Here is a 56,030-nt window from a genome sequence, read left to right on the forward strand (position 1 = left end):
AGAACCGCTTGCCATCCACCAGCCATGTCAGCTTGCCGGACTTGGCCGCCGGCAGGTTCGACCGGTCGAGAAGCCTTTCAAAAGCCATGGTCCCCGGCTGTTCCTCCGGCGGTGGCGTGAGCGCCAGCTTCAGCGGCACGTTCACATTCGCGGAGACGATCTCACGCGGACGGTGCCAGAGAACCGACACGCCGAGGGTGGCGGTGGTCACCGGCTGGCGGATGGCGCTGACCGCGGTCCCCCGGAAGAGTCCCATGCCCAGATTCCCCGCTCCGGTAAGGAGGTCGGTGGCCTGCGGGCGTTGTTCCGTGGAGTTGCGGGCGTTCCGTGAGAGGTGGGAGCAGGAGCCGACCAACAGGCAGCAGGTGGCGGGAAGGAGGATGCGGGCGAAGGACATGCAGGGTGATGCGGAGAATGGAGGGTCTGCCGGATTGCGTCAAATCACGCGGCGGAGGGAGATTGGAACAGGACGGTGTTTTCCCGGATCTCCTTCATTTGCTCCTGGATGTGCGAGGTGATGAAACGCCCGGTATCAAAGTGCGGGTGGATGGCCTCCGCGCTGATGTGGAGATTCCCGAACAAGTCCGCGATGCGGCAGATGTCCATGGGGAGCGGCCTGCCAGCGGTGGCGGCCACCCTCGCCACGGCGCGGAGGCGTTCTTTGATCCCGTCTTGTTCGAGGGCTTCCCTGATGCCGGCGGAGAATGCGGCATTGTCCGGTGTCGCGTCGCTGGACCGGGGGCGTCCCAGCCGGAGGACTGCCTCTCGGGCGGCCTTCGGATCCTTCGCGCAGAGCGCATGGAGCAGGAAGCAGAAGATGGAGCGTGCGGCAGCCCCGAGCTTGAGGGCTCCGGCCGCCTCTGTGATGACCAGCTCGCCCTCCCCGGTGAGCAGCAGGTTTTCCAGGTCCGGCTGGGGGTGGACCAACCCATGCAGGAGGATCTGGTCCAGATAGGCGCCGAGGAACTGCTCCGCCAGATCCTTTGATCCACTCGTGGAGCGCGGCGGTGCGCCCCAGATTTCCGTCCCGTCGATGAATTCGGTGGTGAGCACCCGGCCGGAGCAGAATTCCGCGACGGGAACGGGTACGCGGAGGCGGGAGTAGCCGCTGAGTTTCTCACGGAGGTCGCGGAGAACCGCTTCCTCATGCCGGTAGTCCAGTTCCCGGAGGGTGGTGATGCGGAGGCGGTCCATGAAGCGTGAGAACCGGTGGTGCGCGCCGCGGCCCGAGGGATCGTCGAGGAATGCGGCGATTTCCGCGAGGGTGTCGAGATCCCGGACGGTGCGCTGCCGGGCCTTGGGACGCTGGACCCTCACGGAAACCTGGCGTCCGTCGTGCAGCGTCGCCAGGTGGACCTGGCCCGCGCCGGAGAAGCGGTCCGGCAGGGGATGGAATGAAGCGAACGCCCGCAGCGCCTTTTTCCCGATCTCATCCTCCAGCACCTGGTCGATGGTTTCCATGGATTCCACTTCCTGGTCGTCATCCCGGCAGCGGCTCTCGTCCAGTTTGGAAAAGGCGGCGAGAACCGCTTCCGGCAGGAGGTCTCCGCGGACGGCCAGCAGGCGTCCCGCCCGGACGAAAGGAGCGCCCAATGTTTCCAGATCCTCCGCGAGGAGGCGCGCGGCCTTTTCATCCGGCGGAGAACTCCGGAGAGAGGCATGTTTCAGGAAAAGAAGGGTGATGCGCTTGTGGCGGTCAATGGGAGTGGTGGTCGGGTTCACGGCTGGCTGGCTGTTTGGACCTGGAGCGGGACATGGGACGGAAATTCCATCTTCGCTCGCAGCGTGCCATCGGTGGGGATTTTGGATGCCCTTGCCGGAGAATGGATTGACGGGGGCAACGATGTTCCGGCAGTTGGCAAAACGCACTCCCCGGATGAGGAAGCGCGTCTTTTGCATCCCTCCCTCCCTCCGGATGCCGTTGAAATCGTATGGTATGCCGAATGCGGGGATGGATTCCGGCGGTTTCAACCCACCGCCGTCAAATCCATGAAAACGACGACCTCACCCACCCGGAGATCCCGGGTATGGAAAACGGAATCCGGCAAGATCGGATGGATCCTCCTGTGGCTCATCGGCGTGCCGATCCCGGTGCTGCTGGTGTTTTTCCTGCTCCGTGGCTGCACGTGACCGGCCGGGCTACGGGACGTCGTCGGCGACGAGATTGACCCGTAGCTCGAACAGATCCCGGCGGCGATCCATCAAGGGCGTGACCGATCCGGCCTCGCGGCTGCGGTAAAGGTCGGTGATGTCCAGATCCGTGACCAGCATGGTCTCCACGTTCGGATCCGCCTCCGCCTGGATGCCGTCGCGTGCGAACTCGAAATCCGAGGGCGTGAACACGGCGGCGCGTCCGTAGTGGATGTCCATCGCCGGGACGTCCGGGAGGTTCCCCACCACACCGGTGGTCACCACGTAGATCTGGTTCTCGATCGCACGCGCGGCGGCGCATTTCGTGACCCGGAGGTAGCCCTGGCGGTTGTCCGTGCAGTAGGGGACGAAGAGGATCTCGACGCCTTGCTCCGCGAGGTAGCGGGCGGCTTCGGGGAATTCCACATCGTAGCAGATGAGGATGCCGATCTTCGCCTTCGGAGTCTGGATGACGAGGAGGGACCGCCCGCCGTTGATGCCCCACCATGTCCGTTCCGACGGGGTGATGTGGAGTTTCGGCTGGGAGACGAAGGTGCCGTCCGGCCGGAACAGCATCGCTTCGTTTTGCAAGGATCCATCCGGCTGCAACACGGGATGTGACCCGGCGATGAGGTGCAGTCCCTGCTGCCGGGCGAGCGTGGACATCAACTCACGGAACTGCGGCGTCAGATCAGCCAGGCGGCGGATCCCTTCCCGGGAGCCGGTGGGGTCCATGGCGGAGAGGAGCTGCACGGAGAAAAACTCCGGGAACAGGACGTAGTCCGCGCCGTAGTCCTCGCCCGCGGTCTCCACGAAGTAGCGCACCTGCTCGGCGAATTCCTCGAAGCTGTTGATCTTCCGCATGGCATACTGGACGCAGGCGACGCGCACCTTCCGGTCCTCCGCTTCCGGCGGCTGGCGGTAGTGCGGGTTCAGCCACTCGATGAGCGTCGCGTAGTTCCTGCTCCGCGGATCGCGGATGTAGTTGGCCATCACATCCCGCACGACGAAGCCCTCGCTGAGCTGGAAGCCCATCACCGGATCCCGGACGATGCCGTCCTGCACCGCGTGGACGTATTCCTCCGGAGTGTATTTCGAGGCATACTGCTCATAGGCCCAGAGGCGGCCACCGGCGAGGATGCGCCGCAGGTTCAGCCGCTTGCAGAGATCCCGGCGGAGGCCGTAGAGGATGGCGCCGATCCCTTGGCGGCGGCAGGCCGGGTCCACATAGACCTCCGCGCCATAGAGGGTGTCCCCCTGCGGGTCATGGTTGTAGAAATAGCCGTCGTCGGTGATGCCGTAGTAAGTGTGGTGACGGAGCGGATCCCGGCCCATGGAAACCATCAGGCTGGAGGATACGCCGATGATCTCCCCGTCCCTTTCCACGAGCACCTGGCCTTCCTCGAACACCTTCAGGTGCGAAAGCAACTGGTCCTCACGCCATGCTTCGTCCGTCCCCATGCTGGGCGGGAAGCAACTGCGGTGCAGCCGGATCATCGCGGGGATGTCCTCGACTTTCGGCGTGCGGGCGATGACGGCTCCTGCGGGATGGTGGATGGTGCGGGGTTCCATGGGCGGCGGTGGTAGTAAGGATGCGGGATGTTCCGCGGTCAACCGGTGATGCGCGGGGGGCGGTCCGGATGCGGCCTTGCGGGCGGAGGGCGGCCTGATAGGTTGCCGCACGGATGGACAACCAGCAGGGAAACGCGGGGAGCTTCGGGGCAAGGCAGTTGCTTGAGGCGCGGTTGGCGGTGAGCTTCCTGTTTTTCATGAACGGCGCGTTGTTCGCCTCATGGGTGTCACGGATTCCGCTGATCCAGCAGGAACTCGGGCTGAACCACGCCGTCCTGGGCGCGGCCCTGCTGTGTGTGGCGGCGGGTGCGGTGGTGACCATGCCGCTGGTGGGCATCCTCAACGGCCGCTTCGGCAGTGAACGGCTGTGCATGTTCTGGGTGGTCCCTTTTTCGGTGGCCCTGCCTTTGCTGGCACTGTGTCCGGATGTCGTCACGCTGGGGGCCGCGCTGTTTTTTTTCGGCTGCGGACATGGTGCGCTCGATGTGGCGATGAATGCCCAGGGGGTGGTGGTGGAGCGCAGCCATGGAAAGCCGGTGATGTCCTCCATGCACGCCATGTTCAGTTTCGGCGGACTGCTGGGCGCGGGCTTTGGCATCGTCATGGCATGGCTGGGCTGGCCGCCGCTGCCGCACTTCACGCTGGTGAGCGTGCTGTTGGGCGGGAGCGCATTGTTCGGATGCCGCTACCTGCTGCATGGGATGGACCGGCATGAAAAAACGGAGGGCGGTGGATTCATGCTGCCGCCGAAGGCGTTGGTGCCGCTCGGGATCGTGGCGGTGGCGGTGTTGCTCGGGGAGGGTGCCATGGCGGACTGGACCGGCGTATTCCTCCACAAGACGCTGGGCGCGACGGAAGCAGTGGCGGCGGCGGGGTTCGCGGCGTTTTCCGTGGCGATGACATTGGGAAGGTTTTCCGGTGACTGGCTGGTGGCGCGGTTCGGCGCGGTGAGCCTCGTGCGGGCCAGCGGATTGTCCGCGGCGGCGGGGTTGGCGCTCGCCCTGTCCACGGACCTGCCGTGGATCTCGCTGGTCGGCTTCGCGCTGGTGGGGGCGGGTTGTTCCACGGTGGTGCCGTGTGTCTTCTCCGCCGCGGGGAGGATGCCCGGGGTGCGGACCGGCGTGGCGCTGGCCTCGGTGACGACGATGGGCTACATGGGGTTCCTGATCGGCCCGCCGTTGATCGGGTTCGTGGCGGAGGGGATCGGTCTCAGGGGGGCGCTGGGCCTCCTCATCGGCACGAGCGTGCTGGTGGCGGCGATGGCTGGAACGCTGCGGGAAAGGCGCGGGTGATGCACCGGGGGTAACGAATCTCTCACGAGGTTCGCTACCATACGTTTCGTGTCTTTTCCATCGCCAGAAGTGACGGTCTGTGGAAGATCGTGGAATCCATGATGAACCGCCGCGCCGCCCTCGCCCTCGCTCTTGGAACCGGAGCAGGAGCCATCCAGGGCTGCCGCCGCGAGGAGAAGCTTTCCGCAAACAAGGAAGATCAAAAAATGGCTCCGCCAAAACAGGAAAGGGAAGGTCAGAACCTGGTGCCGGTGGAGGTGGATCCTTCGCTGGAGATCCGGACCATCGCTGGCTTGAGGCCGTTCCGTTCGCCCGGATTCGTGGTCAGGCGTGAGGAGAGGGACGGGAAGATCCTGGTTCACAACTATGGCCATGGAGGGGGAGGGATGACGCTTTCCTGGGGCAGTTCCGAGCTGGCGGCGCGTCTTGCCGGGGATGTTTCCGGGAAAGAATGCGCCGTGGTGGGAGGCGGGGTCATGGGGCTGAGCACCGCCCGCTTGCTGCAACTGCGTGGTGCGAAGGTGACACTCCACACGAAGGCCCTGCCACCTCACACCACCTCCAATGTGGCGGGAGCGCAGTGGTGGCCGTTTTCGGTGTTTGACGACCACCGGCGGACGCCGGAATTCGGCACACAGTACGTGGAGGCGGCGAACATTTCCTACCGCTATTTCCAAAGTCTGGTGGGACCGAAGTGGGGTGTGCGCTGGCTGCCGAACTACTACCTGAGTGATGGCCCGCCGGTGAACGGCTGGATCGCCGGTCCTGGCGGCGTGCTGCATGACCTGCAGGTGGGTTTCCATGATTTCGGGCCGGGCGAGCACGTGTTTCCCGCCGCGTATGCCCGGCGTTTCCACACGATGATGATCGAGCCGGCCGTTTATCTGGCGGAGCTTCTCGGTGAGGTGCAGGAAGCCGGTGGCCGGATCGTGGTCCGGGACTTCGCCACGGCTGAGGAAGTGTTTGGGCTGCCGGAGGGCATCATCTTCAACTGCACGGGGCTGGGCGCGGGTGTGTTGTTCGGAGACGCGGAGCTGGTTCCCATCAAGGGCCAGCTCAGCTTTCTGATTCCGCAGCCGCGGGTGGATTACAATCTGCTCACGAACCTGACCTACATGTTCCCTCGGTCGGACGGGATCCTGCTCGGAGGCACCTATGAGAAGGGGAACTGGGACACCGTTCCGGATGATGGGATGCGGAAGCGGATCATCGAAAGCCACCGCCTGATGTTCGAGGGCATGAAGAGAATCCAGCGGGAGTAAGGAGGGTGGACACTCCTGTCCACCGGCGGCATTGGCAAATCATCAAAGATTCACCGCAAAGACGGGAAGGAAAGAAAATAGACCTCTTCAAGATTAGCCGGATTCGTTCGATTCGCGGTCAGCCTTCCTCAAATCCCCGCGTCCGGCTGTGTCTTGTCCTGGGCTTCCTCCGGGGTTTCTCCGGACGGGCCGAGGTGGACCTCGATGCCGTTCGCATCGTAGTTGTGGACCACTTCCGTCACCGCATGGAACTGGTTCTCGATGCTGACCACCTCTCCTTTGCGGGGGATCGCCTGCACGAGATGGGCCTCCGCCTCCAGTTCCTGGTGCCGGTCGTCCCGGTCCTCGTCGAAACGGAGGACCACGGTGTTGACCGGGGTTTCAGGGGAGGGGGCGGACTCTGGCTCGGTCGTCACGCGGCGGATGATAGCGTCCCGCGGCGGCTCGGCAAATGGAAATGAAGGACGGCGGGGCGGAAGCGTGGCGGCTCCCGCCCGGGCTCTCAGTCCTCCTCTTCCCACACCTCGTCGTCATCCGCGCAGTCGGCCAGGGCATTGGCGCGGAGTTCGAGCTGCGGGGCCAGTTCCGGCCAATCCCGGGAAGTGCCGAATTTATAGACCGGATGTTCCTTTCCCCTGCGCATGTGGTCCGCCACATCGCGCCATTGGTTGGAAAAATGGCGGAGCGCGTCGCGGGGATGCTCGCCATCCTCAGTGGTCATGTAGTCCGTGGGCACATCCCCGGAAATGACCCACCAGCCGGTGCGTCCGGCGTGGCGCGTGGACTGGACCGCCCACAGCGCGAAGTCCGGATAGACGTGGACCGTGGGCCACTCCGCGATGCCGCCGTGCCGGCAGCCCTCGAGGTCGAGATACTCCGCGACCTTGCGGCGTTCTTCGGCCAGCCAGTTTTCTTCCTCGATGTCTTCGGGCACGGTCATGGCGGCGGATGGTGGATCAATGCCTGAAGTGGCGATGGCCGGTGAAGATCATGGCCATACCGGCGGCGTCCGCGGCGGCGATGACTTCCTCGTCACGGATGGAGCCGCCCGGCTGGATGCAGGCGGTCGCGCCGGCATCGATGGCGGATTGCAGGCCGTCCGCGAACGGGAACATGGCGTCGGAGGCGACGATGGAGCCTTTCAGGTCCAGACCGGCCTCACGTGCCTTCCAGACGGCGATGCGGGAGCTGTCCACGCGGCTCATCTGGCCCGCGCCGATGCCGAGTGTGCGGTCGGACTTGGTATAGACGATGGCGTTCGATTTCACGTGTTTCACGATCCGCCAGCCGAAGCGCATGGCGCGCATTTCCTCCTCCGTCGGCGGGCGCTTGGTCACCACCTTCGATTCCAGGTTGTCCAGGCCCAGCGCGGTGTGGTCGCGGTCCATGACCATAAGGCCGCCCGGGCAGGAACGGATGACGGAGCCTTTTTTCTCCGCCAGGTAGCCGTCGTTCATCTTCATCAGGCGCAGGTTCTTCTTCTTCTGGAGAAGGGCGCGGGCATCCGCCTCGAACTCCGGGGCGATGATGACGTCGGTGAAGATCTCGGAAATGACGCGGGCCAGCTCCAGGTTGAGCGGGCGGTTCACCACGATGACGCCGCCGAACGGTGCCTGGCGGTCGGTTTCAAAGGCCTTCTGCCAGGCCACCTTGAGGCTCTCGTCGTCCTGGCCGACACCGCACGGGTTGGTGTGCTTCAGGATGCCGACGGTGGGGCGGACGAAGTCGAGGATGAGGTCCGCCGCGGCCTCGATGTCGAGGACGTTGGTGTAGCTGAGTTCCTTGCCCTGCACCTGGGTGAAGAACTGGCGGAAGTTCCCGTAAAGGGAGCACTTCTGGTGCGGGTTGTCGCCGTAGCGGAGTTCCTGCTCCAGCGGCAGGTTGAGGGAGAAATTCGCGCGGGTGCCCTGGCGGGACTGGCCGAGGTAGTTGTTGATGGCCGCGTCGTACTGGGAGGTGCGGAGGAAGACCTTCACGGCGAGCTGCTCGCGGAAGCCCTTGGTGGTCTCCTTGTTGTTCTCCTTCATTTCCCCGATGACCTTCGCGTAGTCCGACGGATCGACGACGACGGTCACGTGGGAGTGGTTCTTCGCCGCGCTGCGGAGCATGGAAGGTCCGCCGATGTCGATGTTCTCGATGGCCTCCTCCAGCGTCACATCCGGCTTGGCGACGGTTTCCTCGAACGGGTAGAGGTTCACCACCACCAGGTCGATCCGCGGAATGTCATGTTCCTTTGCCTGGGCCAGGTGCGTCTTGTCGTCACGGCGGTGGAGCAGGCCGCCGTGGACCTTCGGGTGGAGGGTTTTCACCCGGCCGTCGAAAAGTTCCGGCGCGCCGGTGAATTCGGAAACGTCGATGACCGGAAGTCCTGCGTCGCGCAGGGCCTTCGAGGTGCCGCCGGTGGAAAGCAGTTCGACGCCGAGGTCGTGCAGCTCGCGGGCGAAGTCGGCGAGGCCGGTCTTGTCGGACACGGAAAGGAGGGCGCGTGTGATTGGCATGAGATTGGTCGTTCGCGTTTGGAGGAATATCCCGGCGGGCGGGTGAGCGACCCTGCGTAACGAAGGCGACCGGGAGGGGCAAGCGGAATAGCGGCCGGGGTTTTCCACCCGGTGCCGGGTGGAGGCCCCGAGCGGGAATGCTTTTGACAGATGGGTAGTGGGAAGGCGGGTGTCATTGCCCCAACCGGACCGCATGGAATGGGATCGAAGCGGACATAGCGGCTATGCCGCAATGCGGTCCCTGCCTTCCGGGTAGCGTCGTGGCGAAGCCACGATGCTACGGCAGCAACACTAGTTGCTCTTCCAGTCGCTTCAGTGAAATATCGAGTAGCTTTGTGACAAGCGCTTCGAGTTCGTTGATGCGTGCCTTGTCCTTGTCCGTCAGCGGAATCACTACCGGCGTGGCGGTTTGCTGGAAGGGATCCGGAGGCTGGGTCCGCGGCAATCTGCGCAGCCCATGCAGCTCACCCACCAACTGCATCAGAAGGGGGTCCGGCAGGTATCCGATCCGCAGTACGGTTTTCAAGCGTTCTTCCGGCGGCATCGGCTTCAGCAACTTCACATACATCCGGCAGGAAGCGATCAGGTGGTCGTAATGGTATAAAGCGTCCAGGATCTCCGTGACCTGCTGGTGAGCCTTCGGATCGAGATGACACACAAGTGCCCCCGGGGTATAGAGAATGCTTCCTTCCTGGGGGATCGGAATCCCGAGGTTTGCGAAATCCGCCGTGAGATCCATCACATCGTTCTTCTCCTTGCCGGCAGGTGCCTGTTGCAGCGCGAGGTTCGCCAACTTTTCGGGCAACCCGGACAGTTCTCTGTATTTCGTGGAGAGATCCGAATGAGCCGTCGCCCACGGCCCAAACGCGAGCCAGAGAATGCCATACAATGGGAGACGGAATTTTGTCATCATGCGGAGGCGGGTAGGGTAGGTTTACCACCTGCCACTTCCTTTCATTCATGCACCTCAGATTCCCGGTCTCAAGCTGTTTCGCCTGAATCTTTATGGGAAATCATGGTGGCCGTCTTCAGGGTAGCGGCGTGGCTGCGCCACGACGGTAGGGAGGATGCTCCGTCACCCCTGGGGGCTTGCTTTTCCCGGACAGCTCCGCGTTCCTGCCCACGAAGGAGATCGAACGAGAACGGAAATTCGCCCGGTGATGGCCATTCGCCCAGCCGTCGTGGCGCAGCCACGACGCTACGGCGCGGGTGACGTCCCTGCCTTCCGTCTGTCCGGCTGGGACCGCGGAATTCATTCCGCTTGGCTTCGCATGCACGGATTCTCCGGGGCGGAATGAATTCCGCGGTCCCAGTGGCTTCACTCCACCGCTTTCGCGATCTGGAGCAGCTTCGCCTCGCCGAGGTGCGGGCCGAGGAGCTGGACGCCAACGGGCAGCTTGGTGTCGCCGTCGTAGTCGACGGTGCCTGCGGGCACGGAGATGGCGGGGATGCCTGCCAAGTTTGCGGCGATGGTGTAGATGTCCGCCAGGTAGTCCTGGAGCGGATCATTTCCCGCCGCGCCCAGCTTCCGCGCCGGGGCGGGGGCGACGGGTGAAAGGATGGCGTCCACCGTTTCGAAAGCGGTCTCGAAGTCGCGGCGGATCAGCGTGCGGACCTTCTGCGCGCGGCTGTAGTAGGCATCGTAGTAGCCGGAGGAAAGGACGTAGGTGCCCAGGATGATGCGGCGCTTCACCTCGTCCCCGAAGCCTTCCTCGCGGGACTTTTTGTAGAGGTCGATGATGTCAGCCGGGTTCGCGGCGCGGTGGCCGTAGCGGATGCCATCAAACCGGGAAAGGTTCGACGATGCCTCCGCCGGGGCGATGACGTAGTAGGTGGCGACGGCGTATTCCGTGTGCGGCAGGGAGATTTCCACCAGCTCCGCGCCCTGTGCCTTCAGCTTGTCAGCGGCGGCGTGGATGAGCTTCAGCACGCCGGGGTCGATGCCCTCGCCGAAGTATTCCTTCGGCAGGCCGATTTTCAGGCCCTTCACGCCCGCATGCAGGTTCGCGGAGTAGTCCGGCACCGGCTCGTCCAGGCTGGTGGAGTCCGCGGGATCGAATCCCGCGATGGCCTGCAGCACCAGCGCGGCGTCCTCCACGGAGTGGGTGAACGTGCCGATCTGGTCGAGCGAGGAGGCGAAGGCGACCAGCCCGTAGCGGGAAACGCGGCCGTAGGATGGCTTCAGGCCGACCACGCCGCAGTGGGACGCTGGCTGGCGGATGGACCCGCCGGTGTCCGAGCCGAGCGCGGCGACGGCGGTGCGGTCCGCCACGGCGGCGGCGCTGCCGCCGGAGGAACCACCGGGGATGCGGCCCGGGGCGGCGGGGTTGAGCGTCTTGCCCAGCGCGGAGTTCTCCGTCGCGGAACCCATGGCGAACTCATCCATGTTCGTCCGGCCGAAGGGGATGGCCCCGGCGGCGCGCAGCTTGGTGATGACGGTGGCGTTGTAGGGCGCGCGGTAGTTTTCCAGGAACTTCGAGGCGCAGGTGCACGGCTGGCCCAGCACGTTCATGTTGTCCTTGATGGCGATGGGCACGCCGCCCAGCGGCAGGGAAAGGTCCGCGTCCGCGGCCTCCGCCAGCGCGGACTCCAGATCATGGGAAAGGTAGGCGCCGGTCAGGCCGTCACGCGCGGCGATCTCACCGGCGAGTTTTTCCAGGGCGGCGGCGGGTGTGGTTTCGCCGGAAACGAGCTGTTGGCGAAGGGAGGTGATGGTCATGGATGGAAAGTGGGAGAGTGGATAGTAGATGGTGGATGGTCTGAAGAGCGACGCCGTGGAAGTCTGTCCATCAACCATCAACTCTCCACCATCGACTTTTTCAGGCGTCCGCGACGACTTTCGGCACGCGGATCTGTCCCTGCGCCTGGTCCGGGGCGTTCTGGAGCACGGCTTCCGGGGCGAGGCTTTCGTGCGGGACGTCATCCCGCATGCGGCCGAAGATGGGGGCGGAGTAGGACGTTGCCTCCACGCCGCTGACGTCCAGTGCGGTGAGCGTCTCCACGTGGCCGAGGATTTTCTCAAGCTGCGGCTGGAACTTCGCGATTTCGTCTGGGGTCAGTTCGAGACGGGCCAGTTCGGCGATCCGTTCGACTTCGATGGCGGGCTGCGACATGGGCGGAGCGTCGGGAAACGGCGGGAAACTTCCAAGTTTAAGTTTGCCCTTTCGCGCCGCCGGGAACCGCGCAAACTTCCGGGCACCGTATGAAAATCCAACTGTTGTCATTGTTCGCGCTGGTTGCCGGTGCGCTGTGCGCCTCCGCGGAGACGTTTTCGGAATCCGCCGGCCTCCAGCTCTACTCGCTGAGGGACCAGTTCAAGAAGGACGTCCCCGGCACCATGGAGTGGGTGGGCAAGCAGGGCTTCAAGGAAGTCGAGCTGGCCACCACCTACGGCTTGGGTGCGGAGGAGTTCCTCGCGCTGCTCAAGAAGAACGGCCTCACCGCCATCGCCGGGCACTACCCGTATGACCGCTACAAGTCCGAGCCGGAGAAAGTCGCCGCGGAGGCGAAGGCGCTGGGGCTGAAATACGCCGGTGTCGCGTGGATTCCGCACAAGGACGGCTTTGACGAGCAGGACACCCGGGACGCCGCGGAGGTCTTCAACAAGGCGGGTGCCGCGCTGAAAAAGGAGGGCATCCAGTTCTACTACCACATCCACGGCTATGAGTTCCACAAGCACGGCGACGGCACCCTGTTCGACCTGCTGATGGAGCTGACGGACAAGGACACCGTGGCCTACCAGCTCGACACCCTGTGGGCCGTCCTGCCGGACCAGGACCCCGTCGCCCTGCTGAAGAAGTATGGCTCCCGCTGGCAGCTCATGCACCTGAAGGACCTCAAGAAGGGCGTGGCGCTGGGCAACCACTCCGGCGGCACGGACGTGAAGAACGACGTCCCCCTCGGCACCGGCCAGATGGACTGGCCTGCCATCCTTAAGGCGGCCAAGGAAGTCGGCGTGAAATACTACTTCATCGAGGACGAATCCCCCACCTCCGTGGAGCAGATCCCGCAGTCCGTCGAGTATCTGAAGACCGTGAAATGGTGATTTTCAAAAAAACCGAAGTTTTTTCCAAAAAGTTTGAACGGTTCGTATTCAGGAATGTCTGACCTTATGAAAGCGCGCTTCACGGCGTGTTTTATGTAAGGGTGTTAACAGCAAATCGTTCGCTATCCCTCCCATGGGTGTGGGTTAAGAGGTAGAAAACGTTCGCCGCCGGAGGTGGGACCCTCCGGCGGCGCTTTTTTTGGGGATTTTCGTAAAATGCTGCGATCGCCGGAGCGTTCCATTCCATGGCGTCCTGCGGGGTGGGTGCCGGGGCATTGCGGCAGCTTGTGGAGTGCGGCGGCCTTCCGCCGCTTTGGGGGTGGATGGCACATGCCGGATGATGTGGGGAAAACCACGACGTCCCAACTTGCGGATGGTATCTTCATTTTGGGGCGAGCCCTGCCTGCTACTGATAGCGGCAGAGACTGCCGCACTCCATGACGCTGCCGCGTTCAGGGTGGGTGCCGGGGCATTGCGGCAGCTTATGGAGTGCGGCGGCCTTCCGCCGCTTTGGGGGATGAGGTCACCCAGGAAGACGGTGCGGGCAACCAAGGTGCGGATGGCATGCTTGATGGGCAGGGATGGTTTTCCAAACCGTCCGGCGGGGGCGGTGCCTGATGCCTCATGGTGTCCGTTCTCCTGGCGTGGTTCCCCCTCAGAGAAGCCGCGCAAGGTCATCAGGGATAGGGATCACGGGATACTGGGACATTCACCCCGCCTGACGGTTTGGAAAACCGTCCCTGCCAAAGAATGCCGTCGCTCCCGTTGATGGCAGACCCTCAGCGGCTTTCCTCCAGCGTGCGGATGGTCGCCGCAGCCTTCTCCGCCTCCGCCTTCATGCCGGCCCCTTGGTAGGCCAGTTGCAGGCTGCGGAGGGTGTCGATGTCGTTGGGGAACTGGCGGAGGGCTTCCTCATACGTCTCGGCGGCATCTTTCTGCCTGCCGACGGTCATGAAATAATCGCCCACCCGTGAGGTCATGGGGGCCAGGATGGCGGGAGGGAACATCAGCGAGGAGGGGCGCTGGCGGTCGGACGCGGAGCGGAACCAGTTGTAGGCGGAGCCCCGGGCGGCGGGTGGACTGGCAAGAGCGATGCGGCCGTTCAGCTCGCTGGCGAGCACCTCCATCGCCCGGAACGCGCGGTGCCAGGCGGAGCGTTCCCCGCCCTGGGAGGAGGCCGTCTGGAGCTTTTCAAAGGCGGTGCCATGCTTCGCAAGGGCGGCGGCGGTGATCTTCGCCTCTTCCAGTTTTCCGGTTTCCGCGGAGCGTTTCGCATCAAGGGCGATCCGCAGGGCGTCGATCCACCAGGATGCGAGCGACGTCTCGCGGGTGGCTTTGAGGGTGTCCGGTTTTGGCAGGGAGTTGAGGGCCTCCTCCGTGTTTCCCGGCAGGCCGCGTTTCATGAGCAGGCGGGCGGGGAGGGTGCGTGCCTCCCACAGCAGGATGCGTGCCCCCGGGGAGCCGGGGCGGCCTTCGGGGAGCGGGATCTCGGCCACCCGGCGCGCGGCGGCATAGGCCGTTTCGAAGTCACCGTTCGAAGACACCGCGATGATGCGGTAGCACTCCGCCTTCACCCATTCCGGGCAATCCGCAAGGGGGGCTTTCTCGGTTTCCCTCCAGCGTTCGAAAAGGGTGGTGGCGCGGCCAAAGGCGGACGTCGCCTTGCCGTGGTTGCCGCACCGCCATTCGTAGTGGCCCAGCAGGTGGAAGTATGGCGCGTAGTTCGGGGCCATCTGCGCGAGTTTCCTCGCCAGTTCCAGTGAACCGGTGAGGTCCGGAGCCTCCGCCCGGATGAGCAGCAGCGCGTGGAGGGGCAGCGGGCTTTCCGGGTGCTTGGCAATCAGCGCTTCCAGCGTTTTTTCGGCTTTCTCCTGGTCCGGTGTGGGCTCCCCCAGGTCATCATAGCCGGAACGGCTGAAAAGAGCGGCCAGGATGGCGGTTTGGAGATCATTCGGGAATTTTTCGGACACTTTGTGGAAAGCGTTTGCGGCCTCGTTCACGCCGTCGGTGAGGAATTTGATGAGTCCGAAGGCGTAGCCGCGCTCCAGTTCATTTCCCTTTCCCTGGTTGATCAGCTCCATGAGGCGCTCGCTGGCGGCGATGCGGGCCTCGTCGGTTTCCGGGGAAGGGGAGAGCAGGCACATCACCATCCCCCAGTGGGCCAGCAGGCACTCCGGGTCTTCCTTCATGGCGACGGCGAAATGACGGCTCGCCTCGAACTCCCAGCCTCCGTTCAGGTGGTTCATCCCCTGGATCACATGGGCCTGCGCCTTTTCCGTGGATGCGGTCACGGCCATCCGCAGGCCGCCTTTGATCTCGATGGGTGTAGGCTCACCCAGTTCCCGCACTGGGGCGGGGATCGCTTTTTCCACGGGAGGCATCTCCGCTGCCAGTCCGATTGCCGCCGCCGCGATCCATGCGATGATCCACAGTTTCATGGCCGGAACCATCGGCGGGCGGCCCTGTTTCTCCAAGTAAAATGACACTGGCGTGGTGCCGGGCGGCTTCGTTAGAGTCCGCCCATGAAACTCGGTGTCATCGGTTGCGGGAAAATGGGGACGGCTCTGGTGGAGGGCGCGGTGAAGGCAGGGGTGACCCGGCCCGCGGACATCACCGGCTGTGATCCATTTCCCGCGGCCAGGGAGGCGTTCGTGAAGGCGACCGGAGCCTCCGTCGCCGGGAGCGCCGCCGGGGTGGCCTCAGCGAGCGAGGTGATCCTGCTGGCCACCAAGCCCCAGGACATCGCCGGGGCGCTTTCGGAAATCGCCGGGGCCGCCGCCGGAAAGCCGTTGCTGGTGATTTCCATCGCTGCCGGTGTGACCTTGGCAGCCCTTGAGGACGCGGCTCCGGAAAACCTCCGTATCATCCGGGCGATGCCGAACACCCCCGCCCTGGTGGGCAAGGGGGCGGCCGGGTATTGCCTCGGTTCCCGTGCCACTGCGGAAGATGCGGCGGCGGCGGAGGCGCTGCTCGGTGCCGTCGGTCTGGCGGTCCGGGTTCCTGAAAAGCTGATGGATGCCGTCACCGGCCTGTCCGGCAGTGGTCCGGCGTATGTTTATCTGGTCATCGAGGCACTGGCGGATGGCGGCGTGAAGGTCGGCCTGCCACGGGCGGATGCCATCCGGCTTGCCGCGCAGACGGTCGCCGGAGCGGCGGCCATGGTGCTGGAGACGGGGGAGCACCCCGCGGTCCTCAAGGACATGGTGACCTCCCCCGGTGGCACGACCATCGCCGGACTTGCGGAACTGGAGAAATCCGGCGTCCGCAGCGGCTTCATCGGAGCGGTGGACGCCGCCACCCGGCGCGCCACGGAGCTGGGGGCGAAGTAGCCTGCGCCCGCGCGTATTTTGCGCTTCACGCGGAAAGCGTTAAATGGATCATTCAGCGCATGACCCCAAGGTTCATCTATCCGCTGGCACTGGGTGCCGCTGCCGCCATCCTCCTTGTTTCCTGTGGCAGCTCGAAGGATGACCTGCCGATCATGGCGGGGGATACCTCCGGAGCCTCATCGGCCGGTGAGGGTCTTTACCAGCAGGCAAAGGCAGCGGATGACGCGGGCAAGGTGAAGAAGGCCATCAAACTCTATGATGACACGGCCACCCGCTATCCTTTCGCCCCTTCGTCCGCCCAGGCGCGTTTCCGCCAGGCGGAACTCCTGCAGCAGCAGGGTGAGGTGCTGGACTCGTTCGCAGCCTATCAGCAGCTTCTCACCCGCTTCCAGGGCAGCGGCCTCTACAGCACCGCGCTGGACCGGCAGGCGGCCATGGCCCAGTCCGCCGCGGACGGGGATATAAAGTCCGGCTTCCTCGGCATCAAATCGAAGCTGTCCCTCGACAAGACGGTGGAGATGCTCGGCCAGGTGCGTGACAACGCCCCGCGCTCCCGCACCGCTTCCAAGGCGCAGTTCACCGTCGGCCAGCTTTACGAATCGAAGAAAAAGCACAAGGAGGCCATCGCGGCCTACCGCCAGCTCGTGCGGGAGCAACCGGAAGCCCCGGAGGCCCCTGAAGCGCTTTTCCGCGTCGGTGACATCCTCGTCAACCAGGCGGACCAAGGGAACCAGAACCGTGCGACGCTGGACCTCGCCAGCGAGGCGTTCAACGACTACCTCATGCAATACCCGGGCCACTCTAAGAATGCGGAGGCCCGCCGGAAGATTGCCAGCCTGGGCAGCCGGGATGTCGAGCGCACCTTTGAAACCGCCGAGTTCTATAACCGCACCGGACAGTTCGAGTCCGCGAAGATCTACTACCGTGACGTCGTGAAACGGTCGTCCTACGGCAAGACCCACGATGCGGCGAAAGCCCGCCTCAAGGAACTCGGCGAGTGAGATGACACCCATCCGGAACCATTCATGAAACCGATCCACCTTCTGGTCCTTCCGCTGCTCCTGCTTTCGTCCTGTGCCGGTTACCGGCTCGGGGGAGGGAAGCCGGCGTCCCTGTCCTCGGTGACGACCATTTCCGTCCCGATGTTCAAGAATGAGACCCAGCACCCGCGTGCCGAAGCCATCGCCACCTCGGCCGTGGCGGCGGCGTTGTCGCAGGATGGCACTTACAAGGTGTCCTCCACCGACCACGCGGACGCCATCCTGGAAGGGACGCTTGAGAAGATCGGATACACCTCCATCCGCGGCACCCGCATGGACACCCTCCTGCCGGAAGAACTGCACAACGACGTGGAAATTTCCTGGGTGCTGAAGGACGCGCGGGACCCCACCAAGACGCTGGCTTCCGGAAAGTCCACCGGAAAGAGCCAGTTGTTCGTGGACACCAACCTACAGACCGCGAGGAACAACGCCCTGCCTGACGCGCTCGAGCGTGCGGGCGAATCGTTGGTCTCCACCTTGGCCAACGGCTACTGAGCGGTGTCCCGCCGGAGGGAAGTTCCCTGAAACCGAAAGGAACACAGATAAACACAGGGAAACCCTTGTTCTGTAAGGAATTTTCGCGTGTTCCCGAGTTTTCTTGTAAGGGGATGTGAGTGGTTGGTGTAGAGGTTGGCCAACCGCCCATGTCCACTCCTTCCGTCGCTGGAACACAGCGAGAACTCGAAATCAATCCCGCCGATGTCGCAGCCTGCCGCGAGACCTACGCGGCCATCCAGCAGGAACTCGCGAAAGTCATCGTCGGCCAGTCAAAGGTCGTTGAGGAAATCCTGATCTCCATCTTCACGCGGAGCCACGCGCTCCTGGTGGGGGTGCCCGGCTTGGCGAAGACCCTCCTCATTTCCACCTTGGCGGACACGCTGAAGATGTCCTTCCGCCGCATCCAGTTCACCCCGGACCTGATGCCCAGTGACATCACCGGTACGGAGGTGATCTATCAGGATCCGGTTTCTGGTGAGAAGCAGTTCAAGTTCCTGCCCGGCCCGTTGTTCTCGAACATCGTCCTCGCGGACGAAATCAACCGGACTCCGCCGAAGACCCAGGCCGCCATGCTCGAGGCCATGCAGGAGCGCCGCGTGACCGTCGGTGGCGTGACCCGGCCACTGCCGTCGCCGTTCTTCGTCCTCGCGACCCAGAACCCGCTGGAGCAGGAGGGCACCTACCCGCTGCCGGAGGCGCAGCTCGACCGTTTCATGTTCCTCATCCACGTCGGCTATCCGGACGCGGAGGAGGAGCTGCAGGTCATGAAGCGCGGCACCAGCGGCAAGGGGGAGAAGCCCCAGCCGGTCCTCGATGGCGAGGCGATCATCCGTCTCCAGGAGATCGTCAAGGCGCTGCCGGTCGCCGATCATGTTTTCCGGTATGCGCGTGACATCGTCCGCAGCACCCGCCCGCGGGAGGAAGGCGCGCTGGACTACTGCAAGCAGTACCTCAGCTTCGGCGCGGGCCCGCGCGCCAGCCTCAGCCTCATCATGGCGGCGAAGGCCCACGCGCTCATCAACGGGCAGGTGTATGTCGGCTGCGAGAACGTTGCCGCCGTCGCCCCATCGATCATGCGCCACCGCATCGCGCCGAATTTCTCGGCACAGAGCGAGGGCATCACCCCGGACGACGTCATCGCGAAGGTTCTGAGCGCGATCCCGAAACATGACGCCTGATCTCCTGGATGCGGATGCCGTTTCGCGCGGCGAGGCGCTCGGCCTGATGGCACGGAAGATCGTGGAGGGCTACCGCGTCGGTGAGCACCGCTCGCCGTTCCATGGCTTCGCCATCGAGTTCGCGCAGCACCGCGAGTATGCGACGGGCGATGACATGCGCCACTTGGACTGGAAGGTGCTCGGCCGCTCCGACCGCTACTACATCAAGCAGTACGAGCAGGACACGAACTTCGTGACCCACCTTGTCGTGGATGGCAGCGCGTCCATGAACTACGGCTCCGCCAAGGTGGCGAAGCTCCATTTCGCAAAGGCGCTCGCCGCCTGTCTGTCGCACATGATCCTCCTCCAGCGGGACGCCGTCGCGCTCGCGCTGGTGGATACGGAGGTGAGGGAATACCTCCCCCGCACCGACAGCCTGCCGAAGATCCAGCACATCATGGACCGGCTCGCCGCCTTCCAGGCCACGGGCGAAACAAAGCTGGGTGTCGCCCTGGAACAGGTCGCCCGCGAAGCCCGCCGCCGCGGCATCGTCGTCCTCATCAGTGACTTCTTCGATGACGAGGAAGGCCTGGTGAAAGGGCTGGAGCGGCTCGTGTTTTCCGGCAACGAGGTCATCGTTTTCCACACGCTCGATCCCTACGAGCTGACCTTCCCCTTCAACGGCACTTGGAAGTTCAAGGACCTCGAAGGACCGACCCAGCTCAAGGCATCGCCCGCGGACATCCGCCGGGAGTATCTGAAGAACTTTGACGCATTCCGTCTCCGCATCCGCCGCATCTGCGAAAAGTTCCAGGCGCACTATATCCTCGCGGATACCGGCAAGCCGCTCGCGGAAACGCTCAGCGGCTACCTCGCCTTCCGCCAATCCGTCAGCAGGAAATGATGAATTCTTTCGATCAACTGCCAGGGCTGGGGAATTGGAAAACCACGGATGGACGCGGATGGACACGGATAAAAGAGTCCATTGTTGTTTCTTCATCCGTGTCCATCCGCGTCCATCCGTGGTTTGAAAAACTTCTCTTCATGCGGACTGAAGTCCGCGCTCCGCTGCCATGAATTTCCTCCATCCCATGATGTTGGCGGGGCTGGCCGCGGTGTCCGTCCCGATCATCATCCACCTCCTCAACAAGTTCCGGGTGCGGACCACGGACTGGGGGGCCATGCGCTTCCTGCTGGACAGCATCCAGAAGAACCAGAAGCGGGTGAAGATGGAGGACCTGATCCTGCTGATCCTCCGCTGCCTGCTGGTGGCGCTGGCGGTGCTGGCCTTCGCCCGCCCCGTCCTCACCGCGCTGGTCAAGGGAGGCGCGGACGACGGTGAAGCCGTTGCCGCCGTCATCCTGCTGGACAACTCCGCCAGCATGACCCGCAGCGCGGGTGCGACCACCCTGCTCGACCAGGCGAAAAAGGAGATCGGCACCTGGCTGGACAAGCAGCCTTCCCAATCGCTGGCCGCGCTCTACCTCGTCTCCAACCGCACCGAGACCCTGGTGCCGAAGCCCGGACCCGATCTCGGGCTGGTGAGGAAGATGCTGTCGGAGGCGGAAGCCAGCGACCGTGGCACGGACCTGGCGCAGGCCGTGCGGCTCGCGGTCGAAAGCCTGAAGACCATCAGCGGCAGACCGCGGCAGATTCTCATCTACACGGACGGCCAGGCCAGCGGCTGGGCGAAGAACGCGGAAATCCTGAAGCTGGCGGAGGATAATCCCGGCATCCGCATCAAGACGGTCATCGTCGGGGACAAGGTGGCGGACAATGTCGGATTGGTCGCCCTGCGTGCGGATGGCGGCGTGGTGGCGGCGCGGCAGCCATGTCGTTTCCACATCGAGGTGGGGAACTACGGAACCACCGCCGTGGAAAATCTGAAGGTCACCCTTGCCATCGGGGATGGTCCGCCGATGGCGGACGCCACGATTGCCAGGATCGAACCCGGCACCCGGCAGGCAGCGAGTGTCATCATCTCCTTTCCCGATGCCGGTCCGCAGTCGCTGGTCGCCAGCATCCCTCCGGATGCCTTTGCCGCCGACAACAGGCGTGTCGCCGCGCTGGATGTGGTCAGCCAGATGAACGTGCTGGTGGCAGAGGAGAATCCCTCCGTGCCCGCCGTGGACCGTGATGGGTTCTTCGTCGCCAATGCTCTGGTGCCGCTGTCACCGGACCAGATGGCGCGCCATTTCCTCGCCGCCGTCCCCACCTCCATCGCGGACCTGCCCGCGGAACTCGGCAACCGGAACAACACCGCCGCCCAGTCGATCTTCCTCTGCAATCCCGGCCCGCTTTCCTCCACCGTCACCACCGCCCTGAAAGACTACGTCGGACGCGGTGGGAATCTCATCATCTTCCCCGGTCCGCAGACGAACCCGGATGACTGGAAAGCCAACGCCGCGCTGCAGGAACTGCTGCCAGCGGAGCTGGGCATCCCCACGGAGGAGGCGGAGGGCGCTGCCGCGCAGAGCTTCCAGAACACCGCCTTCAGCCATCCGGTCACCGCCCTGTGGAATGACTCCGCACAGGGCAGCCTGTCCGCCGTGAAGTTCTTCCGCCACTTTCCGCTCACGGTGAAGAAGACAGGATCCCCGCGTGTCATCGCCCAACTGGCCAATGGTGAACCCGCCGTGGTCGAGTGGACCGTGGGTGAGGGGAATGTCGTCCTTTTCAACAGCACCGCCACGCCGGAGTGGAACAACCTGCCGCTGCATCCGGCGTTTGTTCCCTTCCTGCAACGCATGATGGGCCACCTGAACCGCCGCAACGAATCCCGGCTCATCCTTTCCCCGGGCGAGGCATTCCGCAAGCCGGTCGATGAACAGTGGAAAGGCAGCGACTTCTCCGTGCGCCGCCCTGGCAGCGACTCCAGCCGGACCGCGGGCCAGGTCGTGTCCGACGACAAGCAGACTTTCGTCCGCTACGCCGCGACCGAGAAGGCGGGCATCTATCAGGTGAGCGTGGGCAACGACCTGCTCGCCACCTTCGCCGTGCAGATCGATCCCGCCGAGTCGGACCTGCGGCAGGTCGATCCGGAGATCATCGCCGGGCTGGAAACCGCCGGGGGTGAAGCGGAGAAAACGGAGGTCACCCGCTCCGTCGTCACCAAGGAGTTCTGGACGATGCTCCTCTGGATCGTCGCCGCCATTTTCGTCGTGGAAGCAATCATGGCCCATCGCATCAGCCACACCCGGTCCGTATGAAAGCCATCTTCCCCACACTGGCCGCCACGGAATGGCGGGTGAGCTTCGAGGGTATCTCGCCCGGCCTGGCATTCGCGTTGTTCGTGGTCGCCTCCATGGCCACGGTCTTCGCCTATTGGAAATTCGCAGGCTCCGCCCCGCGCTGGAGGAAGATCCTGATGGCGTTCTTCCGCATCGCCGCCGTACTGGTGCTGGCCGCCTTGCTGGCAAAGCCGGTGCTGAACCTCACCGTGCATGATCCGGTGCGCCAGCCGCTGCTGGTGCTGGTGGATGATTCCGAGAGCATGAGGTTCGAGGACCGCCGCGAGGGCAAGGAGGACCTGGAGCGCGCGGAGATCGCCACCGGCTCCCGCCAGACGGGCATCCCCCGCAACAAGATCCTCGAGGGCATCGCCGCCAGCCCGAAGCTGGACCTCTGGCCTCGCCTGTCGGAGCAGTCGGACCTCCTGTTCCATCAGTTCGGCCGGAACGTCTCCCGCGTCGCGTCACCGGAAGGTGAGCTGAAGCGTGAGGACGCCGCGAAGATTTTCTCAGGACTGAAGTATGGGGAAAGCGCCACTGCCATCGGTGAGGCCGTGCGCCAGGTGCTGCAGGAACCGCGCCCGCAGCCCGCGGGTGGGGTGCTGCTGGTGACCGACGGCGCGAACAACGGCGGCTCGTCACCCATCGAGGCCGCGCAGATCGCAAAGGAACAGGGCGTGCCGCTGTTCATCTACGGCGTCGGCGTGACGTCACCGCGGGATGTGCAGGTGCGGGAGGTCATCGCGCAGAAGCTCGCCTTCGTGGAGGAGAAGCTGGAGGTCCGCGGAAAGATCGCGTCCCGGAGCATGGAGGAGAAGGCGGTCACCGCCAGCCTCATCGCGAACGGGGAGATCGTGGACGGGAAGGAAATCACCATCGGCGGTGACCGGGAGCAGGAGGTTTCCTTCACCTATGAGCCGAAGGTGGCGGGCGAGCTGAAACTTGAGATCTCCATCCCGGTGCAGCCGGATGAGGCAGGCAAGGACAACAACATCGCCTCCGCCCTGGTGCGGGTGACGGACAGCAAGTTCAACGTGCTGCTCATCGAGCAGGAGCCGCGCTGGGACTTCCGCTACCTGCTGGACTACCTCCAGCGGGACCCGCGGCTGGAGGTGAAGTGCGTCATGATCGACGGCGAGCCGGGCCTCGACCAGATCGAGAACTCACCGTTCCTGCCATCGCTGCCGGAATCCCGCGACGCCTATTTCAAATCCCAGGTCATCATCCTCGGCGATGTGAATCCGGAGGACCTCGGGGAGGAGCGCATGCAGATCATCGCGGAATGGGTGCAGGCCGGTGGCGGCATCATTTTCCTCAGTGGCCCGAATTTCAGCCCCACCGCGTACGCGGGCACTCCGCTGGAGTCGCTGCTGCCGGTGGTCCCGGACACCATGCTTTCGCGGGACGCGGCGACCGTCCGTGAGCGGGAGCCTTTCCAGCTCCAGCTCAGCCGCATCGGCGAGAACTCCCCATACCTCCAGATGGATCCGGATCCGGAGGAGAACAAGCGCATCTGGGAAGCCTTTCCCGGTGTCCGCTGGACGGCTCCCGTGGCCCGCGTAAAGCCGGGTGCGGAAGTCCTGCTGGTCGATCCCCGGCCGGAGAAGTCCGGCCGCTACGGCCTGCTGCCGGTCTTCGCCATGCAGGGCTATGGCTCCGGCAAGTGCGTCTATTTCGGAACGGACGAAACCTACCGCTGGCGCAGCCGGACGGGGGAGAAATACTACTCCATCCTATGGGGCCAGATCATGCAGACGCTGGCGCTGCAGCTTCTGGAAGGCGCGTCCTCGCTCACCCAGTTGAAGTCGGAGCGGAAGCAATACTCCATCGGTGACACCGTGGTGATCTCCGGCAACGCCTATACGGAGGGCTTCGAGCCGCTGCTTGTCCCGACGCTGGAGGGCACGATGAAAATGGAGTCCGGTGGAAAGGCAGTGGAGGAGCCGTTCGAACTCCACGGCATCGACCGCAACGCGTTCCGCGGGGAGTTCACCGCCAGCACGCCGGGCAGCTACAGCTTCGCCACCACCCGTGATCCGGAGGGCATCGTGAAGTTCGAGGTCATCGATTCCCGCCCGGAACGCAACCAGACCGCGCTCGACGAGAAACTGCTGAAGTCGATGGCGGAGATCTCCGGCGGGCTTTTCTTCCGTGAGGAGGATCTCGCCGGGCTGCCGGACAAGATCGCCGCGAAAAGCGCCACCGTCGCCACCTTCAAGAAACTGGACCTGTTCCATAACGGATGGTTCCTGGCCGCGCTGCTCGGGTTCCTTTTCCTCGAATGGCTGCTGCGGCGGCTGACGCAACTGAAATGACATGAGCGCTCCCCGATCATCACTCCCTCTGCCTCACGGCCTCGCCCGCGCGCTCGATGCGGTGCGGCGGCGCTGGCTGGCGGTGCGCGTGGCGGAGTTCCCGCTGCTCTTGTTGGCCGTCATCGCCTTCGCATGGGTGCTCCAAGCCACCGCCGACCGCTGGCTGGAACTGTCATGGAACGCACGGGCGGTGCTGCTCGCACTCAACGGTGTCGCCGCCCTGGTGCTCCTGTGGTTTTTCGTGCTGGTGCCGCTGTGCCGGCGGCTGGACCGCAGGAAGGCGGCGCTGCTGGTCGAGCGGACCCTGCCGGATTTCAGGACGTCGCTCATTTCCGCCGTCGAGTTTTCCGAGCGTGGTTCGGATTTCCCCTCCGGCTCGCGTCCTCTGGTGGAGAAGCTGCTGGCGGACGTCTCGCATGAAGCGGAGAAAGGCGACATCGCGCGCGGCGTCGTGAAGACGCGCCGCCTGAAGCGGATCGCCACCATCTGCGTGGCCGTCCTGCTCGCCGCCGCCGGTTGCTTCGCGTGGGGCCTGCCGCTCTCGCCCTTGCTGGTGCAGCGCATCCTTCTTTCAAATGCGGTGTTTCCGGACGAAACGAAGGTGGTGGACCTGTCCGGCGACATGATCGTCGTCGCGGGCACGGACGCCGCGCTTTCCGCGAAGGCGGACGGAGTGGTGCCGCAGTCCGGGCGTCTGGTCGTCACCCATCCGGACGGCACGGTGGAGAACATCCCCGTCTCCCCGTCACGGACTGAGGAGGGTGTGTTCCAGTTTTCGGTGCGGAACGTGCGTGAATCCTTCGCCTACCGGTTTGAACTCCATGATGGCGTCGGCCCGGAGCATCAGGTGGGCGTGCGGGTGCCGCCCGTGCTGCGACAGATCACCTTCACCCAGGTTTATCCGAAGCACACCGGCCTGCCGGAGACCATCATGTCGCCATCCGCTCTGCGCTTGCTGGCAGGCTCCCAGTTGAAGATCAGCGCGGAAGGATCCGAAGCCCTGCAATCCGCCGTGCTGGAGATCAAGGGCGTGCCGGATGTTCTCCCTCTCGAAATCTCCGGAGACGCGAAGACCTCCCTGAAGACGGAGTTGAAGGTTCCTGAAAGCGGCTGGAAGTCGATGTCGGTCCATCTTGTCAGCGCGGCCGGTGAAGCCTCGGCGAACGATCCGGTCTATCGCGTGGAGCTGGTCCGCGACCGTCCGCCGTCCGTGCTGGTCAGCCAGCCGAAGAAGGAAACCATCACCGTGATCCCGGGGGAGAAAGTTCCGTTCGTGTTCCGGGTGGGGGATGATTTCGGGCTGCAGCGCGTCGCGCTCTGCTACCGCGTGTTCCGTCCCACTGGTGCCGGGGCGGTCGAGTCCGCGGAGGAGGGCCAGATCCCGATGCAGTTCGATCCGGCGGAGAAATCGTTCTCGAGGACCTTCGTGTGGGACCTCGGACTGCTGGTGCCCGTGGTTCCGGTGGGCGGCACCATTACCTGCTGGATCGAGGCGGAGGACAACAACCCGGAGAAGGCCGTGGCCATCACCCGCAGCGCGGAAAAGATCATCCGCGTCGTTTCCGAGGAACAGAAGCGCACGGAATTGCTCGAACTCCTGGGCGAACGTGCGAAGGATATCGAGAAGCTCTACGAACTGCAGCGAGGAATGAACGAAAGGACGGATGACTCCATCCGTTGATATACCACCACCGCCATGAAACCTCCCATCGCCAGCCATTTCCTGATCGCGGGCCTGATCGCATCCACCTTTCCGGCAGTCGCGCAGGAGAAGAAAGAGCGGTCGGTGCAGACCACGGCCTACCAGACCAGCGTCTCCCAGGAACAGCTCCGTGCCACCACCCGCCGCCTGAAGGGCGAGATGGCCGGGCTGCTGGAAGAGTTCAGCCGCTACCAGGCGGCGTCCGGCGAGCTGAAGAAGCTCACCGAAGCGCTCGGCGAACTCGATGTGGTCACCGAGCAGGACATGATCGCCGTGGTGAAGATTCTCCGCGAGGCGAGCCGCGCCGAGCAGGTCGATGAATCGAAGGCGAAGCTGGTGGAGGCCAGCAGCGGCCAGAAGGAGATCCAGGCGCTCCTCCGCGCCGTGGCGGACCGCCTTACCCTACAGAAGGAAGAGGCGGAGATGCAGCGGCGGCTCGACAATCTCGCCCTGCGGCAGATGGCGAACCTGCGCGACACGAAGCGCCTCGCCGAAACCGGCGAAAAGCCGGAAAAGGTGAAGCATGAACTCCTGCAGGTCCGGGAGATGAGCAAGTCCGAGCAGGAGGCGATCAAAAAGGAGATCGCCATGACCATGGACGCCCTCAAGAACCTCGCGGAGAAGTCGGAGTCTCCTGACAAGGAAGCGTTCGAGAAAGCGCTGAAGGAAGGCGAGCAGAACCTCATCCGCAACCAGGCGGAACAGGCGGCGGAAAGCGTGAAGACGGATTTCGCCGAGGCGGTGAAACAGCAGGAGGAACTGCTCCGCAACATGAAGCAGATGGCGGAGAGCCTCCAGGAACGGAAGACGGCGGAGGAACAGTCCCGTGAACTCGCGGACAAGATGGGACAGCTTGCCGACAAGCAGGAGCAGCTCGCGAAGAAGCTGACGGAAGGCTGGGGGAACGAGAACAAGCAGGCGGTCCGCAAGGAACAGGAGAAGCTTTCCGACCAGATGGAGCTCGCGAAGGAAAGCCTGGAGAAACTGAACCAGGAAGCCGCCTCCAAGGTGGACCAGGCGAAGCAGGAATCCGCGCAGGTCGCCGAAAAGATCCGCGACAAGGAGGCGATGGAGAACATCGACAACGTGGCGAAGGCCACGGATTCGCAGAAGGCCGTGGCGGAGAAACTGGAGCAGGCGAGTGAAATGCTCCAGCAACAGGCGGATGCTCTCGCCGGGAACCAGGATCAGCAACAGGGGCAGGACAGCCAGCAGTCTTCCGAAGAGATGAGCCAGCAACAGGAGGCCATCTCGGACGCGGTTGATCAGATCATGGCGGCGAAAGGCCAGATGGAGCTTGCGAAGCGGCAGCTCCGCGACGGCAGTGACCAGGCGAATGCCAGGCAGCGGCTCGACAACGCCCGGCAGATGCTCGACCAGGCCCGGCAGGAAGTCGCGAAGGCGGGCGAGGCGGTCGAAAAATTCGTGCAGGAGGAATTGAAGAAAGCGGACGAGGGGATTGCCAAGACGGAGGAAGGCATCGGCGTCGGCTCGAAGCAGGATCAGGAAAAATCCCGCTGGAACCTCGACCGGGCGGAGGGGAACGCCAACCTGGCGCTCACCGGCCTCCAGCGCGCCGCCAACCGGCTCGCGGCGAAGCAGGGCCAGCAGCAGGGGGAACAGCAGCAGGCCAACCAGCAGAACAAGGGCGACTCTTCCCGGCAGGACACCAACAGCCCGGCCGGCCCGATGGGCAGGCAGAAGGAGGAAATTTCCGGAGTCTCCGCCGTGTCAAAGGGCGGCGGCGGCCAGCGTGAGGCGCTGTCACTGCTGCAGCAGGAAAAGGCCCCGACGGAATATGAAGCGATGGTGCAGCAGTACATCCGCAACCTGGCCGAAGCGGCCAACCAGGAATGATGGTTGATATGAAAAGGACAGCGGAACGGGGATCGCGGTGGTGTGGTGCGGCAGTGTTGGCATTTCTGCTTTCACTCATCCCGGCGGGACTATCCGCGCAGGAGGATTCCGGACTTTTCGGCTCCAGTGAAAAGGACGCTCCGGGCCTGATCGCGATCATCTATGATCTCAAGCAGACCCAGTCGATGCAGCCGTCGAAGATCACGGCGGAGACCTACCCCGGTGTGGTGCAGGATTTCCTCGGCAAGGGCTGGGATGAGGTGGTGTTGAACAAGTTTTTCCGGGTCACGCGCCCGCTCTATTCCACGCAGATCTTCATCCCCGGCATGGATGCCGGAGCCGCGCCGAAGGCCTATGGCGTGGACAAGGTGATGAAGGCCTCCTGCTGGGTCATCCACTACAAGGGGCAGGTGTCCCCGCCGGAGGATGGCACTTACCGCTTCGTGGCGTATGCGGATGACGCCATCGCTGTGGCGGTGAACAACAAGACCGTCTGCATCGGTGCGCGGCACGACATGCGGTTGGAGAAGCTCTGGCAGACGACGGAAAAAAAAGGCGCGAAGGCCTTCAACGGCGAACTCACCTATGGCGAATGGGTGACGCTGAAAAAGGACGAGCCGGTCGATCTGGATGTGCTGGTGGGCGAGCGTCCCGGTGGGGATTTCTGCGCCTTCCTGCTTTATCAGAAGCAGGGTGAAAGCTACCCGTCGGACAAGGACGGTCACCCGGTGCTGCCAGTCTTCCAGCTCGCCCCCATGGAGATCCCCAACAAGGACCCGGGCAAGTCACCGCCTTTCTCACGCGCCTCCGATACCTGGAAGCAATACCGCTGACCCCCATGATGAAGCGCACCATCGCCGCCGCCATGGCCCTCCTCTGCGGAGGGGCTTCCGCCGCCGAGCAGGCCGGATCCGTTTTCGGCTCCGCGGAAAAATCCGCCGGAGCGATGATCGGCATTTTCTATGACCTGAAGCAGAACCAGCGCCGCCAGCCGGTGAAGGTGAACTACCTCCAGACCCTGGGCGAGTTCCTCGACAGTGGCTGGGATGAAAGCGTGCTGAGCCGCTTCTTCCGCGGGACGAAGCCGGTTTATGCGACGGATGTTTTCATCCCCACCATGAGCGCCGGGGCCGCGCCGGAGGCATTCGACCTGGCGGGCGTCGTCCAGCCGATGAGCTGGTTCGTCATCTACAAGGCGCAGGTCTCCCCGCCGGAGGACGGCACCTACCGCTTCGTCGGAGCATCGGATGATGTGATGGCCGTAGGCGTGAATGGCAGGACCGTCCTTGTCTCCCACTACATGGGGACCCAGAACACCAGCAAATGGCGCCAACAGGACCCGAAGGAGAACACCAAAGCCTGGGCCGGTGAACTGAGGCGCGGCGATTGGTTCGAGGCGAAGAAAGACCAGCCCATCGACCTGGACATCCTCATCGGCGAGTATCCGGGCAACATCTTCGCGGCCTGGTTGCTCATCGAGAAAAAAGGAGCCACCTATCCCATGGTGGATGACAAGTATGGCAGGCAGATCGCCCTCCCTGTGTTCCAAGTGAAGCCCCGGCAGATCACGGCGAAGGAAAACGACCCGCCATTCACCACGGACGGCGTCCCGTGGACCTGCCACCAGTGAGGAACTTACGGGCTGGTGGTCAGTCCGGCTGCAGCTTCCGGATGGCATCGGCCTCTTCCGCGGTGAGGGAGAAGCGCTCCTGCACCTCCCGCACGATCCTGTCAGCGTAGGCGGCCGAGGCTTCCGTGCCGGTAACAGGACCGACGTGCTGGTTCGATCCACGGAGGCTCTGCTGCAGGGCGGGCAGCAGTTCGTTCCGGGGCAGGGCGTCCAGCACCGCATACGTCCGTGGTGTCGCTCCGGAGACCCGCACCAGCTCCGCCACATACGCGGCACGTTCTTCCTGCGGCAGGCTGCCGGTGATGATGGCAACGCCTTCCGCGGAGAGTTCTACGCGCGCGTCCAGCCGCTTCATCTGCTCCGCCCGCTCCCCGGAGGGGAGCACGGAGAGTTTGTTGATGATCCACTTCACCCCGGAGGCTTCGCCCTCCTTTGCCGCCACTGCCTTCATCAGCAGCGTGGCGGGATTCGAGCGGTCGTCCGTCGGTTTCGGCTGGTTCTTCACCGCGTCCCACGCGGCGTCCGGATCAACGAGCGCCCATTGCGAGATCGCCTCCCGCAGGTCGGTTTTCGAAGCCAGGGCGGCGTGGAGTTTGGCGAAATCGAAATCGTCCGGATAACGGGAGCCGAAGAGCGGATTGATCAGGGTGACTCCGCTGAACATTCCGAAGGTGCGGATCACCTCATCCGCTCCACGGTCCACCGCTCCTTTCATCGCGATGCTGATGAACTCGTTGTTGGTTTCGGCCTTTCCGTATTCCGTGTGGTATTTCTCCATCCACGGCAGGGCCGCGGTGGGGTTGTCCGGCAGGGCCTTTTCCAGCAGCAGGTGGCTGATCACACGGCGCTCCTTTTTTTCCGGCAGACCCGCTGCCCACTCCAGCGCTCCGGCGCCCTCGCGCTTCCACAGCGCCTGCAGGACCATCAGGCGCAGCAACTCGTGGGCCTTCCTTTCCTCCTGCGTGGCGGATGCCAGGCTGGCTGTCTGTTCAAGAGCCAGCGCCTTCAGCGCGGCGGTGCTGAGGCGTTCCACCTCCGGCTGCAGCTCCGCGGTGGGGCTGCGATCCACCCTTTGCCGGGCGAGGATGGCGTCCAGGTTCCGCTGCCCGCTTCCCGTTTCCACAGTGGCGGGGTTCTGCCTGGCATGGCGGGATGCAGCATCCACTGCGTTTATGGTAGGAGACTTCGCGGTGCTGCCCGCGGGAATGGCGCGACCCAGCAGTAGTCCGCCCGCGAGCAGGCCCAAGGCGAGGATAGCATGGATGGTGGGTTTCATCGGACTCTGGCCTCCGGTTCCTTCTCTATGATTCCACGGAAGATCGCGTCGATGCGCGCTTCATCCGCACCCCACTCCGCGAGCCGGGTGCGCAGGAGGCGGTCTTCCTCCGTGGATCTAGGATTGAAGCGGGGAGTGATCTCCCTGTTCTTCACCAGATCCTCCATGGCGCGGATGCGGGACTCCCCGTCCGGAAGGGTCCCCAGCGCCTGCAACCCACGGTCGATGTAGGTCTCCATCTGGCTGAAGACGGCTTCCGCTGCGGCGGTGCGGATGGCATCCCGCAGTTCCGGTGCTTTCACCGACTCGATCCAGACCAAGGCATCTCCGCCGTCCTGGCGGAACTGATCCCTGTTCATCCTCACGAATTCGTTCCGCTGCTCCGGTGGCATGGCTTCAACCTTGGCCGCCATCCAGCGGGTGAGCTCCGCGGACTTCTCCGGTGTGGTTTTCCAGGTGGGCGGCCGCAGTTGGAACAACGAACCGAGGCCGTTCGTGCCCAGCGCCCACTGGAAAGCGGCATCGCGGTCATCCGCCATCCAGCAATGGAGCACGGAACTTTTCATGCCGTCGAGACGCATCGCCTGGAACTCCGGTGAGGAAAGCAGGCCGCCGTAGTCGAATCCGGGCGCGACTTGATCCGGAAAGGTCGTCAGGCGGTTGAATCCGTCCCCCATCATCTCCTGGAGCCGTGCCACCACCGCCCCCGGGCCGTCCGCGGAGGCGGCGGTGACCAGTTTCGGAACGAGGGACATTGGGACGTTCCTGCCAAAGACATCGCGGTGCTTGCGGACGATTGCGAGCGCTTCATCCGCCTTGTCGTCTGGCCACGCGCGCAGCACGTCCGGGATGAATTTTCCTCTCTGCATGGCGGTCTGTCGGATGGCCCACTCCAGCGCGCCCTCCGGGTTTTGCTCCGCGTAGGCCCGCAGGAGCGTCGTCGCCATGTTGAAATCGTTGAGCATGGCCTCGGGCTTCGCGGCAGCTTCATCGAGCGCGGCCTGGATCTCCGCATCCGTCCATCCGGCGATGCTCGCGGGAACCCCCGTGGACCCGGCTGGTGCATCCAGCTTGCGGCGGATGGCCTCCAGCAACTGCGGGCGGGTCATCACGGGCGCGGACGCTCGGCCCCGGTCATCCCGTTTCCACTGCGAGGGGGCGCCGGAGCTTTTCCCTGTGGCTGATGATTCCTCCGCCCGGGATTCCGCCACCCGCAGGGAAACCCGGCCGACCAGAAGCCCGAGGGCCGGATAGACGAGAAAAGGCAGGTATTTTTTCCAGTGGGACATCCGTCCCATCGGATAGGGAAAATGACCGTCGGTGCCAAGCGATCTCTCAACCGCCTTCTCAGAGGTTCCCCACGATGGATGGCGGGGCGAGGAAAAGCAGCGTGCCGTGCTTTGACGGTGGGTGGACCCTGACACAGGCGAGCGAGCCTTTCTTTATCTCGATGGAGTTCCCGCGTGCGCCCAGCAGCCACTGGATCAGATCGGAAAGGTCCGGCTCATGGCCGATGATGGCCACGCGGCTGAATTCGCGGTAGGCGGTCAGTTCGTTGAGCGCGGTGTCCGGGTGCATCCCGGACGCCAGCCACGGAACGACCGTCGGTGCGGGCAGTCCGGCGGCGGTACAGAACTCGTCCGCCGTCTGGCGTGCCCGCGCCAACGGGCTGCACAACACCAGTTCCGGCAGCATGCCGGACTCCTTCAGGAGATGACCGGCATCCCGTGACTGGATGCGGCCTTTCTCCAGCAGTTCCCGCCCCGCGTCACCGGATGGATGGTGATCTTCCGCTTTCCCGTGACGCAGTATGATGAGTTCCATGGCCTTTCACTATGGCACCGCGGCCTCACATTGTCATCCCGCCATCGACCGCCAGCACCTGGCCGGTGATGTAGCGTGCGGACGGACTTGCGAGGAATGCCACCGCTTCCGCGATGTCCTTCGTGTTGCCGAAGGTGGCGAGCGGGATCTTGCCGATGACCGCTTCTTTCACCGCCGCAGGCAGCTCGTCGGTCATGTCCGTGGTGATGAATCCGGGGGCGATGGCGTTGCAGGTCACCTGGCGGCCCGCCAGCTCGCGGGCAACAGCCTTGGTGAAACCGATGAGGCCTGCCTTCGAGGCGGAGTAGTTCGCCTGGCCGGCATTTCCGATCAGACCGATGACGGAGGCGATGTTGATGATGCGGGCGTCCTCCGCCTTCATCAGCACGCGCATGAACCCCTTCACGGTGTTGAAGGCGCCCTTCAGGTTTGTGTCCAGCACGGTGTCCCAGTCCTCTTCCTTCATCCGCATCAGCAGGCCGTCACGGGTGACACCGGCGTTGTTCACCAGGATGTTCACCGTGCCGAAGTCCTCGCTGATCTTCTTCGCCAGCTCCTGCACGGCGGTGTGGTCCGCCACGTCCACGGCATAGGCCTTCGCCGAGCCGGGAAACTCCGCGTTGATCTCATCCGCGGCCTTTCCGCAGCTCGATTCGCTGCGGCTCACCACCGCGACCTTCGCGCCTTCCGCGGCGAGCGCGCGGGCGATTTCCTGACCGATTCCCCGGCCGCCTCCGGTGACAACGGCGGTTTTGTTGGCAAAGCGTGACATGCGGCGAGAGTGGAGGGGAGCCGCGCGGGGTGTCAATGCAAGGAAACGCGGCGGAAAGTGGACAATCCGCCCGGCCCCGCCTACCTTGCCCGCCATGAAGGCGTATCTGGAACTGATGAAAGACGTCCTGTTGAATGGCGAGCACCGCGCCGACCGGACGGGGACGGGGACCATCTCGGTTTTCGGCAGGCAGGCCAGGTATGACCTCCGCGAGGGCTTCCCCTGCGTGACGACGAAGAAGCTGCATCTGCGCTCCATCATCCATGAGTTGCTGTGGTTCCTGAAAGGGGAGACCAACACCCGCTACCTCACCGAAAACGGCGTCTCCATCTGGGATGAGTGGGCGGATGAGAACGGCGATCTCGGCCCCGTTTATGGCAAGCAATGGCGATCCTGGCCGACCGCCGACGGTCGCACCGTCGATCAAATCCGCCTGCTGGTGGATGGTCTGAAAGGCAACCCGCACTCCCGCCGCCACATCGTCTCCGCGTGGAACGTCGGCCAGCTCAACCAGATGGCCCTGCCGCCCTGCCACCTCCTTTTCCAGTTCTATGTCCATGAACCGGTGGATGGCGGGAAGCCCGGGCTCTCCTGCCAGCTCTACCAGCGGAGTGCGGACCTCTTCCTCGGTGTGCCGTTCAACATCGCCTCCTATGCCCTGCTCACGGAGATGGTCGCGCATGTTTGCGGCTTCGAGGCCCGCGACTTCGTCCATACCTTCGGCGACGTCCACGTCTATCAGAACCATCTGGAACAGGCGCAGCTCCAGCTTTCGCGGGAGCCGCGGAAACTGCCGAAACTCTGGATCAACCCGGAAGTCACGGAGCTGGACGCGTTCACCTTCGGTGATTTCCGGCTGGATAACTACGATCCGCATCCGGCCATCAAGGCCCCGGTCGCGGTCTGACGCCCCGCCATGCTGGGATTCGAGAAAAGAAAGGAACGCCCGCTCTCCAACCGTGGCTTCATGCTGCGGATGGCGCGCACGCTGGCCGTCATCCTGGTGCTGGTCGGTATCTCCCTTTTCATAGGCATGCTCGGTTATCACCTCATCGAGGACATGCCGTGGGTGGACGCGTTCCTGAACGCCTCCATGATCCTCGGCGGCATGGGGCCGGTGGATCCCATGAAGACGGATGCCGGGAAAATTTTCGCAGGGTGCTACGCGCTGTTCTCCGGACTGGCGTTCCTGGCGATGGCGGGCCTCATGTTCGGCCCCATCGCCCACCGCATCCTGCACCGTTTCCACTACGGGGAGGACAAGGAAGATTCATGAGCGTGCAACTGACAGCGGTGGTGGCGATGACGGCGGACCGGGTCATCGGAAAGGATGGCACCCTGCCGTGGCATCTGCCGGAGGATCTGAAATTCTTCAAACGCACCACATCCGGGTATCCCATCGTCATGGGCCGGAAAACCTACGAGTCCATTGGCAGGCCCCTGCCGAAGCGGCGGAACATCGTGCTCACCCGCGACCGTGGATGGTCCGCGGAGGGGGTGGAGGTGATCCACGCTCCGGAGGATCTGCATTCGCTTTCCGGGCTGGATGGACGCGTGTTCATCATCGGCGGGGCGGAGATCTACCGCGCCTTCACCCCGCTGCTGGACGACTGGCTGGTGAGCCATGTTGGCGGAGCGTACGAAGGGGACACGAGGCTTGCACCATTCGAGGAGGAGTTTCCCGTTTCGGAAATCGTGGAGGCTTTCCCGGAGTTCGTGGTGCGGCGCTGGAGCCGCCTCACTGGTCCCGCGGGGGCAGTGACCAGAAAGGATGCTTCTCAAGGTAGTCCCTGAGCGGCTTCCCTTCCTCCGTGTTCAGATCCCGCATCATGAACTTGGTCATGACAGGGCTGAGGACCAGAAACTGGAGCAGCAGCACCCCGGCGTAAGTGACCACCACCGCGGCGATTTTCCATGGGATGAGCGGCTTCGGGTTCACGCCGTGTTTCCCCACATGGTCCCAGACCGGTGCGCCGATCCGCTTTGCCGTGTACGCGCTGAGGACCATGCAGAAAGGCAGGACGTAGGGAATGGCGAAGCCGATGCCGACGAAATAGACGCGGAGCGCGCGGCGGGTGGACTGGCCGAGCGTCAGGTGGGAGCCGTCCAGGTTGGTCACCTTCAGCCCCAGCAGCCATTTGCCCGGGGTCGTTGCGAAACGGTGGATCAGCAGGATCTCGATCACGAACCAGGGGATGAGGCGTGTCATCGCCACCACCGGACTTGTGGCCAGGGACTCGATGTTCCTGCCGGTGAGCCACATCAGGAACCACCACAGGCCGACATAGAGGTAGATGTCGAGCCAGCGTGCCCAGAACCGCCGCACGATGCGGGGTTTTCCCGGAATCACCGGTGGGGATGGCGGCAGGGGCGGCGGTTCGGGCTGCACCGGTGGTTCTTCCGGCAACGGCTTTTCGATGAACTCCTCCCGGAACAAGGCGATCTCGGAAAGGGTGGTCCAGGCGGGCAGTCCCTCATGCCATGCGGGGCTGGAAGCCTCCAGATCTCCGGTGCCGATCCTGCGGCGGATCTCGTAGTCGTGGAACGGCCCTGCTTTCTCGCCGTCCTTGATGAGCCAGATTTCCATGACCTCAGAGGTTGCGCAGGGATTTGGCCGCGTCGCTGCGGGCGGCGAAGAAGGCGGGCACCAGCGCGGCGAGCGAACAAAGCACGAAGCCCATCAGCGCGAACATCGCCTGCTCCACCGGGTTGTTGTGGGCGGGCAGGACGCCGAAGCCGGTGAAGTTCGCCGAGAAAGGGTCGAAGCCCAAGGTGCGCAGCGCGGACTGGATTTCCCCTCGGAAATGGATGACCACCCGGCCGAGGATGACTCCCAGAAGCGAGCCGAAGACTCCGAGGATCATGCCTTGGTAGAGGAACACCCGGATGATCTGTGAGGGGGCGGCTCCCAGTGCTTTCATCACCCCGATCTCACGGCGCTTCTGGATGGTCACGGTGAACATCACCGCCATCATCGAGAATGCGGAAACCAACACGATGAAGCTGAGCGCGAAATACATCATCGCCCGCTGCTGGTTGATCAGGAGAAAGAAACTCTCATACTGGTCACCCCAGGTGCTGATATACCAATCAGGCCCCAGAGCCCGGGAGGCTTCCAGCGCCGCCTCTTCGGAAAGATCGGCGTTGGTCAGCCGGAGGGAGATGCCCTGGACACCGCTTTTCAGGCCGGCCAGAGACTGCGCGAGGTGGAGGGGGGCAAAGACGTCCGGAGTATTCGCCATCTGGGAGGACTTGTAGACACCGATGATCTCCGCCTCTTTCGGCATCACGATGGTCTTCAGATTCTTGAAGGCCTCGTTGTTCATCTTCTCCGGATCCGAGGTTCTGAGCGCTTCCAGTTTCCCGGTGATGGTGGCCTTCGCTTCCGCCGGGAGGGTGTAGATCCCGGCCGCCTCATTTGGCTCCGCCGGGTCCAGGGCGATCATGATGTCGGAGATGAGGGCCGCTTCCTGCTCGCGGATCTCCGACGAACGGAGGCCGTCCAGCACGCCATAGGTCTCCTGGAGAAGCTGGTAGGGAAAGGTCAGCTTGTCCCCCTGCTCTTTCCAGCCGGTGGAGAATGCTTTCTCGATCTCATTCCATTCCTCCGGGTGCTCTTCGCGCACCGGTGGACGGTCGGTGGCCTTGTAGGCCTTCATCACCTGCTCGAAGTTGCGGGCGGAGTAGAGCTTGATCTTGCTGCCGATGCCGACATCCATGCCGCTTTCGCGGAAACCATTGATCAGCGTCGATGAAACGACGACACGGTCATCCAGGCCCATGTCGGCGGAGGATTTCGGAAAATCCTCCGTATCCAGCATTTTGGTGAGTCCCTCGATCTGGGACTGCTCGGAGGTGTCCACTCCGTAGAATTTGACCGGCTTCTGCCAGGATCCGATGTCCAGCAGGACGTAGTCTTCCACGTAGCCTTCGGCGGATTCGACGAATGGAAGCTCCTTCGCTTTTTCCGCGACGGCGCTCCAGTCCGCCATCGGGCCGTCCGGGACTCCGAGATCGGCGTGCCTCAAAAGCACGTGAGGGGAGAATCCGAGCAGGCGTTCCTTCACATCGCGCTCCAGGCCGGAATAGACGGCCATGACCACGACGAGCACCAGCACACCGAGCATCACGCCGACCAGCGAGATGAGCGTGAAGGAAGAAAGCATCGACCGCCGCGGGTTCAGGTAGCGGCGTGCCAGGAGAAGGCTGAAGGATTTGCGTTTGATGCCGTCTAGCTAAACGCTGGCGGCCAACGGGGCAAGCGCCTACTCACCCTCCGGCAGACCGAGCAGTTCCAGGATCCGCTGGAGATCGTCGTCGCCGTAGTACTCTATCTCGATGCGTCCTTTCTTCGGCGTGTGGTGGATCGCCACGTGGGTGGCGAAGGCCTCGCGCAGGCGGTTGGAGATCGCACGGATGTGGATGTCCGTTTCGCGCGGTGTGGGGGCCGCCGGTTTCTTCGGGTCACCGGACGGAGCGGACTCCCCGGCGAGGAAGGACTGGGCGAGCTTTTCCGCCGCGCGGACGGTGAGCTGGCGTTTCAGGATCTGGTCGGACGCCAGGAGCTGGCTGTCCTGGTCCTTGATGGCGAGGATGGCCTTCGCATGGCCGACGGAAAGGCGGGCCTGCGCGACGAGGGACTGCACGTCCTTGTGCAGGTCCAGCAGGCGCATCGCGTTCGCCACGCTGGCGCGGGACTTGCCCACACGGGCGGCGATCTCTTCCTGCTTCAGTGAGAATTCCTTGGCCAGACGGACATAGCCGGTGGCCTCCTCCATCGGGTTGAGTCCCTCGCGCTGGAGGTTCTCGATGAGGGCCATCTCCAGCACATCGCGGTCGGAAGCCTCGCGCTCGATGATGGGGGCGGTGGCGAGGCCGAGCTTTTTCGAGGCGCGCCAGCGGCGCTCACCGGCGATGAGTTCGTATTTCCCATCCACCACGCGGACGATGAGCGGCTGGATGATGCCGTGTTGGCGGATGGACTCCACCAGGTCATCCAGCGGGGATTCCACGAAAACGGTGCGCGGCTGCAGCGGGCTGGGGACGATCTGGTCCAGCGGCACGTCACGCACCCGCTTCGCATCGTCCGCGGAGGCTGCGGGGTTCTCCGCTGCCGGAGCGCCGGCCTGCTTCTTGATGAGAGCGCCGAGTCCTTTTCCGAGTGCCTGTTTCGCCATGGGGGGAGGATCTTTGCAGGCCGGGCAGGGAAATCCAAGCGGATTCCGGGCGCACTTGACGGAACGGCGGCTCGGCGGCATCCATGAGGGAGTGAAATTATTGTGCCCACGACAAATCGCCGGATTTCTGATGATTTCCGCACTCACCGCCACCGCCCAGCCTCCGGGCGTGGCCCCTCTGCCCGCCATGCCGGCGGCTGCGGAGCCCCAGGCCCAGGCAGCCCCTCCGGCGGTGGTCCAGGCCGCACAGTCCGCGGTGGCCCGGCTCGGTGAGCAGGTCGTCCAGGGACGCTATCAGATCGCCGTGGAGCGCATGAACCCGGTTTGGAAGGACCGCATGGCCGCGCGCATGGGTGGCATTGAGGCGATGGAAAAGCAGCTCGCGGGGGTTTCCGAGCAGATGATCCAGCAGGGCATCACCATCATTTCCTTCGAGCCGCAGGGCCAGCCCAGCTCCTACGAAGTCGGCCCTGGGAAGAAGGTGGAAGATGTGGGCGGGCAGCAGGTGGAAAGCCTCATTTACACGAAGTGGCTGGTGCTGGTGCCCACGCTGACGAAATTCCGGATCTTCCCGAAAGGTTCGCAGAAAGCCGTGGTCATCGAGAGCACCGGCTTCCAGGCCGCCATTTCCGACAAGGACAAGAATGACTGGACCTTCATCGACGGCTCCAGCCTCAACCAGAGCGAGCTCCGCAAGCTGTTCGTCAACCTGCCGCAGGACATCGCGCTGCCTCCGCTCGGGAAACGGGAAGTCCGCTGACCTTCCACCTCCATGGCCAAAAAGAAAACCAACGGTACCGTAAGGGATAACAACGACTCCCACAGGAAACTCCTCGAACTATGGAACCGGGGGCAGAGCAAGCTCTGTGAGGTACGGGATTCGGACATCCACGGGCGTGGGGTCTATGCCTCAACCTTCATCCCGAAAGAGACCCGCATCATCGAATACATCGGGGAACTCATCGGAAAGGACGAGAGCGAGAAGCGCGCGCTGAAACAGCACGAGAAGTCCGTCGAGTCCGGGGATGCGGCGGTCTATATCTTCACCTTGTCGAAGAACTACGACATCGATGGCAACGTCCCGTGGAACACCGCCCGCCTCATCAACCACTCCTGCAATCCCAACTGCGAGGCATGGATCGTCGGCCGGAAGATTTTCATCTACTCCCTGCGCGACATCCAGAAAGGCGAGGAACTCAGCTTCGACTACGGCTTTGACATCGAGTGCTATGAGGACCACCTGTGCCGCTGCGGCTCAGCCGAGTGCATCGGTTACATCGTGGCCCGCGCCCAGTGGCCGGACCTGCGGAAGCGGCTGGAAGAAAAGGTGGGCAGGGCGTAGCGAACCTCGTGAGAGGTTCGGCTGGGTGGATGGCATCCGCCTTGCGGGATGAATCGCAAGACGGACGGCATCGATCTGTCTCCGGTATCGTGGGGATGGGTGGTATCTCCACAACCGAAGGTCTCACGACCTTCGCTACATTCGGAAACTCACCACACGTTCAGGCGCAGCGCGATTTCGCCGAACCAACCGCTGTCCATGTCATCCTTGTAGGCGCGGCTGCCGCTGGGACTCTTGATCTCGATCTCGTTCATCACGGTCACACCGCCACCGACACGGAGCCACAGGTCGCCGCCGAGGCGGCGGTCCGCGAACAGGCCCACGCGGTAGGAGTCCAGATCGAGAGTGGTGGAATTTCCGGCGGCATCGCGGATGTTCCACTCATCCCCCGCGGTGTAGCCCCGGAGACTGAATTCCCAATTCTCATCCGGCGTGTAGCTGGCGGTCACGTCCGGTCCCAGCACGCCGATGCGGAAAGTGTCGCTGATCTTCCAGTCGAGCACCGGGCCGATCATGTAGTCCTCGTCGTTGTTAAGGTTGATGGCCGCGATGCCGAGCCCGAACGTGAGGCGGTCGCTGAACTTGTAGGCCGCTCCCGCGATCAGGTCGAAGGTCACGTCATCGCCATTGAGGTGTTGGAAATCCGTTGCCAGCTCCGCACGCGCCCAGCCGGCGAAGATCCATGGGGATCCTTCCTGGTTGTAGAGGACGTAGGAGCTGAGTGCGATGGAATGGACGTCCTCATCCTCGATCGGGAAACCGGCGGGCGTGTCCTTCCAGTTCAGGCGCGTTGCCTTGTACTGGATCATCGGCAGCAGGGTCAGGTCGTTGGTCACCTCGATCGGGCCGGAAAGCACGCTGCGCGCGTCCAGCGTGAAGGTCTCCAGCTCACCGGCGGTGTCATCCAGATCCATGCCGCCGGCATAGCTGAAGGAAGCCTTGACGAAGTCGAGGCCCGGGAAGACAGGCTCCGAGCCGGACTGGGAACGTGTCTCCGTGAGGGTGGTGGAGGAGGTGGGTCCGGCTGCGGCGGCACAGGCCATGGCGGCGGACAACAGTACGATTGCGGATTTACGAGGCATGGCGCAGTTTCGCCTAATGTTAGAGAAGCGCAAGCCGACGGATTTCGAAATGTTGGTCTATGAAATCGTGCGAAAAGTCCCGCGTGGAACCGTCACCACCTACGGCCATGTCACCCGGCGGCTGGGCCGCGGAACCGCCCGGTCCGTGGGCACCGCTCTTTCAAAAAACCCGTTCGCCCCGGAGGTGCCCTGCCATCGGGTGGTGAGGGCGGACGGCAGCCTGGGTGGGTTCGACGGTCACACCTCCGGCCCGCGGTTGCAGGACAAGAGGAAGATGCTGGAGGAGGAAGGTGTTTCGTTCCTGTCAAACGGCCGTGTGGCTCCCGGCTGCATCCGGGATGCCTGCTAGATCACCTCCAGCAGCCGCAGCGACCACGCGATGACAGCCGCGGTGGCCAGCACCAGCATGAACAGCAGCACCAGGCTCATGCTCTGGGCGCGCATCACGTTGCGGTACTGTTTGCGCGTGGCCAGCATCTGCTCGTACTGGTTCAGGCGCTCACGTTCCTCCAGGCCGGGCAGGGGAGGCATCGTCCGCTCCTGCTCCAGCTTCTCGTTGAGGAGCTTCTTCGGTACGCCAGCCAGCTTCTTCTCCGCCTGGAGGAGGAGCTTGTGCTTTTCGCGGATGCTTTCCAGCTCCGCTTCGTCCTTGAAGAGCGATGGCGTTTGCGCTTTCATCGGAAAAGGGAGGTTACTTCACCAGATAGGCCAGCAGGGCGATCGCGCCCAGCACGATGACCGGCAGGTTGAAGGCGAAACCGTTCTTCAGGTTCACGTTGAACTCGGAGGAGGTGCCCTTGGCGGTGCGGGCGCGTTTGGATGCCCGGCCGAAGATGGCACCGCTGCGGCCGTTCTCGAAGTGGGCCGCCGCCTGGTCATATTCGTCCGCGGCGATGTCCGTGGCCATCGTGGCGCGCTCCAGCTTCTCCGCGAGGTTCTCGCGGGTCCAGTTCTCCGGGTTGAACTTCTGGATCTTGTCCAGGTGCGCGGCGAAGCACACTCGGCATTGCTCCAGCTCGTCCGCCTCCTGGCGGATCGCGTAAAGTTCACGGTCGATCAGGACCAGCGCATTGGAGAGTTTTTCGGTCAGTTCGACCTGCTGGCTCAGGAAGGAGCGCTTGCGCGCGGTCAGTTCCTCCAGCTCCCGCTTCTTGCGTTCCAGTTCCTCGCGTTCCTGCTGGATGCGGCCGAGTTCCGCCTCCGCCGCCTTCAGCTTGTTGTCGTAGTCATCCACACGCTGGCTGCCGGACTGCATCTCCAGTTGGGTGGAACGGAGTTTGATGTGGTGGGTGTGTTCTGCGGGTGCGGACATGGCGGGAAAGGGGATGAGGGCAACCCGGTCCTTACCGCAAATCGTCAATTTCGGCCAGTGAAATAATCTGGAAGTCTTAAGGATTGGCGTCCGGCACTCCCGCGGCCCACCTTTTCCTCAGATGTAGAACATCGGCGCGCCCTGCCCGGAGACCATGCTTTCCAGCGAGATCTTGTCCAGGGAGGCTCGCAGGTTCACCGAGACGTTCTCCCATGCCAGGCGCACGGCCGCTCCGGATTCCCCCTCGGTGGAGACCCCGCATTGCAGGACGGAGGGATCGACCGCTTCCACGATCTGGCGCAGGGAAATTGCGTCGGCGGGCCGGGCAAGGAGGTATCCGCCCGCTTTTCCGCGGCGGCTGTCCACCAGTCCGGCACGGCGGAGGTCATTGAGGATCTGCACGAGGAAATTTCCCGATACGGCTTCCCGTTGCGCCATTTCCTCAAGCCGTGTAAGACTCCTCCCGTCATGGACCTTCGCGAGCTGGGCGAGGGCCCTGCATGCGTATTCCAATTTCTGCGAGATCTTCATGAGCGAATCCCAACACATCGGCGGTCCACCCGCCAGCACGATCGGTGTCAATGATCTATGGGAGTCCCTCCGGTCCGAAGCGGCGGTCATCCGGGAGAGTGAGCCGCACCTCGCCCACCTGCTGGAGGACGTCATCATTTCCCGCGAGAGCATGGGGGCGGCCCTGGGTGCCCGGCTTTCCCGCAGGCTGGCCCGCGAGGACATGCCGCGGCAGAGCATGGAGCCGATGCTGACGGAGGTGTTCGAGAAACATCCGCTCACCGTGTGCGCCGCCTCGCGGGATCTGCTGGCCATGTTCGAGCGGGATCCCGCGTGCTTCTCACCGCTGGAACCGCTGCTTTTCTTCAAGGGCTTCCTCGCCCTCAGCACCTACCGGGTGTCCCACCAGCTTTGGCTGGACGGGCGGCGCTGGCTCGCGCTCTACCTCCAGAGCCTGGCGAGCGAGGCCTTCGCCGTGGACATCCACCCGGCCGCCAGCATCGGCAGTGGCATCCTGCTGGACCATGCGACCTCCTTCGTCGTCGGTGAAACGGCGATCATCGAGGATGACGTTTCCATCCTCCATGAGGTGACGCTGGGCGGCACCGGTAAGCAGACCGGGGCACGCCATCCCATCGTCCGTTCCGGAGTGCTCATCGGTGCGGGGGCCAAGATCCTCGGCCGCGTGGAAATCGGGACCGGGGCGAAGATCGGTGCCGGCAGTGTGGTCCTGAACGACGTGCCTCCCCACAAAACCGTCGCCGGTGTTCCGGCGGTGGTCGTCGGCCAGGCGCGTGAGGAGAACCCCGCCATCGAGATGAACCAGCGGCTCGACTGCATGAACGGATACGGAATCTGAAGTGATGAAACGCATCCTCTTTCTGGCCGCCTGCTGCCTTTCCCTCCCATCGTGCGACAAGGCGAAGGAGATCGCCTCCAAGGCCCAGGTGGCTGTGGAGGAGGTGAAGGCGGATCTGACCGACCGCGTGAACGCCCGGGATACGGAGATCGCTCCGGATGCCGACCTCCAGCCGTTGGTGGACCACACCGCGGAAGGCTACCTATTCAGGAAGGATCTTCCGTTTCCCTCCCACCTCACGGTGCGGGTGGTGGAGAAATCCAGGATCAAGGGGAGGTATTTCGAGTCGAGCCTGCTCGGGTCCGGCGGTGTGCCCATTTCCGGTGAGTTTGAGAACCGGCGGGAACTGGAGCTGCGCTCCGGGATGATCTCCGTCACCTCCCGGGACCGGACCTTCATCCCGGACAATCTCCCGGAAGGGAAGGATCCGGAAGAGGCGAAGAAAGTCGTCCGGAAAGGCGCCAAAAAGGACTTCGTGCGGAAGGATGGGAAATGGACTCCGTCCGGGACCGCCCGGGATTTCTCCTCCATGGTGGCGGCCGGCACGGATCCCGGGCAGGGTTTCTCGGACGACTGCATCATGCCCCGGCCGTTCTGGTTTGGGAAAAAGCGCCTTCAGTCCGGGGATGAAGTGGTGCTGTCCGGTCCCCATCTCGCGATGGTAGGGTTTCAAGGTGCCACAGGGGAGATCCGGCTGAAATTCATCGGACCGGAAGCGGTGGGCGGGCACCCATGTGGCGCGTTTTCCCTTTCCGGATTGGTCGATAGTGCCGGAAGCGGCCTATTGGGTGATGATGTGAAGGAGGGGCGGATTTCCATCAGTTCGGGGAAACTCTGGTTTTCACTGATTCATCCCGTGGTTCTGAAGGAAGAGTGGGACGCCGTCATCACCGCGAAATCCGGCGACGGGAAAAGCCTCTCCAGCCAGTTGCAGGGCAGTGCCGCCATGCGGGTGGAGCGTGAGTGGGCCCCCGGCTTCCCATCCGGCCCTCGATGACGGAGGGAAATATCAACTTCTTCCACGGGCCGGTTGGCATGACGCGGGCGGCTTCCCCACATCCCCTGTTGCCTCATAATCAGGACACCATGGCATCAGCAAATTGGAGAAGCGGGGTCACAGATTCTCCCGGCACCAGGCGATGCTCCTTTCCAGCTCCGCTTTTTGGTAGGCCTGCTCCGCCGCCTTCTTGTCTCCCTCCGGTTTGAAAGGTGGGATGGCTTTCCCTTGTTTCGCCAGAGCCAGGAACTTCGCGAAGCCCCGCGCGGAGATGCTCTCGTAGCCGTTCCAGAACTCCGGCTTCAGGTAGGTGAAGGGGCGGTTGATCCCGCTGATGATCTCCAGGATGAAAGGCGCGCCGGGAGCCAGTTCCGCGAATCGCTTCGCATACGCCTTCATGTCCGTCTGCCCTTCGCCGATGGACGTCCACGCGACCTGCGCGCCGTCGCCATCCTCCCAGATGATGTTGTTCCGGATGCCGGAGCAGACGGTGTAGGGTCCCAGCACTTCCAGATTCTCCATGGGATCTTCCAGCGCCCATGCGGCGTTGCCGCTGTCGATGGTGCAGCCGACGAAGTCACGGCCCGCTTCCTCGATGAGGTCGCGCAGTTCATACGACTGCATGTCCCCCGCGTGGTTCTCGATGGCGATCTTCACCCCGTGGTCGATGGCGAAGCTGCGGACGTTCTTCAGCACCGCCAGCGTGTCCTTGTTCCGCGCCTTGATGCCGCCGGGACTCCTGCGGTCATCGGCGAAGCCCTGGTAGCAACGCGCCACCGGTGAACCGAGCGCCTTCGCCACGCGGATGGTCAGCTTCAGATGTTCCTCCGCCGTGCCCCACTTGTCGGAGAAACGGTGCGCGGTGGGACAGATGCCGCCGGTCCCGGCGTAGAGCGCGATGTTCAGGTCCGCCGCCTTTTTCCGCAGGTCCTCGAGGTAAGCGTCGGTGTGGTTCTCATACACATCCAGGTCGGAAAGCAGCAGGCAATCCACTTTCTGCTCCGCCGCGTAGTCGATGAGCGCTCCGGCTTTCAGTCCCAGCGCGCGGATCGAGAAATTATCGAAGCCGACTTTCATCTTCGCTCCTTCGGCAGCCGTCGTGGCGGCATTGGCGAAAGGTGCGGCGATGGCTGCTGCGGCGGTGGTCTTCAGGAAAGAACGGCGGTGCATGGTGGTCTCCGGGCTAGAAAGATGATGTCGCGGACGGAATTTCGGACAAGCTCCGAAGTGTGAGATCCGGCGTGCACTCCCCGGGACGGATGGAACCGGGATGGCCGGCGAAGAGCGCGGTGCGGAATCCCGCCGCCTGCGCGGGCAGGATGTCCTGCCGCGGATCGTTCCCGACGAAAAGCGTCTCCGCCGGGGAAATGCCGCGCGCCTCCAGCCTCCGCGCCAGCAGTTGGAACAGCTCCGGGGATGGCTTTGCGATGCCATGTTGGTAGGACAGGACGGTCAGCTCCGGGGCCAGCAGAGGGGTGACCGCGCCGAGCGTGCCGTCCAGGGCGGGCAGCGTGTTCGCCTGGGCATTCGACAGCACGCCGAGCGTCACGCCCTCTGCGGAAAGACGCAGCAGCGTTTCCCGCGCACGGGGCATCGGCTCGCACGGATGCCATGCATTCTCCACCGCCGTGATGAGATCTGTCACATCCTCCGTGGTGCCCAGCACTTCCTGCCAGACCTGCGCCAGATCGATTTCCGGATGGGCATGCCCGGACGCCGCATGGTGGCGGTGGACGGCCGCATGCAGCACGGTCGTGGGTGAATCCCCGAGATCATGCCCGGCTGCGGAAAGGATTTCCCGCAACACCGGATCGAACGCCGGATCATGCCTTACCGCTCCAGGCGGGGCGATGAGCAGCGTGCCGTAGATGTCGAAGATGACCGCGCGGATTTTCGCGATGGATGTGCGGAGGAAATGGAAATTCTCCGGTGAAAGGTAGGCGTCCAGCACTCGCTCCGGATCGACATGCCCCACGCCACCTGCCGGACGCCCGGACAGCGATGCGTAGCATGAGATGAGTTCCCTGTCGTACTCTCCGTCCGGAATGCCCTGACCCGTGTAGGGAGCAGGCGGCTGTGCCAGCGCGTCCCGCATCCATTCGTCGGGGGGCTTCTCACCGATGATGGGACGGAGCGATGCATCATCACGCAGGCGCATGAGGACTTCCCGTTGCAGGGTCTCCGGCAGGTTGCCGAAATCCACATGCCCGTCATGGAGCAATGCCGCCATGGCGGCGTCAGTATCTTCCGGGGCGAGCGTGCGGCTGTAGAGCCGGTGGGTCTCACCGAGGTGACGGGAAAGATGCCGTCGCAGCGCTCCAGGAGGCATCCATTCCCCAGGTACCAGGATGTTCTGATAGATCGGACTGCCGCCGGACCGCGGATGGGTTTCGAGTTCCCTCCCGATGACCGGCTTCCCGAGTGCGGCGGCCTCGGGAAAGATCATGCCGAATCCCTCCGCCACGGAGGTCGTGATGAAGTGGCTGGAAGCCTCGATCCATGAGGCGTAGGAAGCATCGCTTTCCCCATCCGGAGTGGTGCGGTCCACGACCTCGAACTGGACGGGCAGCTCCATTTCCTCCGCCAGCCATTTCCAGTGATCGTAGATGGCGCGCGCGGCGGGATCTTCCGGGGCCCGTGTGATGGCGAAGCGGGTGTCCTCCGGTGCGAACATGGACAGCAGCAGCAGCTCCCCCAGGTTCTTCCGCCGGATCGCCCGCGTGGGATAAAGGATGAGCGGTGGTTTTTCCTTTGGGGCAGGGAGGGTGGCCGCCGCTCCGGGAATGGGGTTCGGAAGAAGGATCGTGTTTTCCTCCGGCATTCCGGCGGATAGGAACCGCCGATGATCGGCTCCGTTGATGAACGCATACAGGACGCGTGGTGACAGTGGATAAAGCCACGGCTGCTCCGCCACCAGCGGATGGTTCCCCGGTCGCCCGTCCTCCACCAGATCATGGAGTTGCAGAACCAGCCTGTCTCCCGCCTCCGCCAACAGGGACACCACCCGGGGCATCAGGATGTTTTTGCCCAGCGAGTGGTTGTGGAAATGCCAGACATCCGGCGGCCCGCCGAGTGCCTCCTCCGCCGCATCCCGCATCTCCTCCAGCAGTGACTCCGCCGGGCGCGCACTGGTCCGGAGATAGGCAAGATCCGGAACGAGCCGTGCCGGAAGATCCTCCGCAGGCGCGTTGCCGCATAGCACCACATGGCGCACCCCCGCCGTAGATAATCCGCGGCACGCCGCGCGGATGATGGTCGTGACCCCGCCGGGAGAGAGGTGGTAGTGGACGATGGCGATGCGCATGACGGCCCGGCGGCGGTTCCCGGGAGACTACCGGCTAATTATCCTTTGTTAGACCCATTGCCAAAACAAACTGCCGAAATGCAATTCAACCGCAGATGGACGGGGATGTACGCAGGTCGAAGAGATCCATCCAAATCCTCTTATTTATCTGCGTACATCCGCGTTCATCTGTGGTTGAAAATCTCTTCTCTCATCAAGGGTAGGGAAATTGCACTAGGTAGGATTGAGCGGCTTCACGAAATGGAATCCCCAGATCTCGAATCCCAGACGATGGTAGAGCCGGTGGGACGGATGGTTCGATGTGTAGCTGTCCAGCACCAGGATTTCACAACCCTCCGCCCGGGCGGTCGCTTCCAGATTTTCGATCAGGCGCGTGCCGATCTTTGCGGCACGCGCGTCCGGGTGGACCACCAGGTTGTCCACCTCCAGATACTTGCCACACCAGACCTTGGTGGCGATCCACGCACCGGTCAGCCCCACCAGCCGTTCACCGGAAAACGCGCCCGTCAGCCGGTAGTGCGGATGCTCCGCGAGGATGGTGGCAAGGCGTTCCCGCAGTGTCCCGCAAGGGGTGGATGGATTGAGGAAACCCAGCAACTCCGCTGCGGCGGGCAGATCCGCGCCGCCCAGGGGCCGCAGGGTGATGGGTTCCATGGCGGGAAAGGATGGCTCAGGGAGCGGGCGCGGGTTTGATGGAGATCATTAGCGCGTTCTCCGCCGCGAGGTATTTCTTCGCCAGTGCGTTGATCTCCTTCAGGTTGATCGCGCGGTAGTCCTGGTCCCGGGCGCGGGCCAGGTCCAGCCGCTTCGGATCCGCCTGGGACTGGCTGAGCACGGTGCTGAGCCAGTAGCCGTTGTCGCGGGTGGACTTCTCCAGCATGCCCAGCGTCGGCTTCAGCGCGCGGTCCAGTTCGTCCTCCGTCGCTCCCTTTTCGGAAAGCTCGTGGGCGATGTCCCGCATCGTCTTCAGCAGCAGCTCCAGGTCCTCCGGCTTGCCGACGCTCTGGCCGATCACGTAGCCGAAGTTGTCCAGCGCGTCCGATCCGGAGGCACCGGCATTCGGACTGTAGGAGGCTCCCAGCTTCTCGCGGATCTCCTCGCGGATGCGGTTTTCGAAGATGGTGGAGAGGATGTTGAAGCGGCGGAACTCCGGGATGTTGTTCCGCATGCCGCCGGTCTTCCACACGGTGGAGGCGACGGCCTGCGGGATCTTCGACTCGAAGGTGAAGGTCTTCTCTCCCGGTGCGTTCGGGAACTTCACCACGCGCGCCGCGTCGAGCGGGGCGGGGGCCGCGGCCCGCGGTGGGAGCGCACCGAAGGTCGAAAGGATGCCGGGCAGCACCTCATCCACCGTGAAGTCACCCACGATGCTGAGTTCCAGGTAGCCCTTCGTAAGTTCCGGAGTGAGCCACTTCTTCGCGTCCGCGATGGTGTAGGAGACCAGCTTTGCCTGGGGAGCCACGGAGAAGCGGGCGTCGCCCCCGTGCAGCCACGCGTTCATCTCCTGCTCCGGGCCGGAGGTGGTGTGCTTCAGTTGCTGGTAGATCGTCGGGATCATCTTCTGGAACTGCCACAGCCCCTCGTTCCGGTAGCCCGGGTCCGTCAGGGTGGCCGCCAGCAACTGCAGTTCCAGCAGGAAGTCCGCCGGAGTCGTGGTGCCAGCGAGCACGAAAGCGTCCTCGCCGATGCCGAAGCTGCTGTTCACGTTCTTCCCGGCAAGGATGCGCTGCAGGTCATCGTTGGAGTGCTTGCCCAGGCCACCGCCGTCGAACACCGCGGAGGCGAATACATCGAACATCGGGCTGTCTTTCGGCTGGCTCAGCTTTCCGGAGCCGATGCGGGCGGAGACGCGGATCTTGTTTTTCTCGAAATCCGTCGGCTTCAGGTTCACCCGGATCTTGTTGGAAAGCACCAGTTGGGTGATGCCCAGATCGGCGATTTCCTTGCGGGTCGCCACCGTTCCGGCTTTGCCGAAATCCGTGTAGCCGAACGGCTCGACGGCCTTCGCGGCGGGAGCTTCCACCGGCTGTCCGGTCGCTTCCTGATAGAGGGAGGCCAGGGTGCCCTCCGCGCCTTCCGGCTTCTCCTTGGTGGTCAGCGTCAGGTGGTAGCCCGGCGCGTTCCAGAACGTCTTGAACGCCGCATGGATTTCAGCCAGGTCGATGGCGTCCAGCGCCTTCCGTGCGATCTCCAGGTTCGTCTCCGGGGTGGAGAACACCTTGTCGTCATTGATCATGCGGGCGAGGGAGGATGCCAGCCCTTCGGATTTCCGCGTCGGCTTCTGCTTCACCGCCTGTTCGTAGGCATTGATCAGGTTCGCCTTCGCCTCCGCCAGTTCAGCCTCCGTGAAGCCATGTTCCAGCGCGCGGCGGAACTCATGCTCCAGCACCGGCACCGCATCCTGCCAGCGGTCGTCGGCAGCCGTCACGTCGATGGAGCCAAGCTCCAGGTAGTTGAACAGGTCGAAGTCGCCCGCGGAGCCGGTCGTGATCGGCGAGTTCTCCTGCTTCGCCAGTTGGTCGAAGCGGCGGGAAAGGATGGAGTGTGCCAGCCCCAGCGGCATGCGCTCCGTGCGGTTCGCCGTGGTGTCCGGCTTCTGGACGTACGGGCGGGTCAGCATCAGCGAGACCTCCGTGGAGTCCACTTCCTTGTCCGCGAAGACGCTGGCCTCGATGCCCTCCGGCGACTTGATCGCCCCCAGGTCCGGATTTTTCCCCGGCTCGGTCGGGTTCTTCATGTCGCCGAAGACGGCTTCCACCCGCTTCGCGATCTCCGCCGCGTCGATGTCGCCCACCACCACGAAGGTCATGCGCTCCGGAGTGTAGTAACGGGTGTAGAAGTCGGTGAACCGCTCGCGGGTCGCGCTCTTGATCACCTCCTCGGTGCCGATGGGGAAGCGCTTCGCCACCAGGGAGCCGGGCAGGAACTTCTGGTACTGCTGCTCCATCAGGCGGTAGTCCACGGAGTCCCGGCTCATCTTTTCCGAAAGGATCACGCCGCGCTCCTTGTCGATCTCATCCGCCTCCAGCTTCGCCCCGTCGCCGAAGTCCCGCATCACCGTGAAACCCAGGTCCAGGGTGTCTTTCGAAAGATCCGGCAGGTCCAGCATGTAAACCGTCTCGTCGAACGAGGTGTAGGCATTCGCGTGCGCGCCGAAGGCGATTCCCAGCCGCTGCATCTTCGGGATCAGCTCCGCGGAGGTGAAATTCTTCGATCCGTTGAACACCATGTGCTCCAGGAAATGCGCCAGTCCCTGCTGGTCGTCCGCCTCCATCAGCGAGCCGGCGGCCACATGCAGGCGCATGGACACGCGCTTCGGCGGTTCCACGTTCGGATAGACGATGTAGCGGAAGCCGTTCGGCAGCTTGCCGAAGGTCGCGCCCTCATCCGGCTTGATGTCGGAGGCCTCCTGCGGCCATGGCTTTGCCACCACGGCGGGCGCTGCTTCCGTCTGCGCCGGAGCAGGTGCGGGATCCGCCGGAGCGGCAGCCTTCTGCTCGGCCGGGGCGTCGGTGGCGGGTGGGGCGGTCGCCGGTTTCTCCTGCTTCGGGCGCAGGGACAGGACCGTGGCGGTCACTGCCAGGATGAGGACGAGGATGAGCGGCGTGGCCTTCTGCATGGCGGAGAAAATGGAGGTTGTGCGGCGGGGTGGCAACGTCGAAAGCGGCACTGCCCGGAGCGGTTGTTCAGCCGGGGAAAAAGATCTTTGAAATCGGTGTTGCATTCCCCGGGCGGCCATGCTGTTTTGTGCGCCCCGGTGCAACCCGCCGGGAAAAGTCATCAGCTCGGATGGCGGAATTGGTAGACGCGCTAGATTCAGGTTCTAGTGGGGGCAACCCCGTGGAGGTTCGAGTCCTCTTTCGAGCACTTCTTTACGAAGAACGAGTTAGGGAGCCATTGAGGCTCCCTTTTTCGTTTTCAGTAATCGATCTTCGGCCATTTTTCGGCCACTTTTTCAGGGCGCTCATGACCCTCAGTGATTCCTCGGCCATTCCATGAGAAAGTATTTCGCGAGTGATTTTAAGTGCCGTGTTGCTCTCCTTTGCTCAGGACCATTGCTTCAGTTAGCTGAACCAAAAAGCGCCCTGAGAGGCGTGTCCTCAGGGTGCATCTTCAGTGGGAGTCTGTCGGTGCCATCCGATTAGGGTCGGTGCCTCCGGGAACGCCTGGCTCCTTGCCCTATCATCTCGCCTGGCCTCTTATTGAGGCCAACTGGCGAAGGGGCAGGCAGTGTGATTGGCGGATAGAGATTCAGTGCGGTCGGGGTAAGGATCTCGTGGTCTTCGAGACGAAGTCCGAGGGAAGCAGCTTCGGGTTCAGTGATTTTGCGTCCGAGAGCGGTCGCAAGAAGACTGAGGCCTTTACTGGCATCCAGCCCGTGGCGTTGTTTTCCGTCTTTTGGACTATTCATCGCAATCCCCACCGTGAGCGCCTGTCCGAGGTCGGTGCAGATGATCGCAGGAATGATGTCCGTACCACGAGCACGGAAGGCGATAAGACGATGGAGACCATCAACGAGATGAAGGCTCCCATCCGGTTCTTCGAAGAGAACTACAGGAAGGAAGTGAGCTCCCTTCCGCAGGCGATTCTCCAAGGTCTTTGCACGCTCGAGATCATACATCCTACGGTGGTAGTATCTTGTCGACACACGGATCTCCTCGCCAGCAATGTTCCGTGGAAGTGCTGGAGGCAGCATCGGAAACGGCATGAAGGCAGACTGAGATGCCGGAGCGGGTGCCGGAGCGGGTGCCGGAGCGGGTGCCGGAGCGGGTGCCGGAGCGGGTGCCGGAGCAGGTGCCGGAGCAGGTGCCGGAGCAGGTGCCGGAGCGGGTGCCGGAGCAGGTGCCGGAGCAGGTGCCGGAGCAGGTGCCGGAGCGGGTGCCGGAGCAGGTGCACCCGGTGGGTTGACCGCTCCAGAGACCAAGGTCTGAGGAAATGATATGTGGGAAGGTCCCGGGAAAATGCCAGGTGATGTAGTCGGTTGATTCATACGATTATGGTTTGTTGTCGATGTAGTGTCCGAACCGGCTGGTGGCTCGAATCAGGAGGGTAATTGTGAAGACGGCAGAAGACAGGACGGCGGCCACTCGGTGCGACCGCCGCGGATTGCATCAGGATCAGCAGAACTGGGCTTCGGAGCCCTACGGCACGTCGGCGTGCCTGATAATTAAGGATTCCCCCTTAAGGAGGGGCTAGCTGTTGCGGTCGGCGTGAATGAATGACGGCGGAGTCCTTCATCGATCGCCTGTTTTGTTCTGCTTGCGTGTTCGGGGTCATTGGTCCAGCCATAGCAAGCTTTCCATCCCTGAATGACGGTTCGGATTCGGAAGTGGGTGTCGGCAGACCCAATCTTGTCGGAGAGATTCTCATACGCTCCCCGTTTCGGCCGGATGATCGGTGCTTTGTTAATATCATAGCCCCACTCGAACTCGTAGCCCAGAAGGACGATCTTCGAGCCCGGGATGATGGGTGTCCTGCGGCTCTTGAGTTGGTTCAGTTGCAAACCATGGCGCGCGAACGCCCTACGGATGGCTTGAGTGACTTCCAGAACGGTGATCGAGTCGCCGATGATCGTCAGGTCGTCGCTATAGGTGATGATGAACGCCCTCCCGGTATAGTCCTTTCGGATCGGTGCGAGAAGGTGGTCAATGGTCATATTCACAAGGGCGCAAGTAGCGGGATGGCCTTGTGGTCCTCCGTGTGGGTATCGGTCCCTGACCCGGACGGTTTCCCGGTATCTCTGGAGAAGGATTGTCACCTGCTTCCTGGTGAACGGGGGCAGGTAATTGAGGACGAGGGCAATCGGTGCGTTATCGAAACATTCGACGATGTCCTCTTGGGCAACAGTGACGGGGCGTCCTCCAGGTTGGACTATGACAGCTTTCCGGAACTCCTCGATTTCGGAATCGATGCCCCTGTTGGGACGGTAAGCGTGGGTGCTGTCATGTAGGATCGCTTCCGAGATCGGTCGGATGATCCCAAGGTACCAGTAAAGGGACTGAACGTAGTCCTCATTCGTAGGGGAGTAGGCAAATAATAAAGAGCGGATCAGGTTGGATGCTCGGAGCATTTGGCCAGATCCGCCCATACCCCGAGAAAAATGAAAAAAGAAGAAAACAGAGAAGAACTTCCATACAATCTTATCCCGAATTCCCGAGAAGAGGCTCATCTGAGGCTGGAAGTCGCGATGACTCTAGGAATCAATGACGCTTCTACTGAGGTATTTCTAGGTGCTTGGTGGGCACTATGTTGGCTTAATCCCGGCTTGCATCCCGATGATTATGAAAATTGGGAGTTTCAAGTTTGGAGAGAAATTGCAGTGGAAGCTTTCAAGCGCGCTGAAAACGGGGGGATTCGCGATCGAATGCTGTATCCTGCGGAAGCTGTCCACCACCGACTATCCATTGAACGAGCGATGCTCGGTGCACAAGTTGGCTTAATTTGAGATCGAGATCATCAGACTGCAATTGGACAGGCAATATTTGGCAACTTGTGCCCGAGTCCGAGTGGCAGCTTCAATAAAATTCGCTCTTCCATTCATCAAGGAGGCTCTGGGTAGAGAAGAGCGAATTTTGCATCAACTTATTTTTTGCTGCGCTGAATTCATTAAGTTCCTATCGATCGAAGTGCCTGATTTCCGGAGTATACCAGAAACTATTGAGGCAATCTGATGAGCCAAGAAGGGGGGGACTGCATTTCCTACTTGCCGGTATTGAGCCGTTCTACTTCCTTCAAAAAAATAGTTATCCGGAAAAGTCTGTATGCGTGCAGCTTCGCGGACTGTAAGACTCCTGATCTGAAGCGGATCAGGATGGATGTTGGCGTGACCATCCTGGGAAATGTGGCACGTGATTGTGGACGCAGGCTTGTCGGATAACTGCACTCGAAAACGATCAGCAAATTTTCTAAGATCTTTTTCATCGCCCTGAACGTTGGAATGATTTGGAAGGAGAGGGTCCGGGAAGTCCTCCAGTTTGGCAGAGCGATGCATTATCTTCGCGAATGCGGAGGAATAGAGGTAGCGATGCAGATCAGAGTCCATGTGTGAGCGGGTGGCGTGATTGCACACTCCGCCTAGTCGAGAGTCTGCTAGCCACCTTCCCAATTCACCCGGGACGGGCGTCATGTTGGTTTTCGCTATGAATTCAGCGCCGCTGTCCAGATTTGAGGCGGCAATCGCTGCGGCCGCTTCGTGAATCTTTTTTTGAATCTCTTTGAACTTTCCGGCCTCCGGTTCTGTCTTCGAAGATGTCAGCGATTTGAGCCATGAAGACTTAGCTATCGCGGCGGCAACATCTTTCAGTAGGGTGCCCGATGGTTTAGATACGGTCGGCAGCAGAGATGGGAGCCCGTTGAATAGTTCACTTAAATTTGGCCCTTTTGATGGAAGCAGGGTGGGGAGTATGTCGACTTCGACATCGTTCCGTATGCCAAGCAGAATAACCCGGTGTCGGCGCTGGGGAATTCCGTAGTTCTCTGATTTCAGGAGGTAGTCCGGAGCTTCAAGACCCTCTCCTATAGAGGTTCCTGTAACCACCAACGAGCAAACACTGTATGTGCTACCTTGCGCCAATCGGTTTAATGCGGCATTAGGATCAGTGAGATCTTCATGGATCAATGGGAAAATTGGTTCGCCTTCCAGCTTGGCTGAGAGAAGTCCCTTCACGTTCTCCATCACAAACACAGGAGGCCAATGGTCCGCAATGATCGAGAGATATTCACGGTAGAGTAGGTGGCGGTGGTCCTTCTCAAATTCGGCGGCTGCTGCTTCTTTCCTGAATTGAAATTGGGCTGCGGTTTCTTCTGCTTTCCTCACGACACCCAGTCTGCGGGATCTGCCCGCGAGGGAGTAGGCTTGGCACGGAGGGCCGCCGATTAAAACCCAATTCTTATGACCACGGATGCGCTCTTCGATAAGGTTTCGCACCCGCTCCCTTTTCCTCACATCCGGTTTTTCGTCAGGCCTGTCTCCGATTTCGATCCGGTGTGCCTCACTCTTTGCCGCCTCGGCCGCTTCC

Annotated in this window: 53 protein-coding genes and 1 tRNA gene (1 of these 54 running past the window's edge); 26 read left to right on the plus strand and 28 right to left on the minus strand. The window is 63.0% G+C overall.

Features of this window, described 5'->3' with window-relative positions; all coding sequences use genetic code 11:
- Together KF712_19435 and KF712_19440 are read right to left on the minus strand one after the other, a co-directional pair.
- Positions 1–397: hypothetical protein (locus KF712_19435; protein ID MBX3743167.1), on the minus strand; the 397-nt coding region annotated here is incomplete at its 3' end.
- A 44-nt stretch (positions 398–441) separates the two neighbouring features.
- A complete protein-coding gene (locus KF712_19440) occupies positions 442–1,722 on the minus strand; it encodes an AarF/ABC1/UbiB kinase family protein (protein MBX3743168.1) in 1,281 nt (426 codons plus the stop codon).
- Positions 1,723–1,989: 267 nt separating this feature from the next.
- On the opposite strand from KF712_19440, the gene KF712_19445 reads away from it, so the two are divergent.
- Positions 1,990–2,130, plus strand: coding sequence for a hypothetical protein (locus KF712_19445; protein ID MBX3743169.1), 141 nt, complete (start codon positions 1,990–1,992; stop codon positions 2,128–2,130).
- 9 nt (positions 2,131–2,139) lie between these two features.
- Here the strand turns inward: KF712_19445 and KF712_19450 are convergent, their stop codons facing one another.
- Positions 2,140–3,702: a bifunctional GNAT family N-acetyltransferase/carbon-nitrogen hydrolase family protein gene (locus tag KF712_19450; protein MBX3743170.1), complete on the minus strand. Its 1,563-nt coding sequence runs from the start codon at positions 3,700–3,702 to the stop codon at positions 2,140–2,142.
- 113 nt (positions 3,703–3,815) lie between these two features.
- Here KF712_19450 and KF712_19455 point away from each other — a divergent pair, with 113 nt between their 5' ends.
- The gene (locus KF712_19455) at positions 3,816–4,994 is read left to right on the plus strand and encodes an MFS transporter (protein ID MBX3743171.1); all 1,179 of its coding nucleotides are present in this window, start codon (positions 3,816–3,818) and stop codon (positions 4,992–4,994) included.
- 98 nt (positions 4,995–5,092) lie between these two features.
- A complete protein-coding gene (locus tag KF712_19460; GenBank protein MBX3743172.1) occupies positions 5,093–6,256 on the plus strand; it encodes an FAD-dependent oxidoreductase in 1,164 nt (387 codons plus the stop codon).
- 128 nt (positions 6,257–6,384) lie between these two features.
- On the opposite strand, the gene KF712_19465 is transcribed toward KF712_19460, so the two are convergent.
- From KF712_19465 to gatC, 7 genes are all read right to left on the minus strand, one after another.
- Complete coding sequence (locus KF712_19465; GenBank protein MBX3743173.1) at positions 6,385–6,672, minus strand: hypothetical protein; 288 nt, start codon at positions 6,670–6,672, stop codon at positions 6,385–6,387.
- A gap of 86 nt (positions 6,673–6,758) precedes the next feature.
- Positions 6,759–7,196 (minus strand): DUF4826 family protein, encoded by a 438-nt coding sequence (locus KF712_19470; GenBank protein ID MBX3743174.1) that lies wholly within the window; start codon positions 7,194–7,196, stop codon positions 6,759–6,761.
- Between the two features lie 16 nt (positions 7,197–7,212).
- Positions 7,213–8,754 carry a bifunctional phosphoribosylaminoimidazolecarboxamide formyltransferase/IMP cyclohydrolase gene (gene purH, locus KF712_19475; GenBank protein ID MBX3743175.1) on the minus strand — a complete coding sequence of 514 codons (1,542 nt, stop codon included), beginning with the start codon at positions 8,752–8,754 and terminating at the stop codon, positions 7,213–7,215.
- Between the two features lie 277 nt (positions 8,755–9,031).
- Entirely contained in the window at positions 9,032–9,667 is a 636-nt protein-coding gene (locus tag KF712_19480) for a hypothetical protein (GenBank protein MBX3743176.1), read from the minus strand.
- Positions 9,668–9,782: 115 nt separating this feature from the next.
- A complete protein-coding gene (locus KF712_19485; GenBank protein MBX3743177.1) occupies positions 9,783–10,010 on the minus strand; it encodes a hypothetical protein in 228 nt (75 codons plus the stop codon).
- A gap of 62 nt (positions 10,011–10,072) precedes the next feature.
- Positions 10,073–11,473: an Asp-tRNA(Asn)/Glu-tRNA(Gln) amidotransferase subunit GatA gene (gene gatA, locus KF712_19490; protein ID MBX3743178.1), complete on the minus strand. Its 1,401-nt coding sequence runs from the start codon at positions 11,471–11,473 to the stop codon at positions 10,073–10,075.
- Positions 11,474–11,573: 100 nt separating this feature from the next.
- Positions 11,574–11,867 (minus strand): Asp-tRNA(Asn)/Glu-tRNA(Gln) amidotransferase subunit GatC, encoded by a 294-nt coding sequence (gene gatC, locus KF712_19495; protein MBX3743179.1) that lies wholly within the window; start codon positions 11,865–11,867, stop codon positions 11,574–11,576.
- 89 nt (positions 11,868–11,956) lie between these two features.
- On the opposite strand from gatC, the gene KF712_19500 reads away from it, so the two are divergent.
- Positions 11,957–12,799 carry a sugar phosphate isomerase/epimerase gene (locus KF712_19500; GenBank protein MBX3743180.1) on the plus strand — a complete coding sequence of 281 codons (843 nt, stop codon included), beginning with the start codon at positions 11,957–11,959 and terminating at the stop codon, positions 12,797–12,799.
- Positions 12,800–13,578: 779 nt separating this feature from the next.
- Here the strand turns inward: KF712_19500 and KF712_19505 are convergent.
- Positions 13,579–15,237, minus strand: coding sequence for a hypothetical protein (locus KF712_19505; GenBank protein ID MBX3743181.1), 1,659 nt, complete (start codon positions 15,235–15,237; stop codon positions 13,579–13,581).
- An 84-nt stretch (positions 15,238–15,321) separates the two neighbouring features.
- Between KF712_19505 and proC the strand changes: the two genes are divergently transcribed.
- From proC to KF712_19560, 11 genes are all read left to right on the plus strand, one after another.
- A complete protein-coding gene (gene proC, locus KF712_19510; GenBank protein MBX3743182.1) occupies positions 15,322–16,128 on the plus strand; it encodes a pyrroline-5-carboxylate reductase in 807 nt (268 codons plus the stop codon).
- A gap of 59 nt (positions 16,129–16,187) precedes the next feature.
- A complete protein-coding gene (locus KF712_19515) occupies positions 16,188–17,129 on the plus strand; it encodes a tetratricopeptide repeat protein (GenBank protein MBX3743183.1) in 942 nt (313 codons plus the stop codon).
- 24 nt (positions 17,130–17,153) lie between these two features.
- The gene (locus KF712_19520) at positions 17,154–17,663 is read left to right on the plus strand and encodes a hypothetical protein (protein MBX3743184.1); all 510 of its coding nucleotides are present in this window, start codon (positions 17,154–17,156) and stop codon (positions 17,661–17,663) included.
- Between the two features lie 149 nt (positions 17,664–17,812).
- Entirely contained in the window at positions 17,813–18,844 is a 1,032-nt protein-coding gene (locus KF712_19525; protein ID MBX3743185.1) for a MoxR family ATPase, read from the plus strand.
- A complete protein-coding gene (locus tag KF712_19530; protein MBX3743186.1) occupies positions 18,834–19,727 on the plus strand; it encodes a DUF58 domain-containing protein in 894 nt (297 codons plus the stop codon). The genes KF712_19525 and KF712_19530 overlap by 11 nt, the downstream gene beginning before the upstream one ends.
- Before the next feature lie 169 nt (positions 19,728–19,896).
- On the plus strand, positions 19,897–22,032 hold the full coding sequence (locus KF712_19535) for a BatA domain-containing protein (GenBank protein ID MBX3743187.1): 2,136 nt from the start codon (positions 19,897–19,899) through the stop codon (positions 22,030–22,032).
- Entirely contained in the window at positions 22,029–24,368 is a 2,340-nt protein-coding gene (locus KF712_19540; GenBank protein MBX3743188.1) for a VWA domain-containing protein, read from the plus strand. The genes KF712_19535 and KF712_19540 overlap by 4 nt, the downstream gene beginning before the upstream one ends.
- Position 24,369: 1 nt before the next feature.
- Positions 24,370–26,049 (plus strand): hypothetical protein, encoded by a 1,680-nt coding sequence (locus KF712_19545; GenBank protein ID MBX3743189.1) that lies wholly within the window; start codon positions 24,370–24,372, stop codon positions 26,047–26,049.
- Between the two features lie 15 nt (positions 26,050–26,064).
- On the plus strand, positions 26,065–27,927 hold the full coding sequence (locus tag KF712_19550) for a hypothetical protein (protein ID MBX3743190.1): 1,863 nt from the start codon (positions 26,065–26,067) through the stop codon (positions 27,925–27,927).
- A 56-nt stretch (positions 27,928–27,983) separates the two neighbouring features.
- Positions 27,984–28,760: a hypothetical protein gene (locus KF712_19555; GenBank protein MBX3743191.1), complete on the plus strand. Its 777-nt coding sequence runs from the start codon at positions 27,984–27,986 to the stop codon at positions 28,758–28,760.
- A 5-nt stretch (positions 28,761–28,765) separates the two neighbouring features.
- On the plus strand, positions 28,766–29,557 hold the full coding sequence (locus KF712_19560) for a hypothetical protein (protein ID MBX3743192.1): 792 nt from the start codon (positions 28,766–28,768) through the stop codon (positions 29,555–29,557).
- Positions 29,558–29,576: 19 nt separating this feature from the next.
- On the opposite strand, the gene KF712_19565 is transcribed toward KF712_19560, so the two are convergent.
- From KF712_19565 to fabG, 4 genes are read right to left on the minus strand one after another with little or no spacing between them, the layout of a single operon-like run.
- A complete protein-coding gene (locus tag KF712_19565) occupies positions 29,577–30,833 on the minus strand; it encodes a hypothetical protein (protein MBX3743193.1) in 1,257 nt (418 codons plus the stop codon).
- Positions 30,830–32,122, minus strand: a complete 1,293-nt coding sequence (locus KF712_19570) for a hypothetical protein (protein MBX3743194.1) — start codon at positions 32,120–32,122, stop codon at positions 30,830–30,832. Before KF712_19570 ends, KF712_19565 begins: the two co-directional genes overlap by 4 nt.
- A 58-nt stretch (positions 32,123–32,180) precedes the next feature.
- Positions 32,181–32,657, minus strand: a complete 477-nt coding sequence (locus tag KF712_19575) for a histidine phosphatase family protein (protein ID MBX3743195.1) — start codon at positions 32,655–32,657, stop codon at positions 32,181–32,183.
- Positions 32,658–32,682: 25 nt separating this feature from the next.
- A complete protein-coding gene (fabG, locus tag KF712_19580) occupies positions 32,683–33,429 on the minus strand; it encodes a 3-oxoacyl-[acyl-carrier-protein] reductase (GenBank protein ID MBX3743196.1) in 747 nt (248 codons plus the stop codon).
- 94 nt (positions 33,430–33,523) lie between these two features.
- Here fabG and KF712_19585 point away from each other — a divergent pair, with 94 nt between their 5' ends.
- The 3 genes from KF712_19585 to KF712_19595 are packed head-to-tail and all read left to right on the plus strand — an operon-like array spanning position 33,524 to position 35,223.
- Positions 33,524–34,336: a thymidylate synthase gene (locus KF712_19585; protein MBX3743197.1), complete on the plus strand. Its 813-nt coding sequence runs from the start codon at positions 33,524–33,526 to the stop codon at positions 34,334–34,336.
- A gap of 9 nt (positions 34,337–34,345) precedes the next feature.
- Complete coding sequence (locus KF712_19590) at positions 34,346–34,705, plus strand: hypothetical protein (GenBank protein MBX3743198.1); 360 nt, start codon at positions 34,346–34,348, stop codon at positions 34,703–34,705.
- The gene (locus KF712_19595) at positions 34,702–35,223 is read left to right on the plus strand and encodes a dihydrofolate reductase (protein ID MBX3743199.1); all 522 of its coding nucleotides are present in this window, start codon (positions 34,702–34,704) and stop codon (positions 35,221–35,223) included. The genes KF712_19590 and KF712_19595 overlap by 4 nt, the downstream gene beginning before the upstream one ends.
- On the opposite strand, the gene KF712_19600 is transcribed toward KF712_19595, so the two are convergent.
- From KF712_19600 to KF712_19610, 3 genes are all read right to left on the minus strand, one after another.
- Positions 35,168–36,016 carry an RDD family protein gene (locus KF712_19600; protein ID MBX3743200.1) on the minus strand — a complete coding sequence of 283 codons (849 nt, stop codon included), beginning with the start codon at positions 36,014–36,016 and terminating at the stop codon, positions 35,168–35,170. The two genes, KF712_19595 and KF712_19600, sit on opposite strands and share 56 nt — an antisense overlap.
- Before the next feature lie 4 nt (positions 36,017–36,020).
- Complete coding sequence (locus tag KF712_19605) at positions 36,021–37,595, minus strand: ABC transporter permease (GenBank protein ID MBX3743201.1); 1,575 nt, start codon at positions 37,593–37,595, stop codon at positions 36,021–36,023.
- Positions 37,596–37,694: 99 nt separating this feature from the next.
- Positions 37,695–38,606, minus strand: coding sequence for a ParB/RepB/Spo0J family partition protein (locus KF712_19610; GenBank protein ID MBX3743202.1), 912 nt, complete (start codon positions 38,604–38,606; stop codon positions 37,695–37,697).
- Positions 38,607–38,736: 130 nt separating this feature from the next.
- Here KF712_19610 and KF712_19615 point away from each other — a divergent pair, with 130 nt between their 5' ends.
- Complete coding sequence (locus KF712_19615) at positions 38,737–39,366, plus strand: hypothetical protein (protein ID MBX3743203.1); 630 nt, start codon at positions 38,737–38,739, stop codon at positions 39,364–39,366.
- Between the two features lie 12 nt (positions 39,367–39,378).
- Positions 39,379–39,948 carry an SET domain-containing protein-lysine N-methyltransferase gene (locus KF712_19620; protein MBX3743204.1) on the plus strand — a complete coding sequence of 190 codons (570 nt, stop codon included), beginning with the start codon at positions 39,379–39,381 and terminating at the stop codon, positions 39,946–39,948.
- 149 nt (positions 39,949–40,097) lie between these two features.
- On the opposite strand, the gene KF712_19625 is transcribed toward KF712_19620, so the two are convergent.
- A complete protein-coding gene (locus tag KF712_19625) occupies positions 40,098–41,030 on the minus strand; it encodes a hypothetical protein (protein ID MBX3743205.1) in 933 nt (310 codons plus the stop codon).
- 16 nt (positions 41,031–41,046) lie between these two features.
- Here KF712_19625 and KF712_19630 point away from each other — a divergent pair, with 16 nt between their 5' ends.
- Complete coding sequence (locus KF712_19630) at positions 41,047–41,379, plus strand: MGMT family protein (protein ID MBX3743206.1); 333 nt, start codon at positions 41,047–41,049, stop codon at positions 41,377–41,379.
- On the opposite strand, the gene KF712_19635 is transcribed toward KF712_19630, so the two are convergent.
- The 3 genes from KF712_19635 to KF712_19645 all read right to left on the minus strand — a co-directional run bounded on the left by KF712_19635 (position 41,376) and on the right by KF712_19645 (position 42,873).
- On the minus strand, positions 41,376–41,708 hold the full coding sequence (locus KF712_19635) for a hypothetical protein (GenBank protein MBX3743207.1): 333 nt from the start codon (positions 41,706–41,708) through the stop codon (positions 41,376–41,378). The two genes, KF712_19630 and KF712_19635, sit on opposite strands and share 4 nt — an antisense overlap.
- A 13-nt stretch (positions 41,709–41,721) precedes the next feature.
- The gene (locus tag KF712_19640) at positions 41,722–42,342 is read right to left on the minus strand and encodes a hypothetical protein (protein ID MBX3743208.1); all 621 of its coding nucleotides are present in this window, start codon (positions 42,340–42,342) and stop codon (positions 41,722–41,724) included.
- A gap of 117 nt (positions 42,343–42,459) precedes the next feature.
- Positions 42,460–42,873 carry an Rrf2 family transcriptional regulator gene (locus KF712_19645; protein MBX3743209.1) on the minus strand — a complete coding sequence of 138 codons (414 nt, stop codon included), beginning with the start codon at positions 42,871–42,873 and terminating at the stop codon, positions 42,460–42,462.
- On the opposite strand from KF712_19645, the gene cysE reads away from it, so the two are divergent.
- Both cysE and KF712_19655 read left to right on the plus strand, forming a co-directional pair.
- Positions 42,872–43,711: a serine O-acetyltransferase gene (gene cysE, locus KF712_19650; GenBank protein MBX3743210.1), complete on the plus strand. Its 840-nt coding sequence runs from the start codon at positions 42,872–42,874 to the stop codon at positions 43,709–43,711. The genes KF712_19645 and cysE overlap by 2 nt on opposite strands.
- A 4-nt stretch (positions 43,712–43,715) precedes the next feature.
- The gene (locus KF712_19655) at positions 43,716–44,708 is read left to right on the plus strand and encodes a hypothetical protein (protein ID MBX3743211.1); all 993 of its coding nucleotides are present in this window, start codon (positions 43,716–43,718) and stop codon (positions 44,706–44,708) included.
- Positions 44,709–44,825: 117 nt separating this feature from the next.
- Here KF712_19655 and KF712_19660 read toward each other — a convergent pair whose 3' ends face one another.
- From KF712_19660 to KF712_19675, 4 genes are all read right to left on the minus strand, one after another.
- Entirely contained in the window at positions 44,826–45,878 is a 1,053-nt protein-coding gene (locus KF712_19660; GenBank protein MBX3743212.1) for a sugar phosphate isomerase/epimerase, read from the minus strand.
- Positions 45,879–45,891: 13 nt separating this feature from the next.
- Entirely contained in the window at positions 45,892–48,012 is a 2,121-nt protein-coding gene (locus KF712_19665) for an HAD family hydrolase (GenBank protein ID MBX3743213.1), read from the minus strand.
- A 213-nt stretch (positions 48,013–48,225) separates the two neighbouring features.
- The gene (locus KF712_19670; GenBank protein ID MBX3743214.1) at positions 48,226–48,666 is read right to left on the minus strand and encodes a GNAT family N-acetyltransferase; all 441 of its coding nucleotides are present in this window, start codon (positions 48,664–48,666) and stop codon (positions 48,226–48,228) included.
- Between the two features lie 16 nt (positions 48,667–48,682).
- Entirely contained in the window at positions 48,683–51,631 is a 2,949-nt protein-coding gene (locus KF712_19675) for an insulinase family protein (GenBank protein ID MBX3743215.1), read from the minus strand.
- 164 nt (positions 51,632–51,795) lie between these two features.
- Between KF712_19675 and KF712_19680 the strand changes: the two genes are divergently transcribed.
- Together KF712_19680 and KF712_19685 are read left to right on the plus strand one after the other, a co-directional pair.
- Positions 51,796–51,879, plus strand: a tRNA-Leu gene (locus KF712_19680).
- An 855-nt stretch (positions 51,880–52,734) separates the two neighbouring features.
- Positions 52,735–52,920 (plus strand): hypothetical protein, encoded by a 186-nt coding sequence (locus KF712_19685; protein MBX3743216.1) that lies wholly within the window; start codon positions 52,735–52,737, stop codon positions 52,918–52,920.
- Between the two features lie 259 nt (positions 52,921–53,179).
- Here the strand turns inward: KF712_19685 and KF712_19690 are convergent, their stop codons facing one another.
- Complete coding sequence (locus KF712_19690) at positions 53,180–54,082, minus strand: hypothetical protein (protein ID MBX3743217.1); 903 nt, start codon at positions 54,080–54,082, stop codon at positions 53,180–53,182.
- Positions 54,083–54,112: 30 nt separating this feature from the next.
- Here KF712_19690 and KF712_19695 point away from each other — a divergent pair, with 30 nt between their 5' ends.
- Positions 54,113–54,457 carry a hypothetical protein gene (locus KF712_19695; protein MBX3743218.1) on the plus strand — a complete coding sequence of 115 codons (345 nt, stop codon included), beginning with the start codon at positions 54,113–54,115 and terminating at the stop codon, positions 54,455–54,457.
- 132 nt (positions 54,458–54,589) lie between these two features.
- On the opposite strand, the gene KF712_19700 is transcribed toward KF712_19695, so the two are convergent.
- Positions 54,590–56,030 carry the 3' portion of a DNA cytosine methyltransferase gene (locus KF712_19700; GenBank protein MBX3743219.1) on the minus strand. Its footprint extends 269 nt past the window's final position, so 1,441 of the gene's 1,710 nt are visible here — the last part of the coding sequence; its start codon lies beyond the right edge, outside the window; its stop codon occupies positions 54,590–54,592.

This window comes from Akkermansiaceae bacterium, assembly GCA_019634595.1.
GTDB lineage: Bacteria > Verrucomicrobiota > Verrucomicrobiia > Verrucomicrobiales > Akkermansiaceae > Luteolibacter.

Coding starts and splice junctions, on each gene's coding strand:
- KF712_19695 (MBX3743218.1), top strand. CDS start 54,113: ATGAAAAAAGAAGAAAACAGAGAAGAACTTCCATACAATCTTATCCCG.
- KF712_19690 (MBX3743217.1), bottom strand. CDS start 54,082: ATGCTCCGAGCATCCAACCTGATCCGCTCTTTATTATTTGCCTACTCC.
- fabG (MBX3743196.1), bottom strand. CDS start 33,429: ATGTCACGCTTTGCCAACAAAACCGCCGTTGTCACCGGAGGCGGCCGG.
- KF712_19655 (MBX3743211.1), top strand. CDS start 43,716: ATGAAACGCATCCTCTTTCTGGCCGCCTGCTGCCTTTCCCTCCCATCG.
- KF712_19470 (MBX3743174.1), bottom strand. CDS start 7,196: ATGACCGTGCCCGAAGACATCGAGGAAGAAAACTGGCTGGCCGAAGAA.
- KF712_19630 (MBX3743206.1), top strand. CDS start 41,047: ATGTTAGAGAAGCGCAAGCCGACGGATTTCGAAATGTTGGTCTATGAA.
- KF712_19565 (MBX3743193.1), bottom strand. CDS start 30,833: ATGAAACCCACCATCCATGCTATCCTCGCCTTGGGCCTGCTCGCGGGC.
- KF712_19670 (MBX3743214.1), bottom strand. CDS start 48,666: ATGGAACCCATCACCCTGCGGCCCCTGGGCGGCGCGGATCTGCCCGCC.
- KF712_19660 (MBX3743212.1), bottom strand. CDS start 45,878: ATGCACCGCCGTTCTTTCCTGAAGACCACCGCCGCAGCAGCCATCGCC.
- KF712_19575 (MBX3743195.1), bottom strand. CDS start 32,657: ATGGAACTCATCATACTGCGTCACGGGAAAGCGGAAGATCACCATCCA.
- KF712_19635 (MBX3743207.1), bottom strand. CDS start 41,708: ATGAAAGCGCAAACGCCATCGCTCTTCAAGGACGAAGCGGAGCTGGAA.
- KF712_19500 (MBX3743180.1), top strand. CDS start 11,957: ATGAAAATCCAACTGTTGTCATTGTTCGCGCTGGTTGCCGGTGCGCTG.
- KF712_19640 (MBX3743208.1), bottom strand. CDS start 42,342: ATGTCCGCACCCGCAGAACACACCCACCACATCAAACTCCGTTCCACC.
- KF712_19625 (MBX3743205.1), bottom strand. CDS start 41,030: ATGCCTCGTAAATCCGCAATCGTACTGTTGTCCGCCGCCATGGCCTGT.
- KF712_19595 (MBX3743199.1), top strand. CDS start 34,702: ATGAGCGTGCAACTGACAGCGGTGGTGGCGATGACGGCGGACCGGGTC.
- KF712_19540 (MBX3743188.1), top strand. CDS start 22,029: ATGAAAGCCATCTTCCCCACACTGGCCGCCACGGAATGGCGGGTGAGC.
- gatA (MBX3743178.1), bottom strand. CDS start 11,473: ATGACCATCACCTCCCTTCGCCAACAGCTCGTTTCCGGCGAAACCACA.
- KF712_19445 (MBX3743169.1), top strand. CDS start 1,990: ATGAAAACGACGACCTCACCCACCCGGAGATCCCGGGTATGGAAAACG.
- KF712_19545 (MBX3743189.1), top strand. CDS start 24,370: ATGAGCGCTCCCCGATCATCACTCCCTCTGCCTCACGGCCTCGCCCGC.
- KF712_19570 (MBX3743194.1), bottom strand. CDS start 32,122: ATGTCCCACTGGAAAAAATACCTGCCTTTTCTCGTCTATCCGGCCCTC.
- KF712_19525 (MBX3743185.1), top strand. CDS start 17,813: ATGTCCACTCCTTCCGTCGCTGGAACACAGCGAGAACTCGAAATCAAT.
- proC (MBX3743182.1), top strand. CDS start 15,322: ATGAAACTCGGTGTCATCGGTTGCGGGAAAATGGGGACGGCTCTGGTG.
- KF712_19505 (MBX3743181.1), bottom strand. CDS start 15,237: ATGAAACTGTGGATCATCGCATGGATCGCGGCGGCGGCAATCGGACTG.
- KF712_19450 (MBX3743170.1), bottom strand. CDS start 3,702: ATGGAACCCCGCACCATCCACCATCCCGCAGGAGCCGTCATCGCCCGC.
- KF712_19685 (MBX3743216.1), top strand. CDS start 52,735: ATGCCGGAGCGGGTGCCGGAGCGGGTGCCGGAGCGGGTGCCGGAGCGG.
- KF712_19620 (MBX3743204.1), top strand. CDS start 39,379: ATGGCCAAAAAGAAAACCAACGGTACCGTAAGGGATAACAACGACTCC.
- KF712_19455 (MBX3743171.1), top strand. CDS start 3,816: ATGGACAACCAGCAGGGAAACGCGGGGAGCTTCGGGGCAAGGCAGTTG.
- KF712_19560 (MBX3743192.1), top strand. CDS start 28,766: ATGATGAAGCGCACCATCGCCGCCGCCATGGCCCTCCTCTGCGGAGGG.
- KF712_19520 (MBX3743184.1), top strand. CDS start 17,154: ATGAAACCGATCCACCTTCTGGTCCTTCCGCTGCTCCTGCTTTCGTCC.
- KF712_19675 (MBX3743215.1), bottom strand. CDS start 51,631: ATGCAGAAGGCCACGCCGCTCATCCTCGTCCTCATCCTGGCAGTGACC.
- KF712_19610 (MBX3743202.1), bottom strand. CDS start 38,606: ATGGCGAAACAGGCACTCGGAAAAGGACTCGGCGCTCTCATCAAGAAG.
- KF712_19590 (MBX3743198.1), top strand. CDS start 34,346: ATGCTGGGATTCGAGAAAAGAAAGGAACGCCCGCTCTCCAACCGTGGC.
- KF712_19600 (MBX3743200.1), bottom strand. CDS start 36,016: ATGGAAATCTGGCTCATCAAGGACGGCGAGAAAGCAGGGCCGTTCCAC.
- KF712_19530 (MBX3743186.1), top strand. CDS start 18,834: ATGACGCCTGATCTCCTGGATGCGGATGCCGTTTCGCGCGGCGAGGCG.
- purH (MBX3743175.1), bottom strand. CDS start 8,754: ATGCCAATCACACGCGCCCTCCTTTCCGTGTCCGACAAGACCGGCCTC.
- KF712_19605 (MBX3743201.1), bottom strand. CDS start 37,595: ATGCTTTCTTCCTTCACGCTCATCTCGCTGGTCGGCGTGATGCTCGGT.
- KF712_19585 (MBX3743197.1), top strand. CDS start 33,524: ATGAAGGCGTATCTGGAACTGATGAAAGACGTCCTGTTGAATGGCGAG.
- KF712_19485 (MBX3743177.1), bottom strand. CDS start 10,010: ATGAATTCCGCGGTCCCAGCCGGACAGACGGAAGGCAGGGACGTCACC.
- KF712_19665 (MBX3743213.1), bottom strand. CDS start 48,012: ATGCGCATCGCCATCGTCCACTACCACCTCTCTCCCGGCGGGGTCACG.
- KF712_19615 (MBX3743203.1), top strand. CDS start 38,737: ATGATTTCCGCACTCACCGCCACCGCCCAGCCTCCGGGCGTGGCCCCT.
- cysE (MBX3743210.1), top strand. CDS start 42,872: ATGAGCGAATCCCAACACATCGGCGGTCCACCCGCCAGCACGATCGGT.
- KF712_19515 (MBX3743183.1), top strand. CDS start 16,188: ATGACCCCAAGGTTCATCTATCCGCTGGCACTGGGTGCCGCTGCCGCC.
- KF712_19645 (MBX3743209.1), bottom strand. CDS start 42,873: ATGAAGATCTCGCAGAAATTGGAATACGCATGCAGGGCCCTCGCCCAG.
- gatC (MBX3743179.1), bottom strand. CDS start 11,867: ATGTCGCAGCCCGCCATCGAAGTCGAACGGATCGCCGAACTGGCCCGT.
- KF712_19550 (MBX3743190.1), top strand. CDS start 26,065: ATGAAACCTCCCATCGCCAGCCATTTCCTGATCGCGGGCCTGATCGCA.
- KF712_19480 (MBX3743176.1), bottom strand. CDS start 9,667: ATGATGACAAAATTCCGTCTCCCATTGTATGGCATTCTCTGGCTCGCG.
- KF712_19460 (MBX3743172.1), top strand. CDS start 5,093: ATGATGAACCGCCGCGCCGCCCTCGCCCTCGCTCTTGGAACCGGAGCA.
- KF712_19535 (MBX3743187.1), top strand. CDS start 19,897: ATGAATTTCCTCCATCCCATGATGTTGGCGGGGCTGGCCGCGGTGTCC.